The sequence below is a fragment of the Rhizobium giardinii bv. giardinii H152 genome (genome assembly GCF_000379605.1).
Taxonomy (GTDB): Bacteria; Pseudomonadota; Alphaproteobacteria; order Rhizobiales; family Rhizobiaceae; genus Pararhizobium; species Pararhizobium giardinii.
Genome location: NZ_KB902746.1, coordinates 1 through 57537, shown reverse-complemented (window position 1 = coordinate 57537; position 57537 = coordinate 1). Strand labels below are relative to the sequence as shown.

General features: G+C 60.8%; 50 protein-coding genes and 3 pseudogenes (1 of these 53 only partly in view). 31 read left to right on the top strand and 22 right to left on the bottom strand.

Annotated elements, in window-relative coordinates; genetic code table 11:
• Positions 1–693, bottom strand: partial view of a sensor histidine kinase gene (locus tag A3AY_RS0132210; protein WP_040669552.1) — the 5' portion only. 690 nt of this gene lie to the left of the window's left edge; only the first 693 of its 1383 coding nucleotides appear in the window; it begins with the start codon at positions 691–693; its stop codon lies off the left edge, out of view.
• A gap of 293 nt (positions 694–986) precedes the next feature.
• Between A3AY_RS0132210 and A3AY_RS0132205 the strand changes: the two genes are divergently transcribed.
• Positions 987–1769 carry a hypothetical protein gene (locus A3AY_RS0132205; protein WP_018329784.1) on the top strand — a complete coding sequence of 261 codons (783 nt, stop codon included), beginning with the start codon at positions 987–989 and terminating at the stop codon, positions 1767–1769.
• 78 nt (positions 1770–1847) lie between these two features.
• On the opposite strand, the gene A3AY_RS37270 is transcribed toward A3AY_RS0132205, so the two are convergent.
• Positions 1848–2411 carry a transglutaminase-like cysteine peptidase gene (locus A3AY_RS37270; RefSeq protein ID WP_051108455.1) on the bottom strand — a complete coding sequence of 188 codons (564 nt, stop codon included), beginning with the start codon at positions 2409–2411 and terminating at the stop codon, positions 1848–1850.
• 903 nt (positions 2412–3314) lie between these two features.
• Here A3AY_RS37270 and A3AY_RS0132190 point away from each other — a divergent pair.
• The 3 genes from A3AY_RS0132190 (at position 3315) to A3AY_RS0132180 (ending at position 8268) form a co-directional block, all read left to right on the top strand.
• Positions 3315–5264, top strand: a complete 1950-nt coding sequence (locus A3AY_RS0132190) for a PrkA family serine protein kinase (protein WP_018329781.1) — start codon at positions 3315–3317, stop codon at positions 5262–5264.
• 139 nt (positions 5265–5403) lie between these two features.
• The gene (locus A3AY_RS0132185) at positions 5404–6720 is read left to right on the top strand and encodes a YeaH/YhbH family protein (RefSeq protein ID WP_018329779.1); all 1317 of its coding nucleotides are present in this window, start codon (positions 5404–5406) and stop codon (positions 6718–6720) included.
• A 12-nt stretch (positions 6721–6732) separates the two neighbouring features.
• A complete protein-coding gene (locus A3AY_RS0132180) occupies positions 6733–8268 on the top strand; it encodes a SpoVR family protein (RefSeq protein WP_018329778.1) in 1536 nt (511 codons plus the stop codon).
• Positions 8269–8293: 25 nt separating this feature from the next.
• On the opposite strand, the gene A3AY_RS0132175 is transcribed toward A3AY_RS0132180, so the two are convergent.
• Positions 8294–8485 (bottom strand): hypothetical protein, encoded by a 192-nt coding sequence (locus tag A3AY_RS0132175; protein WP_018329777.1) that lies wholly within the window; start codon positions 8483–8485, stop codon positions 8294–8296.
• 533 nt (positions 8486–9018) lie between these two features.
• Between A3AY_RS0132175 and A3AY_RS0132170 the strand changes: the two genes are divergently transcribed.
• From A3AY_RS0132170 to A3AY_RS0132150, 5 genes are all read left to right on the top strand, one after another.
• The gene (locus A3AY_RS0132170; RefSeq protein ID WP_018329776.1) at positions 9019–10404 is read left to right on the top strand and encodes an Ig-like domain-containing protein; all 1386 of its coding nucleotides are present in this window, start codon (positions 9019–9021) and stop codon (positions 10402–10404) included.
• Between the two features lie 206 nt (positions 10405–10610).
• Complete coding sequence (locus A3AY_RS0132165; protein ID WP_018329775.1) at positions 10611–10925, top strand: DUF6074 family protein; 315 nt, start codon at positions 10611–10613, stop codon at positions 10923–10925.
• Positions 10926–11153: 228 nt separating this feature from the next.
• Positions 11154–12458 carry a nicotinate phosphoribosyltransferase gene (gene pncB / locus A3AY_RS0132160; RefSeq protein WP_018329774.1) on the top strand — a complete coding sequence of 435 codons (1305 nt, stop codon included), beginning with the start codon at positions 11154–11156 and terminating at the stop codon, positions 12456–12458.
• A gap of 91 nt (positions 12459–12549) precedes the next feature.
• Positions 12550–13140 (top strand): ankyrin repeat domain-containing protein, encoded by a 591-nt coding sequence (locus A3AY_RS0132155; RefSeq protein WP_051108454.1) that lies wholly within the window; start codon positions 12550–12552, stop codon positions 13138–13140.
• 45 nt (positions 13141–13185) lie between these two features.
• Entirely contained in the window at positions 13186–13710 is a 525-nt protein-coding gene (locus A3AY_RS0132150; RefSeq protein WP_018329772.1) for a YHS domain-containing (seleno)protein, read from the top strand.
• 23 nt (positions 13711–13733) lie between these two features.
• Here the strand turns inward: A3AY_RS0132150 and A3AY_RS0132145 are convergent, their stop codons facing one another.
• Together A3AY_RS0132145 and A3AY_RS36750 are read right to left on the bottom strand one after the other, a co-directional pair.
• The gene (locus A3AY_RS0132145; RefSeq protein ID WP_018329771.1) at positions 13734–15953 is read right to left on the bottom strand and encodes an adenylate/guanylate cyclase domain-containing protein; all 2220 of its coding nucleotides are present in this window, start codon (positions 15951–15953) and stop codon (positions 13734–13736) included.
• Positions 15954–16315: 362 nt separating this feature from the next.
• Positions 16316–16579, bottom strand: coding sequence for a hypothetical protein (locus tag A3AY_RS36750; RefSeq protein ID WP_018329770.1), 264 nt, complete (start codon positions 16577–16579; stop codon positions 16316–16318).
• Positions 16580–16708: 129 nt separating this feature from the next.
• Between A3AY_RS36750 and A3AY_RS0132135 the strand changes: the two genes are divergently transcribed.
• The 5 genes from A3AY_RS0132135 to A3AY_RS0132115 all read left to right on the top strand — a co-directional run bounded on the left by A3AY_RS0132135 (position 16709) and on the right by A3AY_RS0132115 (position 22052).
• The gene (locus A3AY_RS0132135; RefSeq protein ID WP_026204047.1) at positions 16709–17374 is read left to right on the top strand and encodes a TetR/AcrR family transcriptional regulator; all 666 of its coding nucleotides are present in this window, start codon (positions 16709–16711) and stop codon (positions 17372–17374) included.
• 171 nt (positions 17375–17545) lie between these two features.
• Positions 17546–18364, top strand: a complete 819-nt coding sequence (locus A3AY_RS0132130) for an N-formylglutamate amidohydrolase (protein ID WP_018329768.1) — start codon at positions 17546–17548, stop codon at positions 18362–18364.
• Positions 18361–20259, top strand: coding sequence for a flavohemoglobin expression-modulating QEGLA motif protein (locus tag A3AY_RS0132125; protein WP_018329767.1), 1899 nt, complete (start codon positions 18361–18363; stop codon positions 20257–20259). Before A3AY_RS0132130 ends, A3AY_RS0132125 begins: the two co-directional genes overlap by 4 nt.
• 8 nt (positions 20260–20267) lie before the next feature.
• Positions 20268–21314: a glutathione synthase gene (locus A3AY_RS0132120; RefSeq protein ID WP_018329766.1), complete on the top strand. Its 1047-nt coding sequence runs from the start codon at positions 20268–20270 to the stop codon at positions 21312–21314.
• 57 nt (positions 21315–21371) lie between these two features.
• Positions 21372–22052: a spermine/spermidine synthase domain-containing protein gene (locus A3AY_RS0132115; RefSeq protein WP_018329765.1), complete on the top strand. Its 681-nt coding sequence runs from the start codon at positions 21372–21374 to the stop codon at positions 22050–22052.
• Positions 22053–22062: 10 nt separating this feature from the next.
• Here A3AY_RS0132115 and A3AY_RS0132110 read toward each other — a convergent pair whose 3' ends face one another.
• Positions 22063–22431 (bottom strand): hypothetical protein, encoded by a 369-nt coding sequence (locus A3AY_RS0132110; RefSeq protein WP_018329764.1) that lies wholly within the window; start codon positions 22429–22431, stop codon positions 22063–22065.
• 316 nt (positions 22432–22747) lie between these two features.
• Here A3AY_RS0132110 and A3AY_RS36745 point away from each other — a divergent pair, with 316 nt between their 5' ends.
• The 4 genes from A3AY_RS36745 to A3AY_RS0132090 all read left to right on the top strand — a co-directional run bounded on the left by A3AY_RS36745 (position 22748) and on the right by A3AY_RS0132090 (position 27461).
• Positions 22748–22978, top strand: coding sequence for a DUF2934 domain-containing protein (locus A3AY_RS36745; RefSeq protein WP_018329763.1), 231 nt, complete (start codon positions 22748–22750; stop codon positions 22976–22978).
• 228 nt (positions 22979–23206) lie between these two features.
• Positions 23207–24685 carry a glycogen synthase GlgA gene (gene glgA / locus A3AY_RS36740; protein ID WP_051108459.1) on the top strand — a complete coding sequence of 493 codons (1479 nt, stop codon included), beginning with the start codon at positions 23207–23209 and terminating at the stop codon, positions 24683–24685.
• 85 nt (positions 24686–24770) lie between these two features.
• A complete protein-coding gene (locus A3AY_RS36735) occupies positions 24771–25154 on the top strand; it encodes a response regulator (RefSeq protein WP_018329761.1) in 384 nt (127 codons plus the stop codon).
• A gap of 144 nt (positions 25155–25298) precedes the next feature.
• On the top strand, positions 25299–27461 hold the full coding sequence (locus A3AY_RS0132090) for a mechanosensitive ion channel family protein (RefSeq protein WP_018329760.1): 2163 nt from the start codon (positions 25299–25301) through the stop codon (positions 27459–27461).
• Positions 27462–27471: 10 nt separating this feature from the next.
• Here the strand turns inward: A3AY_RS0132090 and A3AY_RS0132085 are convergent, their stop codons facing one another.
• From A3AY_RS0132085 to A3AY_RS0132065, 5 genes are all read right to left on the bottom strand, one after another.
• Complete coding sequence (locus A3AY_RS0132085; protein WP_018329759.1) at positions 27472–27792, bottom strand: type II toxin-antitoxin system PemK/MazF family toxin; 321 nt, start codon at positions 27790–27792, stop codon at positions 27472–27474.
• A complete protein-coding gene (locus A3AY_RS0132080; RefSeq protein WP_018329758.1) occupies positions 27786–28040 on the bottom strand; it encodes an AbrB/MazE/SpoVT family DNA-binding domain-containing protein in 255 nt (84 codons plus the stop codon). The genes A3AY_RS0132085 and A3AY_RS0132080 overlap by 7 nt, the downstream gene beginning before the upstream one ends.
• Positions 28041–28182: 142 nt before the next feature.
• On the bottom strand, positions 28183–28563 hold the full coding sequence (locus A3AY_RS0132075; protein ID WP_018329757.1) for a DUF6481 family protein: 381 nt from the start codon (positions 28561–28563) through the stop codon (positions 28183–28185).
• A gap of 209 nt (positions 28564–28772) precedes the next feature.
• Positions 28773–28988, bottom strand: a complete 216-nt coding sequence (locus tag A3AY_RS0132070) for a hypothetical protein (protein ID WP_018329756.1) — start codon at positions 28986–28988, stop codon at positions 28773–28775.
• 148 nt (positions 28989–29136) lie between these two features.
• Complete coding sequence (locus A3AY_RS0132065) at positions 29137–29361, bottom strand: cold-shock protein (RefSeq protein WP_085995086.1); 225 nt, start codon at positions 29359–29361, stop codon at positions 29137–29139.
• Between the two features lie 381 nt (positions 29362–29742).
• On the opposite strand from A3AY_RS0132065, the gene A3AY_RS0132060 reads away from it, so the two are divergent.
• Positions 29743–30675 carry a VOC family protein gene (locus A3AY_RS0132060; RefSeq protein ID WP_018329754.1) on the top strand — a complete coding sequence of 311 codons (933 nt, stop codon included), beginning with the start codon at positions 29743–29745 and terminating at the stop codon, positions 30673–30675.
• 12 nt (positions 30676–30687) lie between these two features.
• On the top strand, positions 30688–31287 hold the full coding sequence (locus A3AY_RS0132055; RefSeq protein WP_018329753.1) for an alpha/beta hydrolase: 600 nt from the start codon (positions 30688–30690) through the stop codon (positions 31285–31287).
• A 104-nt stretch (positions 31288–31391) separates the two neighbouring features.
• Here A3AY_RS0132055 and ggt read toward each other — a convergent pair whose 3' ends face one another.
• Both ggt and A3AY_RS0132045 read right to left on the bottom strand, forming a co-directional pair.
• Positions 31392–33122 (bottom strand): gamma-glutamyltransferase, encoded by a 1731-nt coding sequence (ggt, locus tag A3AY_RS0132050; protein WP_018329752.1) that lies wholly within the window; start codon positions 33120–33122, stop codon positions 31392–31394.
• Positions 33123–33300: 178 nt separating this feature from the next.
• Positions 33301–34680: an FAD-binding oxidoreductase gene (locus tag A3AY_RS0132045; protein WP_018329751.1), complete on the bottom strand. Its 1380-nt coding sequence runs from the start codon at positions 34678–34680 to the stop codon at positions 33301–33303.
• A 185-nt stretch (positions 34681–34865) separates the two neighbouring features.
• Here A3AY_RS0132045 and A3AY_RS0132040 point away from each other — a divergent pair, with 185 nt between their 5' ends.
• Positions 34866–35099: an AbrB/MazE/SpoVT family DNA-binding domain-containing protein gene (locus A3AY_RS0132040; protein WP_018329750.1), complete on the top strand. Its 234-nt coding sequence runs from the start codon at positions 34866–34868 to the stop codon at positions 35097–35099.
• Between the two features lie 72 nt (positions 35100–35171).
• Here the strand turns inward: A3AY_RS0132040 and A3AY_RS0132035 are convergent, their stop codons facing one another.
• From A3AY_RS0132035 to A3AY_RS0132015, 5 genes are all read right to left on the bottom strand, one after another.
• Positions 35172–38345, bottom strand: coding sequence for an efflux RND transporter permease subunit (locus tag A3AY_RS0132035; protein WP_018329749.1), 3174 nt, complete (start codon positions 38343–38345; stop codon positions 35172–35174).
• The gene (locus tag A3AY_RS0132030) at positions 38342–39493 is read right to left on the bottom strand and encodes an efflux RND transporter periplasmic adaptor subunit (RefSeq protein ID WP_018329748.1); all 1152 of its coding nucleotides are present in this window, start codon (positions 39491–39493) and stop codon (positions 38342–38344) included. The genes A3AY_RS0132035 and A3AY_RS0132030 overlap by 4 nt, the downstream gene beginning before the upstream one ends.
• A gap of 94 nt (positions 39494–39587) precedes the next feature.
• Positions 39588–40097 (bottom strand): MFS transporter, encoded by a 510-nt coding sequence (locus tag A3AY_RS40225; protein WP_210163044.1) that lies wholly within the window; start codon positions 40095–40097, stop codon positions 39588–39590.
• A gap of 53 nt (positions 40098–40150) precedes the next feature.
• On the bottom strand, positions 40151–43123 hold the full coding sequence (locus tag A3AY_RS0132020; protein ID WP_018329746.1) for an NAD(P)-dependent oxidoreductase: 2973 nt from the start codon (positions 43121–43123) through the stop codon (positions 40151–40153).
• Positions 43124–43907: 784 nt separating this feature from the next.
• On the bottom strand, positions 43908–44117 hold the full coding sequence (locus tag A3AY_RS0132015) for a dodecin (RefSeq protein WP_018329745.1): 210 nt from the start codon (positions 44115–44117) through the stop codon (positions 43908–43910).
• Between the two features lie 255 nt (positions 44118–44372).
• Here A3AY_RS0132015 and A3AY_RS39530 point away from each other — a divergent pair.
• Positions 44373–44668 (top strand): annotated as a pseudogene (locus tag A3AY_RS39530) (branched-chain amino acid ABC transporter permease); the annotation flags it as partial.
• Between the two features lie 12 nt (positions 44669–44680).
• A pseudogene (locus A3AY_RS36730) lies at positions 44681–45508 on the top strand (acyl-CoA dehydrogenase family protein); the annotation flags it as partial.
• Between the two features lie 62 nt (positions 45509–45570).
• Here the strand turns inward: A3AY_RS36730 and A3AY_RS0131995 are convergent.
• The 3 genes from A3AY_RS0131995 to A3AY_RS0131985 form a co-directional block, all read right to left on the bottom strand.
• Positions 45571–45801 (bottom strand): hypothetical protein, encoded by a 231-nt coding sequence (locus A3AY_RS0131995; RefSeq protein WP_026204043.1) that lies wholly within the window; start codon positions 45799–45801, stop codon positions 45571–45573.
• Between the two features lie 278 nt (positions 45802–46079).
• Complete coding sequence (locus tag A3AY_RS0131990; protein ID WP_154663364.1) at positions 46080–46391, bottom strand: hypothetical protein; 312 nt, start codon at positions 46389–46391, stop codon at positions 46080–46082.
• Positions 46392–46614: 223 nt separating this feature from the next.
• Positions 46615–47226, bottom strand: coding sequence for a CDP-alcohol phosphatidyltransferase family protein (locus A3AY_RS0131985; RefSeq protein ID WP_018329741.1), 612 nt, complete (start codon positions 47224–47226; stop codon positions 46615–46617).
• Between the two features lie 207 nt (positions 47227–47433).
• On the opposite strand from A3AY_RS0131985, the gene A3AY_RS0131980 reads away from it, so the two are divergent.
• From A3AY_RS0131980 to A3AY_RS0131955, 7 genes are all read left to right on the top strand, one after another.
• The gene (locus A3AY_RS0131980) at positions 47434–49212 is read left to right on the top strand and encodes a bifunctional alpha/beta hydrolase/class I SAM-dependent methyltransferase (RefSeq protein ID WP_026204042.1); all 1779 of its coding nucleotides are present in this window, start codon (positions 47434–47436) and stop codon (positions 49210–49212) included.
• A gap of 11 nt (positions 49213–49223) precedes the next feature.
• The gene (locus tag A3AY_RS0131975; RefSeq protein WP_018329739.1) at positions 49224–50552 is read left to right on the top strand and encodes a phosphatase PAP2/dual specificity phosphatase family protein; all 1329 of its coding nucleotides are present in this window, start codon (positions 49224–49226) and stop codon (positions 50550–50552) included.
• Positions 50549–50989: a hypothetical protein gene (locus A3AY_RS0131970; protein ID WP_018329738.1), complete on the top strand. Its 441-nt coding sequence runs from the start codon at positions 50549–50551 to the stop codon at positions 50987–50989. The genes A3AY_RS0131975 and A3AY_RS0131970 overlap by 4 nt, the downstream gene beginning before the upstream one ends.
• The gene (locus A3AY_RS0131965) at positions 50983–51642 is read left to right on the top strand and encodes a lysophospholipid acyltransferase family protein (protein WP_018329737.1); all 660 of its coding nucleotides are present in this window, start codon (positions 50983–50985) and stop codon (positions 51640–51642) included. The genes A3AY_RS0131970 and A3AY_RS0131965 overlap by 7 nt, the downstream gene beginning before the upstream one ends.
• Entirely contained in the window at positions 51642–52571 is a 930-nt protein-coding gene (locus A3AY_RS0131960) for a phosphatidate cytidylyltransferase (protein WP_018329736.1), read from the top strand. The genes A3AY_RS0131965 and A3AY_RS0131960 overlap by 1 nt, the downstream gene beginning before the upstream one ends.
• A 198-nt stretch (positions 52572–52769) precedes the next feature.
• Positions 52770–53006, top strand: a complete 237-nt coding sequence (locus A3AY_RS39525) for a hypothetical protein (RefSeq protein ID WP_154663363.1) — start codon at positions 52770–52772, stop codon at positions 53004–53006.
• Between the two features lie 81 nt (positions 53007–53087).
• The gene (locus tag A3AY_RS0131955) at positions 53088–55598 is read left to right on the top strand and encodes a DNA translocase FtsK (RefSeq protein WP_018329735.1); all 2511 of its coding nucleotides are present in this window, start codon (positions 53088–53090) and stop codon (positions 55596–55598) included.
• Between the two features lie 560 nt (positions 55599–56158).
• Here the strand turns inward: A3AY_RS0131955 and A3AY_RS40955 are convergent.
• Positions 56159–56520, bottom strand: a pseudogene (locus A3AY_RS40955) (hypothetical protein); the annotation flags it as partial.
• A 433-nt stretch (positions 56521–56953) separates the two neighbouring features.
• On the opposite strand from A3AY_RS40955, the gene A3AY_RS36725 reads away from it, so the two are divergent.
• On the top strand, positions 56954–57537 hold a 584-nt coding region (locus tag A3AY_RS36725), incomplete at its 3' end, for a VCBS domain-containing protein (RefSeq protein ID WP_245275978.1).

Below are 57537 nucleotides of genomic sequence, written 5' to 3'. Positions count from 1 at the left end.
CGAAAGCTCATCGATACGCTGCCTGAGGGCGCGGCGCTGACTTTCGATGGTCCTGCTGCCGCGCAGGACGATTGCGGAAAGCACGACGAAGAAGGAAACGGTAAAGGCGGCAACGGCCAGCCAGGCGTGGAAACGCGCCTGCCGCAGGCTCCGCTGGAAATCATTGGCGATCTCGTGGAATTCGGAAACGGCAACAACCTGTCCCGACCAGGGTTGCAGGACCGGGTTGTAGATCTTCAGGAGCGGCGCGCCGTCGGCCCGCCCAGTTTCCCCCGCAGCGGTGTCAGACGGCTCGAACCGGGCGACCATTTCGCCGGCGAATGCCGTCTTCAATTCGCTGCTGAGGCCAAATCGCTTGCCGATCGCGTCTTCCTCGTTCGAATAGAGCACCGTACCGTCCGCCCGCCACAGGCGGAAGGATCGAAGCCGATCTCCGAGCGCGCCCTGTCCAAGCGTCTCGTCGAGGGCGCGGGTGGCTGCGTCGTCCAGGACCTGGGTCGTTTGCATGTCAGGCAAGAGCGGCGCGATGACGCTGTCGACGTAAAGCGCTGTCGTCGCGGCCGAATTTCGCGTGACCGCATCTTCTATGAGACTAGAGACGAACCCGCCGACCAGGATCATGGCCGTCGTCGCGACGATGCCGCCGATCAGCAGGAACTGCTTCGTCAGCGACTGCGTTTTCCATCGTGTCATCAGAGTGTCGGTGCGCACGAGAAATCTCGGGATCGGCGGCCTGGCTCGCAGGCGGCAATTTTATAACGTTCGAACCCGACAAACTATCGGCTTCCGGTGAGGGGTCAATGGCGCGAAGTATGCGCCGATGCGGCCCGGACTTTTGGCGCCGCGGCGATAGGACCTAAGTCTTACCTGTTGTAGCAATGGTCCGAAGGCAATGGAACCGCGCGTCTGCACGAACTATTGTCCCCTTACTTCGAGAGTGACTCAGTCATTGTAACGAGGCTACGAATCTTCAACGGGAGGTCACTATGGCTATTTCGAAACTAATTGGCCAAAGCATCCTCGCTTTGGCCATTGCGGCTGCCCCGGTGGCAAGCGGCACCTTCGGCATCGCCGGCACGGCCTTTGCGAAGGACGGCAACGGCAACTCCGGCGGTGGCGGCGGTAATGGTGGCGGCAACGGCAATGGAGGCGGCCGCGGCAGCGACAGCCATGGAAAGTCTGGCGAGGCGCACTCAGGCAAGGGCACGCACTCGGACAAGAGCACCAAGGGCAAAAGCGCGGATCACACGCCGACGCTGAAGTCGCTTTTTTCATTCGGGAAGAAATCCGAAAAGTCAGCTGCCACTGAAAAGGCGCCGAAGGCAGCCAAGACAGTCAAGGCGGCCAAGACGACGGTTGTGGTAGAAAAGGCCGACACCGCCGCAATAAGTTCGCTCAATCGGAATTATCATGCCTACCTCAATTCGAACGATCCCCGCATGGCGGCGATTTCGGCCTATGCGATAGCCTATGCGGAATTCGAATCCGAAAACGGCACTGACGTCATTCCCGCCGATCCGGCTCTGAGCGACGAGGCATTGCGAGATGCGCTCGCCGACTTCACCAAGGACGGCGTTGTCACCGATGAGACGTTGGAGGACGCCAAGGAAATCCTGGGTGTCGGGCCAGCGGTCGGCAAGATCGACGAAATCCGTGAGACGCTGCCGGAAACGACAGCTGAAACGTCACCTGAAACGACGATTGAAACGACAACTGAAACAACCACTGAAACAACAACGACGACGATTGAAGTCGATACTGCAAACTAAGCATCCGCGTGGCCGGCCAGGATCTGACCTGCCGGCTACGCCTCCCGAAGGCTGGTCACTCGGCGGCGTTCACATCGCTTAGCGAAGGTATGCGGTGCGTCGCAGGTTATCGAGGACGATCTCGCCCCGGTCCGTTTTCACGACCAGCACGACATGGCTTTCGCCGAAGCGGCGGCCGACGACGACGCGCATCGCTGTCGCGGGAACGCCGGCTCGAATGAGCCTGCGTCGCTTTGTCATGACATAGTCGTCGCAATCCCCACTGGCGACGTCAGCCGACCACACATCGACGGTTTCCCGCCGAGGGATGATTGCGCCGTTGACCTGGGTTTGCACCTTGCTCACGAGTTGCATCAGCGGAGCCGAATAGCGGACGAATCTCGGCCCCTTGGTCGGGCACTCATCGATGTGATCCATGCAGTATATGCTGAATGCCATCGGTTCAGCAGCGCTTACGAAGGACAGGAGCGCCGACGCCAGCCAGAAAAAAACGGCCAGGACCCCGATCGTCATTGGTCCGAAGATCAGGAGCAAGGACCAGTTGCGGCCATTGCGGCGCGGGAAGGTGTGCATGTCATCGGCGATATGGCCCGAGGTGCTATCCGGCTGTCTGCCAGATAAGGCTGGATGGAACGTCCTCATTGTCAAATTCCCTTGCTCGCGGCGCACGACAAGGCGCGCTGCGTTCAGCAGAAAAATCGGCTGGGTTGCTGGTAAGGTTTGAGATTACCGGTGACCGCGTGCCTGTTGGCGCAAGTCTTGGCGCACGGCCAAGTCTGCGGTTGGCTACAGACTGTCAGTCCGCGCTCTCGATGATCGGGCTGGCGCTACGTCGACCAAATATGCATTTTTGTCTCCCCATTCAGCACGTTGGTGTTCCCGGCTCCCTGCGATCCCCTGGGGGGCGGGAACGTGCGCCGGAGATCGGCCCCTCTATCCGGCACTGAACCGATAAGCCATTTTTACCATGTCACGGTTGCGGTAGGCAGAATGATACAAGCGGTAGGGGCCAACGCTTTGGGGTAGTCGGGCGCCGTCGCAAGAGGTATGGTGGTATTGCCGGATGAGGGTGCCAAACGCCGGAAGGGTGGCGCCCGCATGGGGCTGCTACTTTCGCGGGTATGGTTAGCAAGCCTGATTATACGAAATGGGCGTCAAACACCCTCATCCAACGCGACGGATTCGGCGATCAGCTATCGATTGCGCCATCCATTGTGATGACGCGGGCGCGATGGCGACCGGCCGCTTCGTACTTTGAAACGGTGACGATGACGATGGATTCCTCGTTATAATTGGGCACTTAGAATTGCCATCGGGGGCGGTCTTCACTACACTACTGAGTCGGTGCAACGGGTACACCGACGTGTCTTATCCCGGTATTGGCCACCGGCGCGCATGCGCAACTTGTCGCTTGGCGCCACCCTGCAAATTCAATGCTAATGCCGGTTATGTGAAGGAACTTTACTACAAGGGAAACCGTTGATCTCATGAGCGAGCCGATCAGCCAGCGATCCCGTCGCAACCAATCGGCCGCGGGAGAGCATGATGCCAAAAGGTGAAACAGACGTCTTCGATCTCTTTTCGGAGATTTACACCAGCGCAGCGCAAGAGGAGATCAGCCTCCAGGAATATCTCCTTGCATGCCGTGATGACAAGAACATGTACGCCACCGCGCAGGAGCGGATGGTCGCAGCGATCGGAGACCCGACCTTCGTCGAGACTAGTTCGGACGAGCGGCTCGGCAGGATCTTCTCCAACCGAACAATCAAGATCTATCCCGCCTTCTCCGATTTCTACGGTATGGAGGATACGATCGAGCGGATCGTCGGCTATTTCCGCTATGCCGCCCAGGGCCTCGAAGAACGCAAGCAGATCCTCTATCTGCTCGGACCGGTCGGCGGCGGCAAGTCGTCGCTGGCAGAGCGACTGAAGAAGCTGATGGAGCAGCGACCGATCTATACGCTGATGGTCGGCGGCAAGATCAGCCCCGTCTTCGAATCTCCACTCGGCCTGTTCCATCCCGAACGCATGGCCGACCTTCTGGAAGACAAATACGGCATCGCCCGGCGGCGCCTCACCGGACTGATTTCACCCTGGGCGACCAAGCGGCTCGACGAGGTGGGCGGCGATATCTCGAAATTCAGCGTCGTGAAGCTGATGCCGTCCCGTCTGCGCCAGATCGGCATCGCCAAGACCGAACCGGGCGACGAAAACAACCAGGACGTCTCGTCGCTGGTCGGCAAGGTCGACATCCGCCAGCTGGAAAACTTCAGCCAGGCCGATCCCGACGCCTATTCCTACAGCGGCGGGCTGAACCGGACGACGCAGGGACTGCTCGAATTCGTCGAAATGTTCAAGGCGCCGATCAAGGTCCTGCACCCGCTTCTGACGGCCACGCAGGAGAGCAACTACAACGGCACGGAGAACTTCGGCGCCTTTCCCTATCAGGGCATTGTCGTTGCCCATTCGAACGAATCCGAATGGCTGCAGTTCAAGAACAACAAGAACAACGAGGCATTCCTCGACCGCATTCTGGTGGTCAAGGTGCCTTATTGCCTGCGCGTCACCGAAGAACGGCAGATCTACGAAAAGCTCCTTCGCGAAAGCGAACTGGCCAACAATCCGTGCGCCCCGGAGGTGCTTGAAAATCTGAGCCGCTTCACCGTTTCGACACGGCTCGCAGAGCATGAGAACTCGCCCCTCTACACGAAGATGCGGGTCTATGACGGCGAAAACCTGAAGGACATCGATCCGAAGGCGAAATCGGTGCAGGAATATCGCGATGCCGCCGGCGTCGATGAGGGCATGACGGGCGTCAGCACCCGCTTCGCTTTTAAGGTGCTGTCGGAGACTTTCAACTACGACACCAAGGAAATAGCCGCCGATCCGGTGCATCTCATGTACATCATGGAGCAGGCGATCCGACGCGAGCAGTTTCCCAAGGAGACGGAGGCAGCCTATCTCGACTTCATCAAGTCGGAACTGGCGGCCCGCTATGCCGAGTTCATCGGCCACGAAATCCAGAAGGCCTATCTGGAATCCTACAGCGAATACGGCCAGAACCTGTTTGACCGCTATATCGCCTATGCCGATGCATGGCTCGAGGATCAGGACTTCAAGGATCCCGACACCGGGCAGATTCTCAACCGGACAGTCCTCGATAACGAACTGTCGCAGATCGAGAAACCGGCCGGCATCGCCAACCCGAAGGACTTCCGTAACGAGGTCGTCAAGTTCACGCTGCGCGCCCGCGCCAAGAACCATGGCCGAAATCCGTCTTGGATGAGCTATGAAAAGCTGCGCGAAGTGATCGAAAAGCGTATGTTCGGCCAAGTGGAAGATCTGTTGCCGGTAATCAGCTTTGGTTCCAAGAAAGACAGTGCCACCGAAAAGCAGCATGCAGAGTTCGTCCACCGCATGATCGAGCGCGGATATACCGAAAGGCAGGTTCGGCGGCTCGTTGAGTGGTACATGCGCGTCAACAAGGCGGGGTGAGGGTAGGGATGTCCAGAGCCGGATGATTTCAGGTCGAATCCACTTGAAACCGGAATCCGCCTCTCAATTCAAGAGTTGGAGCATGATGTCGCCCGAAAGCCGCTTCATACTTTTCGGCTTCATGCTCCTGGGGTAGTCCATGCCGAATTTCATCGACCGTCGCCTCAATCCGAAAGACAAGAGCCTCGGCAACAGGCGGCGTTTCCTGAAGCGCGCACGCGAGGAACTGAAGCGGACCATCAAGGAGCACGTCAAGACGGACCGCATCGCCGATGTGGACGCTGGGCACAAGGTGCCTATGCCGGTGGGCGGTTCCAATGAGCCGACATTCCGGCCGGCGCGTGACAGTGGTGATCGGGAATATGTCCTGCCGGGCAACCGCGAATACACCCCGGGAGATCGCATTGAGAAACAGGGCGGCGGCGGCGGTGGGACAGGGTCGGGTGCCGGCACCGGCAAGGATGAGGACGACTTCCAGTTCCTGCTGTCGCGTGAGGAAGTGCTCGATCTCTTCTTCGAGGACCTTGAACTTCCCGACATGATCAAGCTCAGCCTGAAGGAAGCCGTTGCCTTCAAGCCGCGACGGGCAGGCTTTGCCACCAGCGGCTCTCCGACGAACATCAATGTCGGCCGCACCATGCGCAATAGCTATGGCCGGCGCATCGCGCTGCACCGGCCGGGGCGAAAGGCGGTCGAGGCGCTCGCCGAGGAAATCGCCCAGTTGGAAGCGGAAATGAGCCTGGACGCATCAAAGCGTCAACGCCTGCAAGCGCTGCGTGAGGAACTCGATGTGCTGGAGCGCCGGCGCCGGCGCATCCCTTACGTCGATCCCGTCGACATCCGCTTCAACCGTTTCGAGCGCCAGCCGCTGCCGAACGCCAATGCCGTGATGTTTTGCCTGATGGACGTTTCGAGCTCCATGGGCGAGCGGGAGAAGGATCTCGCCAAACGCTTCTTCGTTCTGCTGCACCTGTTTCTGAAGCGGCGCTACGATCGGATCGACATGGTTTTCATCCGCCACACCGATGAGGCCGGCGAGGTCGATGAGGACACCTTCTTCTACAGCACGCAAAGCGGCGGCACGGTGGTATCCACCGCGCTGGAGGAAATGCTCAACATCATCCGCGAACGTTACCCCGCGAAGGAATGGAACATCTATGCGGCGCAGGCGTCGGACGGCGACAATATCCCCCGCGATTCGGAACGCTGCTCAGCGATATTAAACGGGGCGTTGATGCGTCTGTGCCAATACTACGCCTATGTCGAGATCATCGATGAACGGGAGACCGAGATTTTTGGGTCGACCGACAACGGCACGTCGCTCTGGCGCGCTTATCGCACCGTCGATGACAAGTGGCCGAATTTCCAGATGACTCGGATCGCACGGCCTTCCGACATCTATCCTGTCTTTCGGAAGCTCTTCGCCAGGCAGCCGACCATGCAGTTTCGCAGTTGATTGGAGCCGGCAATGGCAAAGAGCGCCACGTCACAACTGTTATTTCACAGTTCCGACTGGAATTTCAAAACGTTGTCGCGTGCTTATGACGGCATCGAGACGATCGCGCTCGATGAGCTCGGTCTCAACGTCTATCCCAACCAGCTCGAAATCATCTCCGCCGAGCAGATGCTCGATGCCTATTCTTCCGTTGGCATGCCGCTGATGTATCAGCATTGGTCCTTCGGCAAGCGCTTCGTTTTCGAGGAGCACCACTATCGCAAGGGCCATCACGGCCTTGCCTACGAACTGGTGATCAATTCCAACCCTTGCATCACCTACCTGATGGAAGGGAACACCATGGCAATGCAGACCCTGGTGACCGCCCACGCTTCCTTCGGCCATAATCACTTCTTCAAAAACAACTACCTGTTTCGACAGTGGACGGACGCCAATGCCATCCTGAGCTATATGGAGTTTTCCAAGAAATACATCGCGAAATGCGAGGAGCGCCATGGAACATCCGCCGTGGAGGCTATTCTCGATTCCGCGCATGCGCTGATGGAGCAAGGTGTTTTCCGCTCCCGCCGGCCGCCCCGACTGTCCTCCAAGAAAGAGCAGGAGCGAGCCCGCGAACGGCTGGAATATGAGGAGCAGACCTACAGCGATCTGTGGAGGACGCTGCCGCGCTCCGCCGAGCGTCCCAACCCGGAAGAGGCCGAGCGCGAAGCCTTGGAGCGAAAGAAAGTGCTTAATCTGCCGGAAGAGAATCTGCTTTATTTTCTGGAGAAGAACAGCCTTATCCTTGAGCCGTGGCAGCGCGAACTCTTGCGGATCGTGCGTGTCATTGCCCAGTATTTCTATCCGCAGCGTCAGACGAAGGTGATGAACGAGGGATGCGCAACCTTCGTGCACTACACCATCATCAACCGGCTGTTCGACCAGGGCAAGATCAGCGAAGGCGCGATCCTGGAAATGCTCCACAGCCACTCAAGCGTCGTCTTTCAGCCGACCTTCGATGATCCGCGCTACTCGGGTATCAATCCCTATGCGCTCGGATTTGCCATGATGCAGGAGATCGAGCGCATTTGTAACAATCCGACATCGGAGGATCGCGACTGGTTTCCGCACATAGCCGGCAGCGGCCAGTGGCGCGAAACGCTTCTCGATGCCTGGGCAAACCACAGGGATGAGTCCTTCATCCTGCAATATCTCAGTCCTGCTCTGATCCGTAAGTTCAGGCTGTTCCTGCTGACGGATCAGCGGAATGAAAAATATTGCGAGGTTGCGGCAATTCATAACGAGCGCGGCTACCGGGCTGTCCGCGCAGCCCTCGCCAAGAGCTACGACATCGGCGCGAACCAGCCGGACGTACAAGTCGTGGATGTCGACCTGCTGGGCGATCGCCAGCTGCGCCTGCGGCACAACATCAAGAACGGCATCCTTCTGGAAGAAAAGGAACGCGACGCCACCCTTCAGCACGTTCGCCATCTGTGGGGCTATGACGTGAGCCTGGTCGGCATCGACGCGGAAACAGGCAAAGTGCGGTATGAGTGCGCGACGGCGTAGCTTCGAATGGGCGATAAATCAGCGATCAATATCGAAACCGCGGCTTTTTCGGCGGAGCGTTGACTTCGAGTTCGTGCCGGCTGGCGAAACGGCCCAGCATTTGAATGATCTTGCGCGCTTCGGCCTTGTCGATTCCATTTTTCTTGCAGTGACTGGCGACCTCATAAGTCGGCTTTGAATGTCTTTGGGTCTGTCGATTGTCGATGTGATGCGTCATGGCTTTCCTCCGCTTTTTTGAAAAACGTAGGAGAGAAGCCGATGTTCCCGGCCATAGGGCAATTTCCGTTGCCGAAAAAGACGGCAACCAAAAGCATATACGCCTATCGACGTAAGCGGCAACCGGAACAGGCCGACCGGCGGCTGAGAAACCGGTCGCGGACCGGTCCCGTACCGTAATCGTTCATCGACCGTTCGTACTTATTTTATCGATATCTTATGGACGGATGCCTGCCACGACGTGTAACGCGCAGGGACGAGTTCTGTCCCAGAATCGTGCACATTGTCGTAGGTCACCAATGCGGGACCAACCGCTGCGGACTGCCACATCCGCTATAGATCGCTGATTATTTGCAATAAAGGCAGGGGAGGAACAGGGGTGCCCTTTCTATCGGGACGGCTCATTGAGCAACTCTCCTAACGGATTGCTAAGGCAGTCCACATGCGGCGACCTGCGGTACCGTTTCACGATTGTCGGTTTCCATTCCTCGCGGTAAAACCTCCCACCTGCGCGCGTAACCCTGGAAGAAGCTGATGCCGACACTAAGCAATGGTAGCGAGCTCAACGTTTGGGAAGACACGAACAATGAGAGCCCTGATGCAGTTGTTTTCACGATAGCAGAGCCCGATGGCGACGTCGTCGGTCCGGTTGGAGTCCGGCAGGACTATTTTTTTGGTTGGGTGGACCTGGCTTCAGTCGACGTCTTCGACGGTTTCTTCGCCGTTACGACCTTCACCAACGACGGTCGGACGGAGATCTTCACGACGTTGGAAACGCACGTCTTCGACAACCAAGGCAACTATATCCGTACGCTCTCGGTCGAGGCCGCCTATCGTTCGGCGGAGGTCGTCTCTATTGTCGCCCCAAGTCCTGATGACATTACCGTGACGTGGCTGGGCGCGAACGAATATTTCGGCGGTGAAAACACCCAGTATGGCGAGCATGCAATCATTCTAGAAAACGGTGCGCTACAGCCCGACACCCTGATAAATCACTCTCCCGCGGTGGCCGATCTAACCTTCACGCTGTCGCCCGGACAATCTCTCGACGATGTCAAGTTCAGCGCGTCGGATGCTGATTTCGACTTATTGAGCTTTGTCGTCGTGGACGGGCCGGAGCACGGCACGGTGGAGCAGGAGACGCGATATGATGGCGGTTATTATCCGTTTTACCAGGGCCAATATGCCGGGAGCCTGCACTATCACCAGGACTACCTGAAGGGGAACTATTTCGACTACGTTCCGCAAGCCGGGTTTGCCGGGACGGACAGCTTTACAGTCTACGCCACCGATGGCCAGGGCAACAGCAATCTGGCGACCATTACCATCATGCTTGCCGAAGCCATCGCTCTGACCGACGTTGGAGATACCGTCAGCTACAAAAGCTACGACCATCCCGTCCTGGTCGCCGCAATGGGCGGCAACGACCGGGTCATCGGTAGCCAGTTCAACGATTCCCTCGATGGCGGAGGTGGTCACGACCGCCTGCGGGGCGGCGCGGGTGACGATACCATTTCCGGCGGTACGGGCTGCGATCGCCTCCGGGGCGCCGGCGGCGATGACGTCCTCAGCGGCGGCGCAGGTCGTGACAAGCTGTCGGGTGGGATGGGGCACGACGCCTTCGTCTTCGACGCCGCACTGGGGCCGGAAAACGACGACAGGATCCTGGATTTTCGCTCTGGCGATGACGTGTTCAAACTGGACAGCTCCGTCTTCGCCGGGCTTTCCGCCGGCGCTCTTGATGGCGGGTCGTTCGTCATCGGCAAGGCGGCGGTCGATGCAGCCGACCGCATCGTTTATGACAAAAGCACCGGCAGCCTGCTGTTCGATTCCGACGGCGACGGTGGTGCGGCGGCAATCAGGTTTGCCATTGTGTCTGGTGGCCGCGCACTGGCAGCGGACGATTTCCTGATTATCTAGAGAGATGATCTCCCGCTTTGGACCGGCCAGCCGTTTCATGTGCCGCCGTGGAAGGGTGGCGCGAAAGTCGGCATGGTGCCGCCGTCACCGGTTTCTCCATCACAAAACGGTGTGAAGGACCCGAAATGAGGGAAGATCACGCAGTAGATACGAAGCGTTAACCATATGCTTTGTAAACAAGATTCGGGAACATGGAGAACCGCCGGATGAGTGCTGCGTTGAAGGATGTGCGTTTTTCGGAATCGGAAGAACGGGTCGTGCCGTTCCCGCTGGCAGGGCAGGTGGGCCTGGTGCGGCGCTGTGCGTCGGAACTTGAAAATATTCACGGGCAAGCCGCACTTCACTACTGGAAATGCGAGTGCCGGGCGCTGGCCGAACGGCTGAGGACGCTTGGCTGCACCGATGATGCGATCTCGCAACAGGTCATGGCGTTCCAGACGGAAGTCCAGGTCGAAATGATGCGACGCTATTCGGATCGTCTTGCTGGCGAAGCGCAGGACGGTTACCGCCTTAATCCATGAGATTATATTCTCGTCTGCAGTCCTGATTTGGACGGATTGCGGCCGTAGCATCAGGGCGAGACCAGTCCGCCCGACACGCAGTGCTGGCCAGTTGCACTCCTCTTTTGGTGCGTGGAGATGATTTGCTATTTGCATCAGCCTGTTGCCCCGGAGCCGGGTACCGTGTCATGAGTGCGTGGTGAGCCGCACAGGCATGTGATTGAAGGGCAGGACGCGGGGAGTTTTTTCATGACCAAGACGGATATCGCCCGTCGCGTCTACGACAATGCCTGGAAGCTCGATCCGGTGGTACGCAGCCTGCTCGATACGGACTTCTACAAGCTGCTGATGCTGCAGATGATCTGGCGCCTTTATCCGGAGGTCGACGCGACCTTTTCGCTGATCAACCGCACCAAGACCGTGCTTTTGACGGACGAGATCGACGAGCAGGAGTTGCGCGAGCAACTCGACTATGTGCGCGGCCTGCGTTTCACAAAAAAGGAAATGATCTGGCTTGCGGGCAACACCTTCTATGGCCGCAAGCAGATCTTCGCCCCCGATTTCCTCGCCTGGCTCGCCGATTTTCAGCTGCCGGATTACGAGCTGTCGCGCCGTCACGGCCAATACGAGCTGACCTTCCCGGGTAAGTGGACGCACACGACCATGTGGGAAATCCCGGCTCTGGCGATCATCAACGAGCTCCGCTCGCGCACGGCCATGAAGGACATGGGCCCCTTCGCGCTTGATGTGCTCTATGCCCGGGCCAAGGCCAAGATGTGGTCGAAGGTCGAGCAACTCAGAACCTATCCCGACCTGCGTATCTCCGACTTCGGCACGCGCCGCCGCCACAGTTTCCTCTGGCAGCGGTGGTGCGTCGAGGCGCTGAAGGAAGGCATCGGCAAATCCTTTTCCGGCACCAGCAACGTGCTGCTTGCAATGGATACCGATCTTGAGGCGCTCGGCACCAATGCGCACGAGCTGCCGATGGTGGCAGCCGCGCTCGCCCGCACTGATCAGGACCTTCGCGAAGCGCCTTATAAGGTGTTGCAGGACTGGAACCAGCTTTATGGCGGCAACCTTCTGATCGTCCTTCCCGATGCGTTTGGAACCGCCGCCTTCCTGCGCAACGCGCCCGGCTGGGTTGCCGATTGGACGGGTTTTCGTCCCGACAGCGCGCCGCCGATCGAAGGCGGCGAGAAGATCATCGCCTGGTGGCAGAAGATGGGTCGTGATCCGAAAGAGAAGCTGCTGATCTTCTCCGACGGCCTCGACGTCGAGACGATTCTCCAGACCTACCGGCATTTCCGGGGCAGGGTGCGGATGAGCTTCGGCTGGGGCACGAACCTGACCAACGATTTCGCCGGCTGCGCGCCGATGGAGATCAGCGGGCTCAATCCCATTTCGATCGTCTGCAAGGTGAGCGACGCCAATGGTCGTCCCGCCGTCAAGCTCTCCGACAATCCCCGCAAGGCAACCGGCGAGCCTTCGGAAGTCGAGCGCTACCTGAAGTTCTTCGGAACGGAGGACTTTGCCGAGCAGGTGGTGAAGGTCTGACCGCTTCAGCGCAATTGTTGTTCCTGCGAACCGCCTGTGATACTTTGGCCAGTCGTCTTGCGGGGCCGAAGGTGAGCACGGAGGCTGTGTGATGAACCCTCTCTACACGTCCGCTTTGGGAGCCATGCTATGGGCCGCCGCTGCTCCAGCCGGTCCTTTGCACGATGCCTCCAAGAATGGCGATGTCGAAGGCACGAAACGCTTGTTGGACCAAGGCCTTGACGTGGCCGAACCCGACAGCGCCGGTGAGCCGCCCCTGCTCCTGGCATCCCTCGCTGGACACCCCGGCGTCGTCGCCGTGCTGCTGGAGCGCGGCGTCGATATCGAAATTCGCAACAAAGGCGGGCTGACCGCGTTGCATGCGGCGGCCTATGGCGGAAATCTCGACGTCGTGAAGCTGCTCGTCGCCAAGGGGGCGGCGGTGAACGACAGCAAGAATTTCTACAAGATGACACCGCTCCATGCGGCGGCTGAAGAGGGCCATGCGGATGTGGTCGCCTTCTTGCTGGCCAACAAGGCGGACATCGAAGCAAAGGAAAGAAACGGCTACACGCCTTTGACCCAGGCTGGGTGGCGCGAGCATTGGGATGCGGCGGACCTTTTGTTGAAGGCAGGCGCAACCTGCCAGGACGCCGCGCTCGTCGGCCCCTGGCTCTATACAGAATGCACGAAACGAAAGTGACCTCTCGTCGCAGCACCAAGCCGCGCCCGTAAAACGGAGTGTGTTATGTCTGATCACAAACGAAACCGCTGGAATAGGAGCGCCCGCGCCCTCGGCTTCACCGCGTCCCTGTTGCTCTTTGCCCAGCCTTCATTGGCCGAAGACTTCGTCAATACCGGCTATTTTGGCGACGTCGCCATCAAAGGATATGATCCCGTGGCCTATTTCACCCAGAACGAGGCCGTGGAGGGATCCGCGAAGTATAGCCATCGCTGGCTGGGCGCCACGTGGCATTTTGCCAGTGCAGAAAATCGCGATCTTTTCATAAAGGAGCCGGCCAAGTACGCACCGCAATATGGCGGTTATTGCGCTGACGGGGTGTCTTTGGGAACCGTCACCACCAATATCGACCCAAAGGCGTGGCGGATCATCGAGGGCAAACTCTATATCAATTATGATCCGGGCGCTGCCGACGGCTTTGCAAAAAGCCCGACCAAGGTCGTCAATTCGAAAAAGCATTGGTCAGACGTGCAGCACACGCTTGTTTCGGAAAAGCTGCATACGGACTGGAGAAACAACAACGCCAGGTAGTCTGGCAGGCGCTCGCGCCTGATTCATGGGGGCGCGAGCGAAAAGAACTTCACGGCTTGTGGCGTGACGTGAACATATTGCGCCGCGGGGTCCTGCCTGGTCGTGTTGCGGTAGATGTAGCCGCAGACCATACGATCAAGGAACGAGCCGCCGAACGTTTCGCACAGGCGATTGTCCGCAACCTCGACGATCCCGGTGATGCTGGTATTGGCAGTGCGGTAGGCGGTGTTTCCTGCCTTGTCGAAGTGCTGGATGAAATCGGTGCCGTTTTTGTGTTTGCCGATCCAGGTCTTGTCGTCGATGAGGTTGCGCAGTTCGGTGCCTGCGACCCGATCGGTCTCTTTTCCGTCAAAGCCGAACGGCCATTCGGGAATGCCGGCCGCCCGCAGGTTGGTCAGATGATATTGGAGATCACCCTCGCGCCAGTAGTCATAGAGGTAGCTGTAATAGGTAAGGTTGGTATCGGGAAACAACTGCAGGAGCCTTGCCGCCGCCTCGGCCCCGCTTACCCGGTCTCCCCCCGCCGCATACGCTGCGGCCAGGTATTCGTGCGCAGGCTCGGCGTCGGGCAGGGCGGTCCTCGCGGCTTCCATCAGCGGAATGCCTCTGTCGTTTTCGCGTGCGGTATAGAAGACGATGCCAGCCAGCAATTGAAAACTCGGCGGAGGCGACGGATCAAGCCGCAGGGCTTTCTCCATCTGGGCAACCGCTTGGTCATGATTGCCGGTATGCGCCAGTATCAGCGCGAGGTTCCCGAATGCTTCCGCATCGTTCGGCTGGGCGGCAACGGCCCTGTTTGCCGAGTCCATCGCCTCCGCGTCGCGCCCGTCGACAAGCTGCAGCAGGGCAAGAACAGTGTGTGCGCGCGCATTGGTGGGATCGAGCTTCAAAGCCTGCCCCGCGGCATCATAAGCTATCTTGCGGGCCACCGCCGCCGACCAGAGAAACGTGTAGTCATTGCGCCAGACATCGACGGCCACGCGGGCGATCCCTGCATGCGCATTGGCAAATTCGGGATCGAGATCGATCGCCTTCTGGTAAAAGGATAGCGTCCGGCGATAGGTCTCGACGTCGCTGTAGGTGACGCCCTCCTGCTCGGCTCTCAGATAGTAGTCATAGGCTTCCAGGTTGTTGGTCGGAATGCGCGCCAACTGGTCTCGTTCTCCTTCGCTCAGCTTGACGGCTAAAGCCGAGATGATCTTGGATATGACGTCGTCCTGCACCGCGAAGAGATCGGCATATTGGCGATCATAGCGCTCGGCCCAGAGGGAAAGGCCGGTCACGGCGTCAATCAGCTTGACGTTGATCCGCAGTCTTGACCCTGCGCCCTGCAAACTGCCTTCCAGCACATAGTGCACGCCGAGTTCGGCTGCGACGTCCTGAACCTTGGCGGGCGTATTCGCGATCGCGAAAACCGAATGGCGGGCGATCACGAACAACCCGGAAACCTTCGACAGTTCCGTGATGAGATCATCCGTCAGGCCTTGGGCCAGATGATCGTGTTCCTTGTCACCGCTGACATTGATGAAGGGCAGCACCGCAACTGACGGCTTGTCCGGCAGCGGATAGGCGAACCGGTTGATCGGCGACGGTTCCTCGATCAGCACCCATGGCTGCCACCACAAGGAAGCACCCGTCAACAAAAGGACAGCGACCGCTGCAATCGCGGCCGGAATGTGCCAGCGGCGCGGGCTTTTCCGGGCAAAAACTGTGCTACCCGCCGCGGCCGGATCAAGGACGACATGGTAGGCGCGAACAGGTTCGCCGATATTCTTGACCTTCTGTTCGCCGAGAGACGCGTAGCCGACCGAGAGCTTCGATTTCACCTGGTCATAGGCCGCCCCCGAAATGGCGATGCCGCCGGGCCTGGCGAGCGTCTGTATCCGGTCCGCGATGTTGACGCTCTCGCCATGGATGTCCTCACCTTCGACGATGATGTCCCCGAGGTTGACGCCGATCCGGAATTCCAGCCGCTCACCGGGGGGCAGGGCCGCATTCATTTTCGCCTTCTGCTGCTGCACGTTGACGGCACAGCGCAAGGCGTCAACGACACTGTGGAACTCGACCAGCAGGCCGTCGCCCATGGTCTTGACCAGACGGCCGCTGTGTTCTGCGATCTGCGGCTCGAATATCTCCTTCATGTCGCGCTGGAAGCGGAAGCGCGTTCCCTCCTCGTCGATCTCGCTCAAGCGGCTATAACCAACGACATCGGCGATGAGGATTGCAGCGAGGTGACGCTCCATGTCCGGACTTTCTCGGAGTGCGGCGATCCTACTCTAGCGCAGGTCCGACAGCGATGCCATTGCGGCGGTCTGCCGGTGATTGACGAGAAGCCTGCGGACGTTCCTGGTGGGCAAAGCGGAATAGAACTGGTTGCGCAGATGATGCGGAACAGAGGGTTTTGCGATAACAAGCGGTCAATATTGACGTCATGCGAGCTTTTGCCGTGCACTGACGCTTGAAGGGATCGATCGCGCCAATACCGATCGCCGCCGCGCGGTATAAGCTTCGCCGGCCTCTAAAACAAAAACCCAGCCGGTGGAGGAGTCCGGCTGGGTTGAGTTGCGCATTCTTTTTAGGGACGCGCCGGGAGGATAGGGTGTCGTTACGCGCTCATGCGCAGGACGTCTGAGCGTGAGGCAAGCGGGTGTACCATCGACAGCAGCCGGCGTTTCGGCGCGGCAAGAAGATTGGCCGTATGGTTCTTGGCGCTCAACGTTCCGGGCTGTGTCTGGCGAAGTGCGCTGGCAGCGGAGTAAAGGAGCGTTTTCATCTCGTTTGTGGTGACGCCATCCGCACGCATGACGGCGCGGATCATCGGATCGGTCAAAACCTCAGTGATGGTCAGATCGCTGTTTGCCAGGTGCATCGGGGTATTCCTTCGGGTTCATCGTCTTTTCCGGCGGGGCGGATCCTGGCCGGGGTCTCGAACTTGACAGTAGATTTCTAGGGTGTTACCAGTAAGTAACATCCGTATAGTTACCGACCGGTCACACCCATGTCAAGAAGCCTCGTCAGTAAAAATTCGAAATCCGTATCGAACGTGAAACCGGCGGATGTAAGGCCGGAAAAAAATGATTGTCCGCAGCTTAAGCTTGCGCCCCGAGATCGTATCGTTTCAACGGCTTGCGAGCTTTTCCGGCAGCACGGTATCCGCGGCATCGGCGTCGATGCCATCGCCGAAGCAGCCGACACCAACAAGATGACCCTCTACCGTCATTTCGGCTCCAAGGACGACCTGATCTGCGAAACATTGAGGTTCAAGTCAGAACAGGCTTCAGCCTTCTGGGACGAACTCGAGGCTCAGCACCCGAACGACCCGCTGGCGCGTTTGCACGGCTGGGTCAAAGCCCGGGCCCAATGTCTTGCGGATAATCAGTACGGCTGCGATCTCGCCAACGCCGCGGTCGAACTCAAGGAACAGGGCCATCCCGCCCATGCGGTGATCGAGACCTTTAAGCTCGCCCAGCGCCGCCGGCTGGAAGCACTCTGCCGGGACGTCGGTGTCAGCGAACCCGAACTTTTGTCAGACACGCTCTCGATGCTGATGGAAGGCGCGCAGGTGAGCAAGCTTGCGACGGGCAGCGAGGGCCCATCGATGCGCTTCTTGCGTGCCTGCGAGGCGGCGATCGCTTCATTCTGCCAACCGGCGGCGACGCCCTAAGCCCAGGCCGGCGCGGAGTTTTCGAGCCCGCCAGCAACCGTTCCGCGGGAGGGGCTGATGCCCGGCCGGCGCGAAACGTTCCATGGAACAAAACCCATTTCCCTCCATTTACTCGTTGAGTGAGAAAGACACCGGGCAGTTTCGCCGCTGTCTGCCAACGAGAAGGACGGTATGCCCTCTTTCCAGGAAATCGTAGAATCCGATCCGCTGGGCTGGTGGTCGGCGCATCGCGGCGCCTCGCCCGTGGTCGGCACGGCCATTCACAACGGCCATCATCTGCGCAGCGATCTGAAAGACCTGATTACGCTCGACGACGACGAGCGGTTGCGCGAGGAGGATCCCTTCACGGAATTCTTCATCCGCGACCTTCCCAACCGCATCGTCGTCCACCGCTCGCGTTTCGAGGTCGACATCAACCGTGCTCGCGACGGCGCAATCTATTTCCGGCCGGAACAGGCCTGGGGGTTGAAGGTCTGGAAGGACCCGCTGCCTGAGACTGCCGTAGCGACCTCGCTGCAGGTTCACGATGCCTACTATGCCATGCTGGAGACCTATCTGCGCGGGATCGAGCAACAGTACGGCGCCTTCGTCCTTCTTGACATTCATAGTTACAACCACCGCCGCGACGGCGTCGATGCACCCGAAATGGCCTTCGCCAAGGCGCCGCAGATCAATATCGGCACCTCCTCGATGGACCGCCAGCGCTGGGCCCCGGTACTCGACCCGTTCATGGAGCAGTTGCGCAGTTTCGAATTCCGCGGCGAACGGATGGACGTGCGGGAAAACGTCGCGTTCCAGGGCAGGGGCGAACAGACGCGTTTCGTCCATGAGCGCTTCCCCGAAACCGGCTGCGCCATCGCCATCGAGTTCAAGAAGGTCTTCATGGACGAATGGACGGGGGAGCCGGATATCGAGGCGTTGCAGGCCATGCGGCGGATGATCCGGCTTTCCGTGCCGCTGCTCGAACAAGCAGCCCGGGGGCGATCATGACCCGCACCCACCACAGGGATCGTGACAGGCCCGCCGTTTATCCCGAATGGCTGGAGGAGATTCTCGGCTGCATCCGCGCCGACAAGCCGGTGCGCAAGGATTTTGAGCACGGCGGACGTCTCCATATCGACCGGCCGCTGCCCTTCCTGTCACTCTTCCTGATCCGGGGCCGCCAGGACATCGCAGCGCGCGACGTCGCCGCCGCCAATGCCTCCTATCTCATCGCCAACAATCTGGAGGAAGCTCTGCCGATCGTTGCGGCGGTCGGCGGCGTTCTCAAAGAGCGGTTCGGCGCCTTCATGCTGCTGGACGTCGATGAACTGGAACATGATACGTTGCTCACCGACGATTCACCCTATCTGCCGCCATTCGAGATCAGGATTGCCGCCACTGGCGAGCCCGCCGCCGAGGAGGCCGAGACGGCATTGGCGGAGGGGGTCGATATAAGGCAGGTCAAGTTCCGCACCCCTCATGTCGAGCGATTTGCGCTGGAGACCGATTTCCAGGCAACGGCGCTGGCGCGGAAAACGGGATTTTCGCTGGTCGCGGTGCGGTTTGCGCCGATCTACCGGCAGCCGGAATCGGGCAAGATCTATCCTGACTTGCGGGAACGCCTGATCGCCAACATCTTCGACGCCGGTCTGAGGGCTTTCGCCGCCTTCGTCGCTGCAACGCAGACCCTCAAGATCACCACCCACCGCGCCCTCGGCCGAAAGGCCTTCGTCGATGCGGTGAGCCGGGCCGACCGCAGCATTGACGAAGTCGCAGCGAGCTTCGACTTTCTGCTCGCTGTCACGCCGATCAATGCAGACGCCGCCTGGCAGGAGTTCAAGGCAGGCAACTTCAAGCGCGCTCCGCGGTTTCTCTATCGGCCGCTGTCCGTGCAGGTCGAGGTGGAAAAGCGCAAGCTCTTCTCGGTCGCCTTCGACCGCTTCGAGGATCCGGTTCTCTACCATCTCTATCGCGAGAAGCAACAGGAGCTTGATCTGCAGCTCTCACTGATCACGGCGCGCGAGACCAGCCGCTTCGTTGAGTACAGCCGCGCGCTCTACGGTCCCGTCGAGGCGACTTTGCACCGCAGTGCAGCCGAAATCCTGGCTAAAACCGCGAAAGCCGCCCATGACGGCGATGATGGCGAAGCCGGCAACGAGATCGCCGACTGCCGCGACGTCGAAATCGCCGCACGTGCGATGATCGTCAGCTATCAGCGCCAATATGAGGGGTTCACGGCAGAGATCGAATTGCGCGACGACCTGCCGCCCGGCCTGCTGGTGTCGGACGGCCGCCTGCTCATTTCCCGAACCACCCGGGTGCCAGCCAGCCGCGTCGATGCGCTGCTTAGCCACGAAATCGGGGTCCACCTGCTCACCTATTTCAACGGGTCGGCGCAGGGCCTGCGGCTTTTCCGGTCGGGTCTCGCCGGCTACGAGGGCATGCAGGAGGGCCTTGCCGTCTTTTCCGAATACATGGCCGGTGGCATGACGATCGCGCGTTTGCGCCTCGTCGCGGCTCGCGTCGTCGCTTGTGCGGCGATGCTCGAAGGACGGCCGTTTGCCGAAACCTACGACATGCTTGTCGGCGAGCACGGGTTTGGCCCGGCCACGGCGTTCAACGTGGCCCTGCGGCTTTACCGCGGCGGGGGGCTTGCCAAGGATGCCATCTATCTGCGCGGCCTCATGGAACTGCTTGATCACTTGAAAGCGGGTGGCGCGCTCGATCCCTTCTGGATGGGCAAGATTTCCGCGTCGCATTTCCGGGTGATGCAGGAACTCAGCCTGCGCGGCTTGCTTAAAATGCCCGTCATCCGCCCCGCCTTCCTCGTCCATCCCCATGCACAGGCCCGTCTCGACAAGGCGCGGGCGGGAATGACCCCACTCGACATGGTCACAAGCTAGGAGCCGCCATGCGTATCGCATTCTTCGTCAATTCGATCGAAAGCGAGGAGGTCGGGTTCACGACGACAGCGCTGGCGATGGTCGCTGTCGCTCGCGGGCATGACGTCTATTACGTCGCCCCGGGTGATTTCGTGCTGCGGCCGGACGACAGCCTGATGGTAAGGGCAACGGTGGTACCTGCCGCGAAATACAAGGATCCGCAAGCCTTTCACGATGCTTTTCAGCGCGAGGATGCCCATATCCAAACCATCGACGTGCGGGAGCTCGACGTCATTTTCCTGCGCAACGATCCGTCGCTGGATTCGGAAGATCGCCCCTGGGCGGCTCATATCGGCGTCATGTTTGGGCGGCTTGCCAGCGAGCGCGGCACGATCGTCGTCAACGATCCCTTGGGTTTGACGCTGGCGCAGAACAAGCTCTATTTCCAGGACTTTCCCGAGGCTGTGCGCCCTACCACGCTGATTTCCAAGAGCATCGAGGAAATCCGCGCCTTCATCGCCGATCACCGCAAAGGTGTGATCATCAAGCCGCTGCAGGGCTCCGGAGGCAAGAATGTCTTCAAGATCGCCACGCCCAACGATGCCAATCTCAACCAGATCTTCGAAGCAGTCAGCGGAGAGGGCTACCTGATCGCGCAGGCCTACCTACCGGAGGCAAAGGCCGGCGACACGCGCCTTTTCCTGATGAACGGCAGGCCGTTGAGCCGCGACGGCGTCTACGCCGCCTTCCGACGCGTTCCGGCCAAGGGAGATCTGCGCTCGAACATGCATGCCGCCGGCACGGCGGAGGCGGCAAAGATCACGGATGGCATCCTGGCGGTTGCCGAGATGGTCCGCCCGAAACTGATCGAAGACGGCATGTTCCTTGTCGGCCTCGATATCGTCGGCGACAAGATCCTGGAGATCAACGTCTTCACGCCCGGCGGGCTCCCCGATATCGCCGGCATGCACAAGATCGATTTCTCCGAGGAAATTATCGCGGCACTGGAAGACAAGATCTCCATTCGCAAGACCTATGCAGGCGCGATTTCCAATCGGGCGCTGGCGACGCTTTGAGCTGTATTGCGCTGTCATCTGTGCTATCGCGTGCGCCTCTGACGATTGGAAGCGCCCGTGATCCCCTGGACCCACATTGACACAGCGATAATGCCGGACGGCGGCGGTGAACTGCGCCTGAAGCAGCGCGGCAGCGAATTCTCCATCATGCTCGGCACCATCGAATTGATGAACAGCCGACTGAGTGGCTCCGAGGAGCAGTTGGCGCGCTTGTCCTACGGGCGGATCCGCAATCGACCTCGACCGCATATGCTGATCGGCGGGCTCGGCATGGGCTTTACGCTGCGGGCGGCACTGGCCGAACTCCCCGCCGATGGGCGCGTGACAGTCGGCGAACTCGTTCCCGCCGTGGTCGGCTGGGCGCGCGGGCCGATGGCGGAAGTGTTCGGCGGTTGTCTTGACGATCCCAGGGTGACCATTCGCGAAGGCGATGTCGGTCGCCTCATCCAGTCGGCGGCAAGTGCCTATGATGCTATCCTTCTCGATGTCGATAACGGGCCTGAAGGCCTGACCCGCAAGGCCAACGACGATCTCTACACCGTGGCTGGCCTGCGGGCCGCGCGCCGGGCGTTGCGGCCGAACGGCGTTCTCGCCGTCTGGTCGTCGGCGCCGGATGCAGGATTTACGCGCCGGCTAAGGGATGCCGGATTTGTCGTCGAGGAACTCAAGGTGCGAGCCAGTACCAGGGGCGGCGGCGCGCGCCATGTGATCTGGATGGCGACGAAGAACGGCAAATAGGTCGGGTGGCTTACAGGCCTTCCCGCTCCAGCAAGATGCGGACTTCTTCGAACCGGCGCTTGTTCTCCGGGTTGCGCTCGCTCGCCGAATAGCAGGTGCTGGCAAGGCAGAACCGCTGCAACCCGAACGGTGCCGTCGTGTTGGCGAATTCGCACGAGATCATGTCGACCATGTCCTTCTTCTCGACACCGTCGCGGGTGGAGTAGGTTAGGCGCGCGCCGGGCGGTTTGAGTTCGGGAAAGGATTGGACGACGCCGGTGCGCAGATTGTCCGACATCAGCAGATGCTTCGCCACTTTGACACACAGGCCTTCGACCTTCAGCGACTGGGCAGCAGCCGGAGTGGCGGCCAGCGCCAGAACCAGACCGATTATCTTCATGGCGCGCACTCCTTAAAAGCCAGCCCCGGCCGGCGCGACCTGTATAACGGTCTGCGTCGCCTTTCGGTTCCATGCAGGGCTGTGCAAAACGGGGTGCGCCGGTTGAAATGTAATTTCCCGACGAGCGAAGCGGGCGTAAACTCGCGCCCTCGATTTGTTTTTCACGCGCCTTTTCAGGAATCTGAAAACGCGTTACCTTGAAATTCCCGGTTTTGCCGTCTGAAGGATACACACGGCAAAAGTGCGCGCCGGCGTCATATTGAACCAAGCGCTATCGTCGCAGTTATTGTTGGCTATGTGCAAAGGGAGAAAGCAAATGACGGATATCAGCGAAGACGACATCAGGAAACGTGCATACGCAGTCTGGGAAGCGTCGGGCTGCCCGGAGGGTAGCCATGAAGAGCATTGGCTGACTGCATTGCAGCAGTTGAAGGAGGAAGCCGCCGCCGGTATTCCGCAGAAGACGACCCGGGGCTCGAAACTTTCGGTCGTCAAGAACGACCCGGTAAATGCGCCCGCCCCCAAGAAACGCACCCGCACTGTCTGAATCCCCTTGCGGGGTGGCGGCGAACCGGCACTCCGCAGAAGGACCACGCGATCGGCGCGCATCTCGTTCGGATGCGCGCCGATCGTATGCTTGTTCCGTGACCTGATTTTTTTCGCAGCCGCTGCGCTTTTTCTGCGGACATCCGCTTCGCTTTGCAACATCATGGGAGAGAGCGGCCGATGCCGCTGCCTTGCGATCGTAACCGTCCGTACAAGGAATGTAACCTGCGTGAAGATACTTTCGGTGACGTCGGAAATCTTTCCGTTGATCAAGACCGGCGGCCTTGCCGACGTAACGGGCTCATTGCCCAAGGCACTTGCCGGCTACAACTGCTACACGCGTACCCTGGTTCCTGGCTATCCGACGCTGTTTGCCAAGCTCACGGGCGCCCAGCAGGTACATTTCTTCCCCGATCTCTTCGGCGCTCCAGCCTCGCTTCTCGAGGCCCGCTACGAGCAACTCGACCTGTTGATCCTCGATGCCCCGGCGCTTTACAATCGCCCCGGCGGCCCCTATCTCGATGAAACCGGCCACGATCACGTCGACAACTGGAAGCGCTTCGCGGTCCTGTCCTACGTGGCATCGGCCATCGCTGGTGGCCTGATCAGGGCCTGGTCGCCGGACGTCGTCCACACGCATGACTGGCAGACGGCGCTGACCTCCGTCTACATGAAATATTCGACCAATGCCCGGAACGTGCCGAGCGTGCTGACCATCCACAATCTGGCTTTTCAAGGCCAGTTCCCGACCTCCGTCGTCAGCCAGATCGGCCTGCCGCCCGAGGCCGTTTCGCTCGATTGCCTCGAATATTACGGCGATATCAGCTATCTCAAGGGCGGTATTCGCACAGCTACCGCCATCACCACGGTCAGCCCCACCTATGCCCGCGAGGTGATTTCGCCCGAACTGGGCATGGGCATGGCGGGAGCCCTTGGTTCGCGACCGCGGGCACTGACGGGTATCGTAAACGGCATCGACACCGAAATCTGGAACCCCGCTACGGACGCCCATCTGCCCGCCACCTATGACCACAAGAGCATAAGGCTGAGAAGCCGGAACCGTGCGAAACTCCTGGAAACATTCAGGCTCGATAACGGTCCCGGACCGATCTTTGCGGCCGTCACCCGGCTGACCTGGCAGAAGGGCGGCGACATGCTGGCCGAGGTAGCCGAGGAAATCTCGCAACTCGGCGGCAGGCTGATCGTGCTCGGCAAGGGCGAAGAACACATCGAGACGGCCCTTCTCGCCGCCGCCGGCCGCCACCCCGACCGCATCGGCGTCCGGATCGGCTATGACGAGGTGACGGCCCATCTCATTCACGGCGGTGCCGATGTCGTCATCCAGCCGTCCCGCTTCGAGCCCTGCGGCCTCACCCAGCTTTATGCCCTGCGCTACGGTGCCGTGCCCGTGGTGTCGCGCACGGGCGGACTGTCCGAAACGATCATCGACGCCAATGACGCGGCGATCTCGGCCCGGGTGGCGACCGGCTTCCAGTTCCATCCGGCGACTTCCGAGAACCTCCGCCTCTCGATTCATCGGGCTTTTGCGGCCTATCACGACCCGAAGAAATGGGCGCGTCTTCAGAACCAGGGCATGAAGGCGAATTTCTCCTGGGAGCGAAGTGCCGAACAGTATGCGGCGCTCTATGCCCAGCTCATTCCGGACCGCCGGATGATGGCGATCGTTCCGTCGAAAGCTGCGGAATAGAAGGCGCCGGCGCCATGGCGTCGGCTGTCTTGAACGCGGTTGCGCTGGGAGCACGACGTGTGTCGAAGAGGAAAGCGGTGGAACGGTGACCTGCGGCAAGTACACCATCCTGATCTGCGAAGACGATTGGCTGATCCGCTCTGGCACGATCGAGGTGCTTGAAGAGCAGGGCCATACGGTCTTCGAAGCAGCCGATGCGACCACGGCGCTGGCGATCCTGTCGGAACGACCGATCGATGTTCTTGTCACTGACATAGGCTTGCCCGACATGTCGGGCGTCTTGCTGGCCAGGCGGGCCAAGGTGATGGTTGCGGACTTGCCTGTCGTCTTCGTGACCGGCCACAGCGAAGTGGAGGACATACAAGCGGGACCGGCTGTCCAACTCGTCTCCAAGCCGTATTCCAGCGAAAGGCTGGCGGCGGCAATCGCGCTGGTGACGACAGGTGGAAAGGTTTGCCGGACGATATGAGTATTTGTCCCGAAATCAGGTAGGATGGTGCAAAACCCGGTGCGTGTCGTTTTACTTGCCACAGGCAGGTGACAACGTGCCGCGGCAATGCTCTAACTTTCTGTATGAGAGTGCTGTGGGGCGGCACGGACTGAGGGGCGGCATATGCGGAAGGCTTGCAATATCTGGCCGTTTTTGGCGCGGCTGTGGCTCATGGTGGCTGTCATGGTTTGTGCCGCAGCCTATGGCGGCCAACCCGTCCTGGCGCAGACACCCGCTCCGGCGGCGTCCGAGCAGAAGATCGACCAGTTGATCAAACTGCTCGACGATCCCGAGGTCCGGGCCTTGCTGAACAAGAGCGCAACCGCGCCTGCCTCGCCGGCGACGGATGCCGCCGTGGACATGTCGGCAGCGACCTTCAATGACTGGGGCAGCAAGATACGCCAGCATTTGCGCGATATCGGGCAGGCCGTACCGCGTGTTTCATCCGAATTCATGCGCGCCGGCGGCACGATCGCCGCCGAGATCAACGGTCACGGCCCATTCGCGGTGTTCGTTCTTTTCCTCACGCTGGTCATGATCGGTTTTGGTGCGGAGTGGCTCTTCCACCGCATTGCCAGCCGCAGCCGGGCACGCGCGGCAGGCAAACAGGTCGACGGGGTAAGTGTCAAGCCGCTGCATCGGGCCGGCCACCATCTCTTTGCCGTTCTGGCGCCATTGCTTGCCTTCGGCCTGGCGAGCCTTGGTCTGTTCCTGGCAATGACATGGCCGCCGCTTCTCAACGCTATCATGCTGCCCCTGCTGCTTGGCGTCATTGCTTGCCGCTTCGTCATTCGCATCGCGAGGGTGCTGCTCCTCGGCCCGCCGTCTGCGGATGGTCCGGATGAGGCGGCCGGCATCATCCCGCTCGATCACACCGCGAGTGACTTCTGGTACAAGCGGGTCTTCTGGCTTGCCTCTATCCTGTTTGCCGGCTGGGCTTTTGCCGGCGTGATGGTGGCGCTCAACGTTGCGCCCCCGGTGCGCGGTGTTGTCGTCTATGGGCTCGGCCTCGGCTTGCTGCTGGTTGGGATCGAAACCGTCTGGAACCGTCCGGCTGCCAATGCCCGGCCGCAGGGCCGCGGCGTCATGGAATGGGCGCTCACGGCTTACCTCTGCCTGTTGTGGGCCTTGTGGGTCGCGGGCATGGTCGGCGTTCTGTGGATTGGCATTTATGCCCTGGTCCTGCCTGGCCTTTTGAAGACGACGACTGCCACGGTGCGAAATGCATTCGCCGCCAGGCGCGACGCTCCCGACGGCGGCAATCCGGTGCTGGAGGTCCTTGTCGAACGCGGCGCGCGGGCCGCGATCATCGTGCTCGCTGTCGCCTGGCTTGCCTTCCTTGTCAACAAGCGATCCTCGATGTTTTCCGGGGGGGCGATGACCGATCGTCTGATTCAAGGTATATTGGCGGGAGCAATCATTCTGCTTGTTGCCGATATTCTTTGGCAGATCTCCAAGGCGGTCATCAACCGTGCAATTGAGCGCGCACGGGTTGCCACCGGCGATGATGCCCATAAGGCGCGAAATGCGCGCCTTATGACATTGTTGCCGCTCCTGCGGACGGTGCTGGCAATTGTCATCGGGCTGATTGCCGTCATGATGGTGCTGTCCGGCCTCGGTGTGCAGATCGGTCCGCTGATTGCAGGGGCCGGCATCTTCGGCGTGGCGATCGGTTTCGGCTCGCAGGCGCTGGTCAAGGATGTGATCAGCGGGGTGTTCTACATGATGGACGATGCCTTCCGGGTCGGGGAATATATCCAGGCCGGCAGCTACAAGGGGACGGTGGAGTCTTTCAGTATCCGCTCGGTCAAGCTTCGCCACCATCGCGGCCCCATCTTCACCGTGCCCTTTGGCGAACTCGGCGCCATCGAGAACATGAGCCGCGACTGGGTGATCGACAAGTTCACCATCTCGGTGGGCTATAGCGCCGACATCAACAAGGTCCGGAAAATGGTCAAGGGGGTTGGGGCTGCCCTGCTCGCGGATGAAGAACTCGGGCCCTACATCATCGAAACCGTCAAGATGAAGGGCGTTGAGCAGTTCGGCGACTACGGCATCAATCTGAGCTTCGCGATGATGACCAAGCCGGGCTACCAGACGATGGTGCGCCGCCGCGCCTATATGATGATCCGCGAAGTCTTCGTCCAGAACGGCATCGTCTTCGCTTCGCCGACGGTCCAGGTTGCCAGCAACGATCCAGCTGCTGCGGCGGCGGCAGCTGCAACCATGAAAGCAGCGATGGACCAGAAGAAACTGGCCGAAGGCGGCGCCGAGGGGGCTCAATAGGCCTTGTATATTACTCGTCGTAGAGTTCCCGCAACGTTTTCAGCGTTTGTTTGAGAACGCCGGCTGACACGGCGCCGAGACGCTTGACAAGCCGTTGCTTGTCGAGCGCTCGGGACTGTTCCAACAGGATAAGCCCGCTGACTCCCTGAAAGGTGACGGGCACGCGAAAGCCCGCAGGGCGGCTGCCGGATGTCATGGGCGCGACGATGACCGTTCGCAGATGGTCATGAATTTCGGCGGGTGAAATGATCAGACAGGGCCGGGTTTTCTGGATTTCGCTACCGACTGTCGGATCAAGCACCGCAAGCCAGACGTCGCCGCGCTTCACCATTTCAGCGTGGCGTCCTCTTCATTGCCAAATTCAGGCCATTCCAGCGGGTCGTCCTCGGCGGCGGCAAGGCGCTTGGCGTCCTCCGCCCAGCCTTTACGCGGCAGGTTCGTCACCCGTTCGATGACGATCCGGCCTGCCTCAACCCTGAGTTCGACACTGTCACCGGCCTCGACGCCGACCTCCGCCAAAAGCGGCTTTGGGATGATGACCCCGGCCGAATTACCGATTTTTTTAACCGCGCTCAACATCGCACTTTCCCGTTCGCTGGAGATACGTCTATATCATCCATACGCGCCCGTTACAACAAAGTTGTAACGAAAATGGGCCGTTCTAAGGGCGACTCGGCGGAGAGTAGCCGGTGATCAGCCGGCCTCGCGCATCGCGGCGTTCTTACCGCTGGCGAGCCTTGCGGGCAGCGTAACGCCGGTCGCGCTCGGCCTTGCGTTCGGCTTCGTCGGCGACGACACGGGAGATCCGGTCACGCTCGGCCTGTTCGCGGGCGGTCGCCTCCGCCTTCTGCTCGGCCTCCGCCGCTGCGGTCAGGGCCGCGGCTTCGGCGAGCTGGCGCTCGTTCTCTTCCTGCTTCAGGCGGTCGCGCTCGGCGCGGCGGGCTTCGCGTGCGGCCGCGTTCGCCTGCCGCTCGGCAAGCTTGGCGGCCAGTTCCGGATCATCCGCCTTCGGTGCCGATGCAAATTTCTTCAGAAGCTTCTGCTTGGCTTCCGCCGCAGCCTTGCGCCGATCGGCAAAGCCATTATCGGTTGGGTGTCTCAATCGTCGTCGTCCTTGTTGGTGGATTTATCGTTTTGGCCGGCCCTCGGCCGGAAAGAATCTCGGGTCGCGGAAACCGACAACCATGTGCCGTTTCGCATTTTACGCTTCCTCAAGCTAGAGCGGAACCGTCAAAAAACACCCGGGCCACCGTATTTTACTGCGATGGAGGAATAACAGCGATAGGGTGGCAGCAGCCAGGCAGCAGGCAATCAGCGTTTTGCCGATTTCCTCGATGCCGGCAGCTTCACCGGCGTGCTGGCTTCCCTTTCGAGGCGCAACTGCCGCAGCCGCAGCGTTTTGGCCTCGCGTTCGGCGGCAACGTCGTCGATTTCCGAAATCGTCCGGTTGCGCGCCATGAACTGGGTCTGCGTCCTGCTAAAGGCAGTTTCCGCCTGATCGCGGGTCTTGGTCGAATTCTCGGTCACTTTGAATATCCTTCGGCTTTCTCACCGGAACGCGCGGCCGATGCTCGGTCACGAAAAAAGGCCAGGCGATTTGCCTGACCTTCCAATTGGCCGCTGCCTCGTCAAAGATGCCAGTACATCCGTGGTCATCCGAGAGGCTTCGTCCGATTTAGGCAGCCTGCAGCTGGCAAGCGGACATTTTGCCCGACTTGTTGTCGCGTTCCATCTCGTAGCCAAGCTTCTGGCCTTCGACGATTTCGCGCATGCCGGCCCGCTCGACAGCGGAGATGTGAACAAATACATCGGCGCCGCCGTCATCCGGCTGAATGAAGCCGAAGCCCTTTGTGGAATTGAACCATTTAACTGTGCCAGTGGTCATAACGAACCCTTTCAATAGCAACATGTAATCCACTGCCGTACGACGCACGGCAGGTCATAATCTCGATTTTTGAAGGGAAGTTCGTCAGAGACGCGCCAAGCGCGGGCAGAAACAAATATCGGTCAAACAACTATCGATAGACAGGTTTATAGGGGGATACTTCGGTTCTGTCAACCTTTAGTTTTTGGCTGTCTATTATGTCCTCGTTTAAGTTGCGTCGGCCGTTTCTTCCCGTCAAGTCGATCACCTGTCCGTTCGTCGAACAGTTTCCATTAACTGTCCACGGATTGGAGACAATCCGTCCATCCCTGCTGGCCTATCGCCACGCGAAAAAGAGGCACATCTAGGGAGGCGAAACGAGGCCCGGTTTTCAGACGGGCAGAAAGGGACACGATCATGCTCACTCAGATCAAGGGACTGCACCACGTCACCTCGATGGCCGCAGATGCCCGGACCAACAACCGGTTCTTCACCGACGTGCTCGGCCTGCGCCGCGTCAAGAAGACCGTCAACTTCGATTCGCCCGATGTCTACCATCTCTACTACGGCGACGAGACCGGCGCGCCCGGCACGGTCATGACCTATTTCCCGTTCCCGGATATGGGCCGCGGCCGCCCGGGAACCGGCGAAGTCGGCACGGCCGTCTTCTCGGTTCCGGAAGGCTCGCTCGGCTTCTGGAGCGACCGGCTTTCCAAGCGCGGCGTGACGGGCCTGAGAACCGAAGAAACGTTTGGTGAAAAGCGACTGAACTTTGCCGGCCCTGATGGCGACGGCTTTGCGCTGGTCGAAGTCCGGGACGACAACCGTCCTGTCTGGACGGCGAACGACGTGTCCGAGGATCACGCGATCCGTGGCTTCCATTCTGTTGCCATGCGTCTTCGCGATGAAGGCGCGACGGCCGAACTCCTGACGTTCATGGGTTACGAGACGCTTGAGAGCCGGGATGGCGTCACCCGGCTGATCGTGCCTGGCGGCAATGGCGCCGGCATCGTCGATCTTGAAACCATGCCGAACATCCAGCGCGGCCTGCAGGGCGCGGGCTCGGTGCACCACGTTGCCTTCTCGGTCGAAAACCGCGAAAAGCAGCTTGAGCTCCGCAAGGCGCTGATGGACACGGGCTACCATGTGACACCGGTAATCGACCGCGACTATTTCTGGGCGATCTATTTCCGCACGCCCGGCGGCGTCCTGTTCGAAATCGCCACCAACGAACCGGGTTTTGATCGCGACGAGGACACCGCGCATCTCGGCGAGGCGCTGAAACTGCCGCAGCAGCACAAGCACCTGCGGCCGATCCTTGAGCAGCATCTGCAGAAGCTGGAAGACTAAGGGAGAGATATCATGACCGATTATGGCTATGTGCACAGGCTGAAGGCCGGTGCACCCGGAAATCCGATCTTCTTCGTCTTTCACGGAACGGGCGGCGACGAGCGGCAGTTCTTCGAGTTCGGCGCAAATCTCCTGCCGGATGCGACAATCGTCTCGCCGCGCGGCGATGTTTCCGAACACGGGGCGGCGCGCTTTTTTCGCCGCACCGGCGAGGGCGTCTACGACATAGCCGATCTTGCCCGGGCGACGGACAAGATGGCGGCGTTCGTCGGCACGCTTGCCAGGGAGCATCAGGCTTCGCAGGTGATAGGCCTCGGCTTTTCCAACGGCGCCAACATCCTTGCCAACCTGCTGATCGAGACGAACCTGTTCGACAAGGCAATCCTTTTGCATCCGCTCATTCCCTTCAAGCCGAAGGACAACGCGGCACTGGAGGGCAGGCAGATCCTGATCACCGCCGGCCAGCGCGACCCGATCTGCCCGGCTCCGCTGACGCAGGCCCTTGCCGACTATTTTACGGCCCAGAAGTCGATCGTGGATGTCGAGTGGCATACGGGCGGTCATGACATCCGCCAGAACGAGATCGAGGCGGTTCAGCGGTTCTTGGGGTAAGCCGAGCGAAGGCGAGGCAGTGAGGGGGCAGGCTTAGGAGTCAATGGCTTTGCCCCCTCATTGCAGCGCTTCGGCCTGCCCTGACCGATGTCAGTCAGTCTTCCTCAATACCCCCTTGCAGCCCCCGCCGCGGCGCGGCTGTCCATGGCACCGTTATAGCGGGCGCCGCCGCCTTCCTCGATTTCGGCGAGGTTCTTGCCGCCGACGAGGATACCGGCCGCCTGACCCCAGATCGGCCAGCTTGCATCGATCTGTACGTCATGGCCCATATCGGTGAGCCGTTTCAGCGTGTCGGCCGACAGCGCGTAGGGCTCCATATAGACCTTGTCAGGCAGCCATTGATGGTGGATGCGCGGCGCATCGATCGCTTCCTGGATGCTCATGCCGTGGTCGATGACGTTGATGATGGCTTCCAGCGTAATCGTGATGATGCGGGCGCCGCCGGGGCTGCCGATGATCATGAAGGCTTTGCCATCCCTGGAAATAATCGTCGGGCTCATCGACGACAACGGCGTCTTTTTCGGCTCGATCGCATTCGCCTCGCCCTGCACCAGCCCATAGAGATTGGGGGAGCCCGGCTTGGAGGTGAAATCGTCCATCTCGTTGTTGAGCAGAATGCCCGTTCCCGGCGCCACCACGCCGTTGCCGAAGGAACCGTTCAGCGTATAGGTGACCGCGACCGCATTGCCGTCCTTGTCGATGATCGAATAATGCGTCGTTTCGGTGCTTTCGCCCATGCCCTTCGGCATGAGCTCCTTTGAGACGCCAGCCTTGAACGGGTTGATCTTCTCGCGGATCTCCTTGGCATAGGCCTTGTCGGTGAGCTTCTCGACGGGATTGCTGACGAAATCGGGATCGCCGAGCGCCGAGTTGCGGTCGACATAGGCATGGCGCATGGCCTCGACCATGGCATGCACGGTCTCGGCCGAGCCATAGCCGAGGTAGGATAGCGGATAGCCCTCCAGCACGTTGAGGATTTCGCAAATGATGACGCCGCCGGAACTCGGCGGCGGCGAGGAGACGATCTCGTAGCCGCGATAATTGCAGGTCACGGGCTTAAGTTCGCGGACCGCATAGTGCTCGAAATCGGTCTTGGCGAGAATGCCGCCAGCGGCTGCACTCGCCTTGACGATGTCGTCGGCAATCGCCCCCTTGTAGAACGCGTCTGGACCTTTCTCCGAGATGCTTGTCAGGCTCGCCGCGAGATCCGGCTGCACCAGCTTGTCGCCAATCTTAAAGGTCTTCCCGTCCGGTTTGAGGAAGATCGCGGCGGCCGCCTTGTCCTTCGACAGCTTCTTCGCGCCGTTGGCAAGGGAAGCAACGTCGCCCTGTTCGAGCACGAACCCGTCCTTGGCGAAGCGGATTGCCGGAGCGAGAAGTTCGGCGCGCGGCAGCGTGCCGTAACGCTCTCGGGCGGTCTCCAGGCCCATGACCGAGCCGGGCACGCCGACGGCGAGGTAGCTGTCGGTGCTGGCGCCTTTGACGATCTCGCCCTTGTCATCGAGATACATGGTCTTGGTGGCGGCGAGCGGTGCGCGTTCGCGGAAATCGAGGAAGGTCGTCTTGCCGTCCTTCAGCCGGATCGTCATGAATCCACCGCCGCCGATATTACCGGCGGTGGGGTAGACGACCGCGAGGGCATAGCCGACGGCAACTGCGGCATCGACGGCGTTGCCGCCCTTCTTCAAGACCTCGACGCCGACATCTGAGGCGAGGTGCTGGGCCGTGACGACCATGCCGTGCTCGGCCTTGACCGGCTCGGGCGAGGCTGCGAACGCGGGTGAGAGGGCGAGGCAAAAGATGAGGGCGAAAGAGGCGAAGGCAGCGGGTTTCATAGCAGTCTCCCGATTCCAGTTTTTGATGAGGCATCTTTGCCGAGATCAGGCGACAATGCCACCCATTCCACGCATGAAACAGAATGCCGGATTTCAGCTGCCGGCAAGGAGACCTGCCGAGCGCAAGCAGAGGAAACTGCGGGGATGATTTTTGACGGTGCGTGCGCCGCGCGAGGGCTCAGGCCTCCGGCGGAATGACCTTTGCAGGGTTGAGGATGGCGTTTGGATCGAGGGCCGCCTTGATGCGGCGCATGACGTTGATTTCGGCTTCGCTGCGCGAATGATCAAGGAAATCGCGTTTCAAGGTACCGATGCCATGCTCGGCGGAAATCGAGCCCTGGTATTGTCGAACGAGGGCGTAGGCGATCGCATCGATTTCGTGCAGATCATGCTCGCCGGCCGCGTCGATCCAGACGGCCACGTGAAGGTTGCTGTCGCCGACATGGCCGAAGAAGGAGACATGGGCGGCGGGAAAGCGGGTGCGTAATGCCGTCTCGCAGTCGACGGCGAAATCGCCGAGCTGGCCGATCGGCACGCTCACGTCCAGATTGACGAGGCCCGGCAGCAACTGGTCCATCAGATGGCCTTCGCGCACCGACCAGAAGGCGCGTGCCTCCTTCTCCGACTGGGCAATCAGCGCGTCGGCGAGCAGGCCGTCTTCGAACGCCTTGCCGAGGAAGGCTTCGAAGCGTTCCCTGTCCACGTCGCTGCCGGCGACGTCCTCTTCGATGATGACCGTGAAGGGAGGCGTCCTGTCGAAGAAAGCGAGCTTCAGGGCCTCGGCGTTGAAGCGGAAATAGCTTTCCCACATGGCCTCGAACGCGGAAAGGCCGGGAAGATCGCGCTGGGCGGAGTTGAGCAGGGAAACGACATCGCCATAGGTTTCGAGCGCGCAGAGCGCGGTCAGACGGGCGGTGGGCAGGGGGCGCAGGCGCAGGACGACGCGGGTGATGATGCCGAGCGTACCCTCCGATCCAATGAAGAGCTGGCGCAGGTCATAGCCTGTGTTGTTCTTGGTCATCCGGTTGAGTGAGGAGAGCACCGTGCCGTCAGCGAGGACGGCTTCGAGACCCAGAACATTGTCACGGGTGACGCCATGGCGGATGACACGGATGCCGCCGGCATTAGTGGCGAGGTTGCCGCCGATCTGACAGCTGCCGCGGGCACCGAGATCGATCGGCACCAGGAAGCCCCGCTCTTCGGCGGCGCGCTGGGCGACTTCCAGCGGCGTGCCGGCTAGCACCGTCATGGTCGCTGCGGCGGTGTCGATCTGCTCGATGCCCGACAGGTGTTCCAGCGACAGGGCGATGTCGCCGCTGCGCGCGTTGGCGCCGCCGGCAAGGCCGGTGAGACCGCCCTGGGGCACGACGGGCTGGCGGTGGCGGTCGCAGATCTTGAGGGCTATCGAGACATCTTCAACGCTCGAGGGGCGCAGGACGGCCAGCGGAAGGAACCTGCCGGTCATGCTGGCGTCGCTGCGGTAGCGTTCGCCGATGCTTTCGCCGGTGAGCACCTTGTCTGCGCCGAGTGCAGCAATGAGATCCTCGATGACGGTCATGGTTCCGGTCCCTCTTCATGCACGAAACGCGGCATGCGATGCGCCGCGCTGCCTCCAAGCTGGTCTCGATTCGCTTGGACCTTAGCGCTTATGGATGGGTGTTCGAAAGCCCTCGCCGAGGTCTCTCCTTGAAGTCGAGCGCTCGATGCAATAGCTCAATTCGCACAATCTTACCGAGGTGAACGATGAGCGCGACAGTGACGGCGAAGGGACAGGTGACCATTCCGAAACCGGTGCGGGACTTCCTCGGCCTGGTGCCGGGAACGCGGGTCGAATTCCAGTGGGCTGCAGACGGCACCGTGGTCCTCACGCGGGCGGACGAAAAACGGCCGGCAAGGCGCTTCGGCGCGCTGCGCGGCGATGCCGGAAAAGGACTGAGCACCGACGCCATCATGGCGCTGACGCGCGGTGAAGTGTAACGCTCCTCGACACGAACGCGCTGGTCGGTCGGATGGCGATGGCCGGGCAGGGGCCGCCCGGTCTGTCGCTGCTCAGATCATGCCGGCTTCCGGTGCAACGGGCTTCTCTTTCGGCTTGTAGCGGAAAGACCGCAGCGCGACGTAGAAGACCGGCGTCAGGAACAGCCCGAGGATGGTGACGCCGAGCATGCCGGAGAAGACGGCGGTGCCGAGCGACTGGCGCATTTCCGCACCCGGTCCGGTGGCGATCATCAAAGGTACGACGCCGAGGATGAAGGCGAAGGCCGTCATCAGGATCGGCCGCAGCCTGAGCCGGCTCGCCTCGATCGCGGCGTTGACCGGGTTCATTCCATCGTCCTGCGCCTGCCGCGCGAACTCGACGATCAGGATGGCGTTCTTCGCCGCAAGCCCGATCAGGACGATCAGCCCGATCTGCGTCAGGATGTTGTTGTCCAGGCCCCTGAGATGCACGCCGACCAGAGCGGCGAGGACCGCCATCGGCACGACTAGGATGATCGCCAGCGGCAGGATCCAGCTTTCATACTGGGCCGACAGCGCCAGGAACACGAAGATGACCGACAGCGCGAAGATGAAGATCGCCGTATTGCCGGTATTGCGCTCTTGGAAGGCGAGATCGGTCCATTCGAAGGCGGTGCCCGGCGGCAGCATCTGGGCCGCCAGTGCCTCCATCTTGTCGAGCGCGGTCCCGGTCGAGACGCCGGGCGCAGGATTGCCCTGGAGGGGCACGGACACATACATGTTGTAGCGTTGGACGAGTGCCGGCCCGGTCGTATCTCGGATATCGACCAGCGTTCCAAGCGGCACGAGGGCGCCGGTGGCCGAGCGGACCTTGAGGTCGAGGATGTCCTCGCGCTCCAGCCGGTACTGCTGGTCTGCCTGGGCCCGCACCTGATAGACGCGGCCGAAAGCATTGAAATCGTTGACATAGGATGTGCCGAGGTTGATCGACAGCGTCTCGAAGATGTTGGGGATCGGTACGTTCAGCGCCCGCGCCTTGTCGCGGTCGACCGCCAGGAAATATTGCGGGCTGGAGGCTGAGAAGGTGGTGAAGACGCCCGTCAGCCCTTCCGTCTGGCTGGCGGCGCCCATCATCTGATAGGCAACCCCGAGCGCGCGGCGCATGTCGGAGCTCTCGCGGTCGACGATCTGCATCTTGAACCCGCCGGAATTGCCGATGCCGCGGATCGACGGGGGCGGCACGGCAATGATGAAGGCCTCCTGGATCGCCTGCATCGTGCCGTAGAGCTGGCCGATGATCTGGTTAGCGCTTTGCCCGTGTTTCAGACGCTCCTCGAAGCTTTCGAAGGGCGTGAAAATAACGCCAGAATTCGATGCATTGGTGAAGGTCGCGCCATTGAAACCGGCGAAGGCGACGGCATCCTTGATGCCCGGCACCTCGCGGATCATTTCCGTCGCCCTCTTTACCACCGCATCGGTGCGGGCAAGCGAGGCGCCGTCCGGCAGTTGCACGACGACGATCGCATACCCCTGGTCCATGGTCGGCACGAAGCCGCGCGGCACGATCTGCGCCATGTACCAGGTGCCCGCCAGCAGTGCGAAAAAGACAAGCAGGCTGGCGCCAAGCGCGATCTTCGTCGTAACGAGGTGGCGGACGACCCAGGAGTATCCGTGGGTCATCCGGTCGAAACCATTGTTGAAACCGTTGGCAAGGCCGCGGCCGATCCGCGTGAACGGGTTGCGCGTTTCGTGGTGTTCCCGATGCGGACGCAGGATAAGTGCCGCAAGCGCCGGCGAAAGCGTCAGCGAGTTGAGCGCCGAGATTGCCGTTGCCACCGAGATGGTGACGGCGAACTGCAGGTAGAACTGCCCTGAAATGCCGGGAATGAAGGCCGTCGGCACAAAGACGGCGATCAGCACGAGCGAAATGGCGATGACTGCTGTGCCGACCTCGTCCATCGTCACATGCGCTGCGAGTTTCGGCGTCATGCCTTTGGCCAGATTGCGCTCGACATTTTCGACGACGACGATCGCATCGTCGACGACGATGCCGATCGCCAGCACCAGGCCGAACAGCGTCAGCATGTTGAGCGAGAAGCCGAAGGCCAAGAGCAGCGCGAAGGTGCCGATCAGCGAGACGGGAATGGCGATGATCGGGATCAGTGCCGTGCGCCAGGACTGCAGGAAGACCAGCACGACGATGGCAACGAGAATGGCGGCCTCGAGGATGGTCTTGTAGACCTCGTTGATCGATTCCGAGATGAACTCGGTCGGATTGTAGACGATGGTGTATTCGAGGCCTGGCGGGAAATCCCTGGACAGTTTTTCCATCGTCGCCTTGATCTGATCGGCCGCGTCGAGCGCGTTTGTGCCGGGGCGCGAAAAGATGCCCATGGCGACGGCGGCCTTGCCGTTCAGATAGCTGTTGGTGACGTAATCCTTGGCGCCGAGTTCGATCCGGGCAACATCCTGCAGCTGCACGAGACGACCGCTTGCCGTCGCCTTGACGATGACGTAGCGGAACTGGCGGGCATCGCTGAAGCGACCTTCGGTCGTCACCGTGTACTGGAACGCGTTGGTGCCTGCAGTCGGCGGTCCGCCGATCGAACCGCCGGAAACCTGGACGTTCTGGTCGCGCAGCGCCTGCACGACGTCGCCGGAGGTCATGCCGTAGGAGGCGAGCTTTTCCGGGTCGAGCCAGATGCGCAGGGCAAATTCGCGCTCGCCGAACAGGATGACGTCGCCGACACCATCGAGGCGCACCAGAAGGTCACGGGCGCGGGTACGGGCATAGTTGGAGACATAGAGCTGGTCATAGCGGTCGTTCGGCGACAGGAGATGCACGACCATCATCAGATCGGGCGAGCTTTTTGCCGTGGTGACGCCGATGCGGCGGACCTCTTCCGGCAGCCGGGGCTCCGCGATCGAGACGCGGTTCTGGACCAGCACCTGAGCCTTATCGAGGTCGGTGCCGAGCTTGAACGTCACCGTCAGCGCCATCGAGCCATCGGCGGTCGAATAGGAGGACATATAAAGCATGTCCTCGACACCGTTGATTTCCTGCTCGAGCGGGGTCGAGACCGTGTTGGCGATCGTCTCGGCGTCGGCACCGGGATAGGCCGTGCGGATGACGATGGTCGGTGGTGCGATTTCCGGATACTGGGCAACCGGCAACTGGAAATAGGCGATGCCGCCGACGATCAAGAGGACGATCGACAGGACCGACGCGAAAATCGGCCGGTCAACGAAGAAATGGGCAAATTTCATTGGCCATTCTCCGTCGATGCGGCTTCGGGCGGCAGGGTGACCAACTTCCCATCGACGACGACACCGGGCCTCAGCCGTGTCAGCCCGTTGACAACGATGGTCTCGTCACCGGTCATGCCCTCGCGAATAACGCGGTAGCCGTAGAGCCTCGGCCCAAGCCGCACCGGTTTCGTGGTAAAGCTGCCGTCCTCGGCAACGACATAGACGACGCGCTGGTCCTGGTCGGAGCCGATCGCGTCGTCCGGAACGAGGATGCCTGTGTAGGTGTTGGACGCGCTGACCTCGACGCGCCCGAAAAGGCCCGGCTGCAGCACGAAATCCGGATTGTCGAACCGGGCGCGAATCCGCATCGTGCCGGTTTCCTGGTCGACGCGGTTTTCGGCGAAGTCGAGCTTGCCCTTGAATGGTTTTTCGCTGGAATCAGCGATGGTTACATAGACGTCGAGCGACCCGCCGCCCTCCTGCAGGTTGCTGCCGTGCTCGCGCGCCTGGCGGGCATAGTTGAGCAATCGGCGTTCGTCGACGTCGAAGTAGAAGTCGATCGGATCGAGCGAGACGATCGTCGTCAGCGCGGTCTGGTCGGCCTGCACGAGATTGCCGACCGAAACCAGCCGGCGGTCGATACGGCCGGCCAGCGGAGCAATGATCTTGGTATATTCGAGATCGAGCTCGGCCCTGGCAAGGCTTGCCTCCGCGCCGCGCAGGTTTGCCTGTGCCGACCGCAGCTCGCGGCGGCGGTCGTCGAGCGTCGAGATTGGAAGCGTGCCTTTCTGCACCAGCGACTCCGTGCGCTTGAATTCCGCTTCGGCGAAGACCAGCGTGGATTTCGCAACCTCGAGCGATGACGTGGCGACGTCGAGCGCAGTCTTGAAGGGGCGCTGGTCGATGACGAAGAGCTGGTCGCCCTTCTTCACCATGGCACCGTCGGTGAAATCCACCTGGTCGAGATAACCGCCGATCCGCGAGCGGATGGTCACCTCATCGACGGCCTCGAAGCGGCCGATGAATTCATCGACGTCGACGACGTCGCGGACGACCGGCTTGGCGACCGTGACAGCGGGCTTCTGTTGTTGTTGTGCTAACGGAGAGGTTGCGGAAAGAGCCGTCGAAAAAAGCAGTATCGCCGGAATGAGCCAGTGTCGTGCCATCTGTAAGTTCCCTGAAGCGCGTGGTGCGGATCAATCCCGCGCGGGCGCGCGGGGCGGTTCCTGGAGAGCGCAGGTGGCCAAGCCTTGCCGGACATCAAACTATTACGGGCAGTCGGGACACGGGTTTGGCCAAGCTGCAGTGGTCTGAAAGATGCAATTTTTTCAAATCGTTAGGCGCGTCGCCCATGGAATTGGAACGACGCCTTTGCAGGGGCAGCTTACAGCATTCGGTTATCGTGTCACCCCGAAAAAATAGATCAAGGTGGCGGTCGAGCGCAAGCGCGCACCACAGCCCTTTAGCGCCAGGAGGTTTCGCCGACGGCGGCGCCGATGACGAAGAAGATCGATCCGAAGATCCCAATCGTAACCACCTGGCGATCGGGCATTTCGACCGTTCCTCGCCGTTGCTGTAGTCCGCGATCAATGTCGTGCAGCAGGTCATGATGACAGCCTCGACACAGCCGAAGACGAGGCGAGCGATGAGAACGCTGTTGAGATCGTTCAGCACCGCCGGCAGGCAGCCGAAAAGCGCAAAGGGCGCGGTTCCGATGGTCAGCATGTTCTTGCGGTGGAACCGGTCGGCCAGGAAACCGGCGATCGGCAAGAGTGCGAATCGCCAGTGCCGGGTCGGCCGCCATCAGCATGCGGCAGCAAATCTCAGCCCTCGGCCGGCCCGTAGAGCCCGAGTTGGTCGAGCAGCGCCCGCTGCCGGGCGACACTTTCAACGAGCATGGGGGTGTAGCGATCGATGATCCGGTTGCGATGGCCCGGGTCGGAAACGGCCGAAAGCCCACCCAGGATCGCGACGACCTTTTTCGAGGTCTGCTGCAGTTCGTCGAGAATCCCTGGCCTGTCGGCGACCTCAGCGACGGCTCGCTTCGTCACTCTGCCAATGCCAGCCGGCGTGCGGCTGCCCGCTGACACGTAACCCTCCGGCAGGTCGCCCTTGAGATTGGTCACCGACTTGAAGCGGATAACTTCAAAGATCTGATCCACGGCATGCTTCGCGCCGGTTACCCGGGAGGGATGGTCGGTGTCGGCGGCGGCATGCGGCAGCAATTCCAGCCTGCCCTTGTGGCGCTCTTCGAGCGGCAGGTAAGGAAGCATCGGTCCGCTGAGCTTGCCGGTCGCGGCATCCTTGAAGAGGTCGGCATCGATCGCCGCGTGGGCGATCTTGCCCGACAACAGCGCCTCGTCGAGCGCGGCGGCATCGACGACCTCACCCCTGTCATAGTTGACCAGCATCGCGCCGTCGTTCATCACGCCGAGCACCTTGGCATCAACGGTGCCGGCGTTGGAGTAGACGCCGGTGGTCCCGTCCAGGCGACCGAGACCGATATGAACGGAGAGCACATCGGCGCCTGTTGCAGCTTCAACCGGACTCGCCGCATAATCAAAGCCTTCCGCCTCGATCCATCGCTGGTGATGCCGGCGGGCGTAGATCGTCACTCTCATTCCGAATGCCTTGGCGAGCTTGGCGACTTCACGGCCGATATTGCCGTAGCCGAGAATGGCGATTTTCCGGCCCTCCAGCTTGGCCGTCGGAAAATCCTTGAGCTGGCGGCCTGTATCGAAGTCGCCCTCGGACACCATCCGATGCAGCTTATCGACCGGCAGATCGGGAACGACCCTCAAGATCGCCTTCATCGCCATTTGAGCGGTCGCGCGGCTGTTGATCCCCGGCGTATTCATCAGCGGCGCGTTGCCGCCCTCACCATTGCCGCCACCCCAGGAGGCCGAACCCATGTTGCCGGTGCCGGTACCGATGCGCACCCCTCCGAGCGGGAATACTGAGGCCTTCGGGATGAAGGTCGCCGCCGCGATCAGTGCGTCGTACTGGCCCTTGTCGGTCTGCGGCAGGATCTCCGCCTCTGTGCTCAGGTCGGGCTGATAGTAGAAGTGCACGTGGCCCTTTTCGAGCGCCGATCGGTCGCCGAGCGGCCCGAGGTGGAAGATGCCACCCTTTTCCTCGATGTAGGCCTTGATCTCGCGGTGATCCGGCTGACCGCCCGCGTCGAAGCGCAGGCCGACAAGGTCGGCGATCAGCACCGTATAGGCGTGCGCCGGGTCGTCCTTGCGGACCGCTGCAACGGCGTTGGTAGGCGGCTCGAACGTAACGCCCTCCTTTGCCAGCTCCTCTTCCAGGACGACGATCTTGGCGCGCAGGTAGGCGTATTGAAGATTTTCCAGTAGTGCGACGACATCTTCCGGATCTCGGATTCCACCAACCCAGGCGCGGTAGTCGCCGGGTGTACCCGGGAATGCATTAACGTAGCGGGCCGCGTCGAGGCCGGGTTCGTATTCGCCGCTCGGATGGGTAATGCCCTCATAGCCGAGCAGTTGTTTCGAACGCGCGATGATGCGGGCGTGGATGTGGGGATCGGCGACGTCGTCATCTTCGACCTTCAGGAGTGTTACCGCCGCACCGCGCCGCTCTGCGTCGGTGACGGTTAGCGACAGAAGCGGATGCGACTTGACCCACTCGTCGATCACTTTGCGATTGGTGCCTGAGCGACGGTTGAGCTCAACAATGGAGCCGACCCGAGCCTCCGACTGCAAGAGGCCGAAGGTGGTCTCCGCAAAGGCGAGTGCACTGTAGGTGTTGATGACCCCGCCAAGCATGCGGTCTTCGCCGGCATCGTAGAAGGGCCCGGCATCGACGGAGCGCTTGGCCGAAAGTGGCTGCTTTGGATCGATCGGCGGCGCGATCTTCAGCTGGCGTGGGATCGCCCAGGCGGGATCCTGTTGGTTTTTCTCGATCAATGCCAGCGCATGGGGCGTGAACGAGGCGACAAAATACCCAGAAACCCCGCCGATCGCCTTCTGGAACGGCATGAAAAGGCAGCACTTCGCCATGACCGCCGCGACCAGTTCGGGCTCCCACGGCATGGCACCGAGCATCGAGGTGGCATCGAATACCGCATGGCGTTTTACCGGATCGCCATCTATCCAATTCAGAAGTTCGTGAATCTCGCGGCTCGTATAGGCATTGGCCCCGGTCGTTTCGTGGCCAACACCGACAAAGATCGAAACGCCCAGGGCGGAGAGCGCTGTTGCCGTCGGGATCACGCCTTCGGAAGCGGCAAAATGAATGCGGCTCTCGCAGCCCCTTTCGGCGAAGCGCTGCATCTCGATCAACTGGGTCGCCCACGACTGGCGGAAGAAACCGGCGGCCCTGGAGGGATCACTCTCTGGTCGGGGTGTGTCGACATAGAAGTGCTGGGTCGCGTCGTTGGCGTTCATCAGGTGCTGGACGCAGACCGTATAGCCACTGTGGCCGCCGCCGAGTCCCACTGCCATGCGGTTCGTCTTCGGAAAGCCGAAATAGCGATGAATCGCCCGCATCATGTCGGTCAGGATTTTGTCGGCGGGATAGCCGCGGTGCATGCTTCGGGAAATCTCGGCAGTCGTAAAGCCGCCGATGTCGTTGCCCTGGTCATCGAACTTGCGATAGGTCTTCTCGATCCACGTGTGGAAGGCGGCGCTCCGCAGGCGGCTGTCCACTTCGTCGGTGGTCGCATCGGTGATTGGGCCAACGCCGAAAAACGGGTTGGACGGCCGCCTGGGCGCGCCCGATCCAGTCAATTCGAGTGCCCTCAGTCGCTGTTCCTGCATCTGCGCGATATTCATCGTTGTTTGCCAATCTGTGATCGAGGGGGGGATGGCGGGATAATGGAGCGAATGTTCCGGAAAAAAGATGGCATATGCGTCGCACAGCAGGCGGAATGCGTCATCCGTACGCCTGAATTGAACGATTGCTGCAATGCGAGCGGTCGTGCGTGAGCAAATGCCGGATGACGCAAACAGGCTTCAGGATCCGATTAACTCCCAGGCGACGGCTTGCCTTGCGCGATCGATCAGCTCCGCCAGTTTCGGGAAAAGGTTTTGGAGCCAATGAACCTCGAGAATGAAGGAGCTTGATTCAATTCGCCAAGGCCGTGGGCTGTGGGCGGCACGGCGAAGCTTCTATGAGGCTTCAAAGATGGTCTTGCACACCGGCAGCCTGTCAACAGCGGCGCGTAGAAGAGGGCGTCAGCAAGGGCGTTGGGGCTCTCCGACGCCTTTGCTTCTTCAAGCACGTCGCTTCACTCTTGCCGCCTTCAACGGATTCAGACGACTAGCAATCCCTGACGCTCTGCAACCGTGCTTTCGGCCCAGTTCCCGCATTGTCGACGCCGCAAATTCCAAGGTTCTTGCCGCATGCGGAAGACCGCAGCGCCTTTCCTCTTATTTTCGGCCCTGAGCGTGAGCGCGTGCCGATACTCTTCGCCCTTCCGATTAGGAATAGATCTCAACTGCGTCGAGACGACGCGCGCCGGGCGGCATTCGGCTCCCGACGCCACTGTCCTCGGCCGCGACGTCTGCGTCTTTTCGAAGGCCGATTTAGCACGGCGCTGAAGCCTTGCTCACAGCATCAGTCGTCAATGCGAAATCCAACCTTCACGACCACCTGATAGTGCGCAACCGCTCCATCCTTAATGTGACCCCGGATCTGGTCAACTTCGAACCACTCGAGGTTCCTCATGGTTTTCGAGGCTCGCGAAATCGCCGTCTCGATCGCTTCGGTCAGCGAGACCTTTGAACTGCCGATAAGTTCCACTTTCTTGTAGACATGGTCGCTCACGTTACCCTCCCGATTTGCTCAATTATGCATGGCGTCTAGGGCACTCTACGAGGCTGCAACGGACGTCATTGGTGGACAATGCCGCAACCAAAGCGCTACAGGCATGAACCTTCACAGCCAAACGCCACGATCCGGCAACTGTTTGCTGTTGTCAAACGTTCTAAGACCCGAGGGGCTTGGAAGGGGCGTCCGAGTGCCTGTCGCTGCAAACCGTCTCGGTGGTCAATGGCCGATCAGTGCGTAAGCTAGACGGGGAAGATTCTCGCCCTCGCGATCTCCTTCTTCATCATTGGCGTCGCCGTGTGCTGTTTGCCTTCGCCTGTCTTCGCACCGTGGAGCCGGCCGGCTTCAACCTCGACCGGTCGTTCTAGATTGTCATCATCGGCGGCCTCGCCTCGATTCGGGGCGCCTTTTTTGGTGCGGCCTTGATCGTCGTCTTTCCGCTGCTGCTGTCGCGGCTCGGCGCGTTCCTGTTCGGCGACATCTTCGATTCGGGCTTGCTCGACATGACCCAGCGCATCGTGCTCGGCGCCCTCATCATGCTCTTTCTGGGCCCCGAACTGCGGTTCGGCAACGCCTTTTCGGAGTTCGGATCGAAGCGGGCCGTGGATTTTGATACGCGCTGCACTGATGCGGGCGGCCACGTGATCGTTAACGGCCAGAAGTTTTATTCCTCCGGCGCGCTGCTCGCGCACTTGTGCTGATCGTAGCGCTCGACGACGCGGGCCGTGCCTGGTACGCCATCGCGGAAAGCGATACGCCGGGCCTGACGGTGATTGACGACTGGTGTTCTTCGGCCAGCGCACGACGTTGTCGGGTACGGTCCTGCTCAACAACGTCAAGGTGCCGAAGACGCATCTGGTGCCAGGCTACAAAGGCTACGAGGTACCGACCGCAGACGGCGCGATCTTGCAGATAATCCAGGTTGCGGTTGGCACCGGCATCGCCCAGGCGGCAATCGACGAGACTGTCAAGTTCGTGCGCACCAAGAGCCGCGCCTGGCTGGACTCGGGCGTCGAATGCGTGGGATGATCCTTACACGATCCAGGCGATCGGTGATCTGGCGCTGCGCCTGCACACAGCACAGGCGCTTCTGGAAAAGCTGGCTATGCCGTCGACCGGGCGGTCGCCAACCCGAGTGCCGATACCCTCGCCGAAGCGCAGATCGTCACTGCCGAAGCCAAGATCCTTTCGACAACGATCGCGATCGCGGCCACCAATAAGCTGTTCGAACTGGCCGGCACTCGTTCGACGCTCTCCGAGCACGGGCTCGACCGGCATTGACGCAACGCCGGACCGGTCCGCTCCACGATCCGGTGCGCTGGAAGTATGCCATTCTGGGCAAATATTTTCTCAACGGAGAAAAGCCGCCACTTCATGCCTGGAGCTGACAAAGGACGATTGATCTCCCGCGGCAGGAGCCGCGGGAGATCGACCAATTGGCCCTCCCGGATTACAAGCGGATGTCCCAAACGGAAAACCTGGATTCCGGGGAGCTATCCTCCGGCAGGCCGATGTCACGGCGCATCCGGTTTGACAGGCTGGAGATATGGTTCTTCATTTGACGATGCCTCCAGACGGCCCGCATCAATGCATGCGTGGTCTTCCAGGCACCGAACTTCTGGCACAGGTCATCAACCGTTGCCGCAAGGGTATCACTAGCTAAAGATTGTGCTTCGCGCATGTCTACTGTCCCGGCGCAACACTGCGGCCAGGTCCTCTTTTGTAGGTTAGGAAACGTCCGGGCGCGGAACACGAACAGTCGCTCCGCTCTCCGGTCACGTCAGGTCAAATGGGAAAATACCAATCGGCAGATCCGGGGCTTATGCGCCTAGGGATCAATATCGGCCTGGACGGGATGCACATCGCATCGATGCCATGACAGCCGCTCCGCCAGAGAGGCGCGTAAACACGAGAATTGATTGCATTGACGCCTCCTCTGATTTGAATTGCGAGTGGGCGTTAGGTTACACGAGACCAGGCCATCGGCAAGTCCACAATTTCGAATTGCAGAAGGTTACGCAGAATTTGTTGCAGGAGAGCAACACTGAAAGTGGCGCTCAACTCGGCAGAGTAGGCGGCCTTTATTGAAGCCGCCAATTCGGGTTCGATGTTGCCAGTATGTTGCCAGTCACGCTGGATGACGGGGTAGATGCGCTCTCCGTCGCGGAAGGGCAACGCGTTCAGCCAAGTCTGGCCCTGATCGTTTCTGGGAAGCTGTCGCTTCCCAGAAAGCCGGCAATTCTGGAGGATGGCGACGCTTGAGCGGTCCAACTGCGCCGCGTTCGAAAGCGCCAGATCCGTCGTACGTCTATGTGGTGTTTCGCAGTCAACGGCATACAGGTTGACGCGTCTCCTCTGATTTTGCTCGTTTGGAGAGAGCAACGCTCAGGACGAACTGTGTCTCGGCGACGCGGAAAGACGGACGAGCCTTGAACCGCCGCCAGTCGAGAAGGTGCTCCCTGGGGGATATGGTCGCTCGCCGGCGATCCACGGTCTATGCGGCGGACGTCTGAGCCTCGCGAATGCCCGCTCTGACACGATTGACGATCGTCCACAGGAGAAGCAGGGCCACCGCCGCCCAAAACCACGGGGTCCATGCTGCAAACGTACCGCCGAGCGCGACGAAGACGCCGATCGCGCCGAAGAGCACCGCTCGGTCGCTCTTGCCAAGCGGCCCGTCGTATCGCCGGCTCGCGCCGACCGCCTGGCCCAAAACTCCGGCAAATTCCGTCAGTGTCGAAAGGAAGATGACAGCCAGCGCTGGCAACATCCCGGTCTGATCGATGAGTGCAAACGGCAAATAAAGGGCGGCATCGGATATGATGTCGCTGATCTCGTTCAAATACGCGCCGAGAAGGCTCTTCTGTCCATGCTCGCGCGCGAGCATGCCGTCAATGGCATTGAGGCCCATGCGCAGGAGAAACCATATCGGTACCAGCAGGAACCAATGCGGATAAGGGGCGAGGCTCAGGAAAAGGCCGAGGGCAACCGAGACGACGGCGGCCAGAAGCGTGACCTGATTGGCGGTGACACCGCGTGCCGCGAGGAAGCGTACCAGAGGGCGAAGAATAGTCTGGAAGCGGGTCTTCAATTGATAAACGGACATACTACCTCGGTGTATTACCCTGGCATCCGAACCGTCTATCCCAGATTAGCTCGAACTGCAGATCGTCCTATGTGTGGGGGAGGCCACAAAATTCACATCGGGTCTCGCAAAGACTTAACTTTGCACCTAGACTTTTGCAATGAAAACAACTCACTATTCCCTCCAAGGATTGCAAGTCATCCCGCCAACCGGAATTTGGAGAAGACCGTGCTGCAAACTGCGGATAGTGGGCGCCCGACGGCCAGATCAATGCATGAATCCGAATTCGCCTCGCATGACGGCACTCGGCTCTTCTATCGGTCGTGGCCTTCGACGAGAGCTGCACCGAAGGGCGCGATCATTCTTCTCCATCGCGGCCACGAGCATAGCGGCCGTGTCGCCCATCTTGCCACCGAGCTCGGCCTCGATGATTTTTCCTTCTACGCCTGGGATGCGCGTGGCCACGGGCGCTCGCCCGGAGAGCGCGGCTATTCTCCCTCTTTTGCCGCCTCGGCGCGGGATCTCGATTGCTTCGTGCGCCATGTCAGCGAGACAAGCGGCACTGCCGTCGAAAACATTGCCGTCATCGCGCAGAGCGTCGGCGCGGTCCTTGCCGCCACCTGGGTGCACGACTATGCGCCGCCGATCCGGGCGCTCGTGCTGGCCTCGCCGGCCTTCAGCGTCAAGCTGTACGTGCCATTTGCCAAACAAGGCATCGCGCTCTGGCAAAAGATAAAGGGAACGTTCTTCGTCAATTCCTACGTCAAGGCGAGGTTCCTGACCCATGATGCCGAGCGCATCGCCTCGTTCGAATCCGACCCGCTGATCACCCGGCCGATTGCCTCCAACATCCTGTTGCAGCTTTACGAGGCGGCAGATCGCGTCGTCGGCGACGCCCCCGCCATCACCGTCCCGACCCAGCTGCTGATCTCCGGCAGCGACTGGGTGGTGCGGCACGCGCCGCAGCACCGGTTTTACGAAAATCTCGGCAGTCGCATCAAGGAGCGACATGTGCTTGCCGGCTTCTACCACGACACGCTTGGGGAAAAGGACCGGGCGCTTGCGCTCGCCGAGGCCCGCCTTTTTATCGAAGCGCGTTTCGCCGAGCCCCTGGCGACCCTCGACCTTCGGACCGCCCATGTCCAGGGTTATACGAAGGACGAGGCCGACCGGCTCGCCAGCCCGCTGGACTTGACGTCGCCACGCGGAATCTACTGGGCGCTCAGTCGTCTCAACATCAAGATCGGCGCCCTGGTGTCGGAAGGCATTAAGACCGGGGTCGAGACAGGCTTTGATTCCGGCTCGACGCTCGACTACGTCTACGAGAACAAACCGCGCGGGCTCGGTCCCGTCGGTCGCTTGATCGACAAGGTGTTCCTCGAGGCGATCGGCTGGCGCGGCATCCGGCAGCGCAAGCTGCACCTGCAGGAACTGATCGACCGGGCGCTGCAGCGCCTGGAAGCAGCCGGCCGCAGCACCCACATGCTCGACATAGCGGCCGGGCACGGTCGCTATGTCCTTGATGCCATCGAGACTGCGGCCGTGCGGCCCGGTAGTGCGCGGTTGCAGGACTATTCCTCCATCAATGTCGATGCCGGCCGCAAGAGCATCGCCGAGCGTGGACTGGGTGATTTCGTGAGCTTCCGCCAGCAGGATGCCTTCGACGGCGATGGGCTGGCAGCGATCACGCCGGCCCCGGATCTTGCGATCGTCTCCGGCCTTTATGAGCTGTTTTCCGACAATGCGATGATCGCCGCCTCACTGAATGGGATCGCCCGCGCCATGCAGCCCGGTGGTCTGCTTATCTACACCAACCAGCCATGGCATCCCCAACTCGAGATGATCGCCCGCGCGCTGACCTCCCACCGCGGCGGCGAGCCCTGGGTGATGCGGCGGCGGACGCAGGAGGAAATGGACCAGCTGGTCGCCGCAGCCGGTTTCCGCAAGATCGAACAGCGCATCGACCAATGGGGCATTTTCACCGTCTCGCTGGCGCAGAGAGCCTGAGGGCGAAGCGAGTGGCGCAGGCACGTTCTACACTTTCCCCGGCAGCGCCGGTCCTGAAGCGGGCGGCGCTCTGGCTCGCCTTCCTGGCACCGTTCTTCTATCTGAGCTATGGCGGCGCCAACTGGCTGGCATCGCAACGCGCCAACGTGCCGAATGTCGCCTTCGCCTGGGAAAGCGCCATTCCCTTTCTCGGATGGACGATCATTCCGTACTGGTCGATCAATCTGTTCTATGCGCTCTGCCTGTTCATCAACACGACGCCGCGCGATGTCGATATGCTCGCCAGGCGTTATCTGACGATCCAGCTCGTTGCCGTCGCCTGCTTTACCGCGTTTCCGCTTGAAGCGATCTTTGTGCGGCCGGAAACGAGCGGCCTGCCCGGCTTCATGTTCGCCGTTCTCGGCGGCTTCGACAAGCCGTTCAACCAGGCACCGTCGCTGCATATCGCGCTTCTGGTGGTCATCTGGGACCATCTGCGCGGCCGGCTGCCGCGGAAGGCGCGGCTTTTCTGGCACGCCTGGTGCTTCCTGATCGGCGCCTCTGTGCTGACCACGTGGCAGCATCATGTCATCGACATCCCGACCGGCATGCTGCTCGGCCTGTTTGCCGCCTGGCTCTGGCCGCGTGATGCCGGTTCGCCTCTGGCGAATTTCGCAGCGACCGGCGATCCAAAATCACGCCGTCTCGGCATCTATTATCTGTGCGGTGCCATCGCCTGTCTTTGCCTTACGGCGCTCTGCACGCCTATCTCGGCCGCGGCACTCCTGCTTCTGTGGCCGGCCATTGCCCTGGCAATCGTTGCTGTCGGCTATTTTGGTGCCGGCCCGCAGATATTCCAGAAGCGGGCCGGCGGCCGCGCCACGCTTGCCGGCCGCTGGCTGCTGGCGCCCTACCGCCTCGGTGCACTCATCAACAGCTGGCTCTGGACCCGGCGGATGCCGGCATCGGTGGTGATCGCCGACGGCGTCCATCTCGGCCGTTTTCCGCATCGCCGCGAGGCCAACCGTTTTGCAGCCGTGATCGACATGACCGGCGAACTCCAGCGCCCGCGCGGCACGGTCGCGCGCTGGCACAGCTTCCCCACGCTTGATCTGACGGCCCCCGACCAGGCCCAGACCCGGGCAGCGGCGAACCTCGTCGAGGCTCTGCGCCCACAGGGACCGGTCCTCGTCTGCTGTGCGCTGGGCTTCCAGCGCAGCGCATGCGTCGTGGCGCACTGGCTGCTCGTCAGCCGACGCTGCGACAATCCAGCCGAGGCATTGCGGCTGATCGAGCGGACGGGTCGCCGTATTCATCTGCCCGTGGAAACCATCCATGCCGTGACGGAGGGCCTGCAATGACGCAGTGGAAGAGGACAACCTCTGCGGCTGCACGCAATCTCGGCCGCAACGCGATCTTGTGCGGGGTGACAGCCCTTTTGCCACTGATCCTCGGCCCGGTCACGGCAGGGTATCAAGGCATTGCTTCACCGCTCGGCTGGCTCCTCCTGCTCGCCTTCGGGCTTATTGTCGTCGCAATGACGATCCACCTGCTCTTCGACGCCCTCTTGTTTCGCCTTGCGTCAAGCCACGAGACCGAAGCGGCGGGGCTTGCCGCCATCGACGACGTCTTGTCTCGCATGCGGCTTCGCACGCCCGACGCGGCCCCGCGCGGACTCGATCGACGGATTGCCGGATCGCGTCGCATCGTCTGGCGGCAGCGTTTCGTGCTGGCCGTCTGTCTTGTGCTTTTCGCCATCCTCCTCCTCGATGCGACCGACGGGCAGCGGTTATGCTGAACATCGACTACAGGTCATTGATGCAATCGCTGGCCGGGGCGTGCCTGGCCGGTCTTGCCCGCGCCATCACGGGCGTTATCCCGATCTGGCTGGGCACCAAACCTTCGCGAAACCAGAGGATCTATTTCGCCAATCATGCCAGCCACGGCGATTTCATCCTGCTTGCTTCGTGCCTCGAACCCGAGGAACGTGCACGCACACGCGCCGTGGCCGGCGCCGACTACTGGCGCAGCAACCGGATTCGCCGCGTCATGGCGGAAGACCTGTTGCGCACCGTGCTTGTCGAGCGAAATGGGGTGGAGCGGACACAGGACCCGCTCGACATCATGCTGAAGGCGCTGGATGACGGCCAATCGCTGATCTTCTTTCCCGAAGGCACGCGCAACATGAGCGAGGAACCGCTGCTGCGCTTTCGCTCCGGTCTCTACAATCTCGCCGTTGCCCGACCCGGCGTCGAACTCGTGCCCTGCTGGATCGAGAACATGTCGCGGGTCCTGCCAAAAGGAATGTTCCTACCGGTGCCGCTGCTTTGCCGGGTGATTTTCGGCGCGCCGATCGCCGTTGAACCAGGCGAAGATCGCACGCTTTTCCTTCACCGCGCCCGCCAGGCGCTCCTCGATCTCAAGCCTACCAATAATGGAGCAGGGCGCTGATGGCCGACATCTACAGGCTGTTTATCGGATTGATCGCCGTCCTCTGCGCTGCCAGCCTCGTCGCCGGCATCCTCACCTGGCGCAGCAGCAAGCCGGCCTCCTCCACCCTTGTCAACCTCAATGCTCGCATCCGTGCCTGGTGGGTCATGGTCGCCGCCATCTCGCTCGCTTTCGTCTTTGGCAGAAGCGGCGTCATCATCCTCTTCATGCTGGTTTCCTTTGCCGCACTGCGCGAATATGTGACGCTCACCCACACGCGGCGCAGCGATCACTGGGTGCTGATCGGCATGTTCCTCATCGTCATCCCGCTGCAATATTATCTGGTCTGGACGAACTGGTACGGCCTCTATTCGATCTTCATCCCGGTGTATTGTTTCCTCGCCATGCCAGCATTGGCGGCACTCTGGGGCGACACCTCGCGATTCCTTGAACGGATTTCCGAGCAGCAATGGGGCCTGATGCTCTCGGTCTATTGTATCAGCCATGTCCCGGCCCTGGTCACGCTGGAGATTCCTGGCAACGAGGGCCGCGGGCTGCTTCTGATCGCGTTCCTGATCGCCACGGTGCAGGGCAGCGACGTGCTGCAGTATATCTTCGGCAAGCTATTCGGCCGCAACCGCATTTCGCCCAACGTCTCGCCCTCGAAGACATGGGAAGGCTTGATCGGTGGCATCGCCACCGCGTCGCTGCTCGGTTCCTCGCTCTTTTGGCTGACGCCGTTTTCACCGCTCGAGGCCGGTGTGCTGGCCGGGATCGCGTGCATCATGGGTTTTCTTGGGGGTCTCGTCGCGTCCGCCATCAAGCGCGATCGCGGCGTCAAGGACTGGGGACACATGATCGAAGGCCACGGCGGCATGCTTGACCGCACCGACAGCCTCATCTTCGCCGCCCCCGTCTTCTTCCACATCGTGCGCTACGCCTGGACCTAATCACGCCGACGTCGAGCGCGCTGCGACACCTCCTCGGCTGATCGATTTACGCTCTGCCTGGTGTTCCCCGGATCGGCAGTACGATTTGCCGAGGTCAGGGTCACAGTATGCCTGTGTGTCGCAGGCGAAAGCGTGTCGATCTCGCCTCATTGAACACCTCGCCGCACGAATGCATAAGCCAAAACATGGAGGGAGAACATGAGCATAGTTTGCGCCAGCGATTCCTACCCATTCCTGCGGCGCGGCCTTGCCCGCATCAAGCAGGTGCTGGCGCGATGGGTTCACGGTTTTTTCGCCGCCCGATCTTTGGCACCGACATCGATCACGTGCTACCGTTCGCGGGCTATCGTCGCTCCCGCCGTGACGCGCCGGAAACGGGACTCTGCGACCAACGCGGCGCTTGGGGCACCGCTGAAAATTCCGGGAGGAAGGTAGGCTGGAAAGAGGTGATTAACCTTTATTTTCTATTGAAAAGGGTGTGCCCATTACCCGTGAATTATGAGTGAGTAGGTCCCCATGCGTCTTTCCCGAACAAACTTTTCGAACCCCTTCGATCACACGGGAGAGCAAACCGCAGACCAGGAAAATCTGGCGAAGACAGAGCATCAGCGGCGCGTCTATGGCTCTCAGGTCGATCCGAACAGCGAGGAAAATACGTCCGTAACCGATACCGACGCCAGGGCCGCAAGCGAGATCGAGGGGCGCGTCGATGCACCGGTTTGGCAAAGCGCCTTTGTACTCAGGCCCAACGTGCGGTTCACCCGCACACCGGAAAGCGTCTATTCCAAGCGTGCGACTGCTGAAACGAAGAAGCAGCCGGTGCCGGCAGAGGCGGACGTCACGGTGGCGACGAAAAGTGCTGAAGAGGCTGCACCGGCTGCCGTCGCCGTGCGGGTCGAGCAGGCGGCAATGGGCATTCAGCTGCTATCGCTGCGCCTGCAGCGGGAGATCGAATTGCGGGCGGATGCAAGTCCAGTCTGCGTGGCGACTGAGCCTGCCGCGATTGATCCTGTCGACATTGCCTGCTTTCCGACGGACGAGGATCAGCACGATGCGCAGAGCCGCGACACAATCCTGAAGGGGCCGCATGCCTTGTATGACGTCTCCGATGAAGTGTTTTGGAGTGCCCTGGATACGGCTGCTGACATGGATGCGCTGATACCCACGGCACGCTGGCAGCCGCCTGCGTTTCATGCCGCGCCGGATTCGGTCACGGCGCTCTACCGCGAGATCGGCTTCAGATCTACCGGTACGCCGTCGGCACGGCTCGTTGTTGCAGGACCGCTTGCCAAGGCTCCTGTGCTACTGCTGCCGGAGGTACTTGCCGACGTGAAACCAGTCCGTCCGGCGCCCCGGGCTCCCATAGAGCCGGTTGTCGATGTCGCACCGCAGGCGGCAACTTCAGCACCGGCTCCGCAGGTCAAATCCGAGATCCTTGTGCCAGCTGCCGGTGCCTCGACCGGTTTCGGAATGGGCGAGTATGTTTTCCCGCCCGTTACACTTTTGCAGGAGCCGGCCGTTCAGGAAACGGCGACCATCACGCCGGAGGCGCTCGAACAAAGCGCTGGCCTGTTGGAAAGCGTGCTGGAGGATTTCGGCATTCGCGGCGAGATCATCGACGTGCGGCCAGGTCCTGTGGTGACGCTGTATGAGTTCGAACCGGCGCCTGGCGTGAAATCCTCGCGCGTCATCGGCCTTTCGGACGATATCGCCCGCTCCATGTCAGCTTTGTCTGCCCGTGTCGCTGTGGTGCCCGGCCGCAATGTCATCGGCATCGAGCTTCCGAACCCGGTTCGCGAAACGGTCTATTTCCGCGAGCTGATCGAATCCGAAAACTATGGGGAGAGCCGGTTCAAACTGGCGCTTTGCCTGGGCAAGACGATCGGTGGGGAGCCGGTGGTGGCAGAACTTGCCAAGATGCCGCATCTTCTGGTCGCTGGTACCACCGGTTCGGGCAAGTCGGTTGCGATCAACACGATGATCCTCTCCTTGCTCTACCGGCTGAAACCCGAGGAATGCCGGCTGATCATGGTCGACCCGAAGATGCTCGAGCTGTCGGTGTATGACGGCATCCCGCATTTGCTGACGCCCGTCGTGACCGATCCGAAAAAGGCCGTGATGGCGTTGAAATGGGCCGTGCGGGAGATGGAAGACCGCTATCGCAAGATGTCACGGCTCGGCGTGCGCAATATCGATGGCTTCAACGCGCGCGCCGCATCGGCACGGGCCAAGGGTGAGACGATCCTGTGCTCCGTCCAGACCGGCTTCGACCGCTCGACTGGCGAGGCAATCTTCGAGCAAGAGGAAATGGACCTCTCGCCCATGCCCTATATCGTCGTCATCGTCGACGAGATGGCCGACCTGATGATGGTCGCCGGCAAGGAAATCGAAGGCGCCATCCAGCGTCTGGCACAGATGGCGCGCGCTGCCGGCATCCATCTGATCATGGCGACGCAACGCCCGTCCGTCGACGTCATCACCGGCACGATCAAGGCCAATTTCCCGACCCGCATTTCCTTCCAGGTGACCTCCAAGATCGATAGCCGGACGATCTTGGGCGAACAGGGCGCAGAGCATCTGCTGGGGCAGGGGGATATGTTGCACATGGTGGGCGGCGGGCGGATTGCGCGTGTTCATGGCCCCTTCGTATCGGATGAGGAGGTCGAGAAGGTGGTTGCGCACCTGAAGACGCAGGGGCGCCCGGAATATCTCGGGACGGTCACCGAGGATGCCGACGAGGCAGAGGAGGCCGTGGAGGAGGACGGCGCGGTCTTCGACAAGGGCGCGCTGGCCGAGGAAGACGGCAACGATCTCTATGACAAGGCAGTCAAGATTGTGCTGCGGGACAAGAAGTGCTCGACCTCCTACATCCAGCGTCGCCTGCAGATCGGCTATAACCGAGCCGCTTCGCTCGTCGAGCGCATGGAGCGGGAAGGGCTTGTCGGACCTGCGAACCATGTAGGCAAGCGCGCGATTCTTTCCGCTGTCCGCGAGCAGATCGAAGTGTCGGCTGGCGACGAGGATTAATGTCGCCCGGCCGGCGGCGGGCAGGGGAAGGGCATTATGACCCATGGCTACTGGCCCTTCAGGCGCCAACATTCCCCAGTCCCAACTACGCGCGCGATGCGGCATCGAGGACTATGGTACTTGACCGGAGCGCGAACGGTCCCGACGGGGTTGTTCATATGTCCCCCGCCGATTCTCTCGCGGCGTCGGCGACACTGATGTTCGATCGGACATCGTTGTCGGCGCTCGAGGCTTTTCTGACCGTCGGGTCTTGAGACGTGGTGAGGTCCACAGGAGGACGTTGCACTCGGCGTAGAGATGTCCTGGTCAGTCCGGAGGTTTCCAGCACAATCAGCTTCATGGATTGGAACCGGCATTCCGAGTTGTTTTCGGACGCCTACGACCGCACGGCATGATGGATCGAGAACGTCTGCACCAGAACAACACAGGGCTCTCCAGGCCGTGCTCGGGACCCGCATGTTTGCGCAGTCTCAAGATGGCGGAGTCGACCTCAATGGGCTGCCCGCTAGCATACGCGATGATGGTCTCGAAAATGCTAAAAACTAACGCCGGGACCAAGACTAGCACCGTCGTGCCGCTTTCGGGGGAAATTTCGTGGCGTTTGCACCTGACCCGGAAATCTCTTCGTCGTGACGGGATTTAGGACTCCTTTCCTTCCGGCGCTTCACAAAACGGATCACGTCACCGACCATGCTGTCGTTCAGGACGTCGTTTAGACCCGCGCCGTCATAGATCAGCAATTGCTTGGGTTCGGGAGCGGTGCGATGCAGTGCTTCCTCCGAAGAAAGTGGGTGTCGATCGTGGATGAACGGCTTCGGTTGTCTCACCTTGCCATCTTAAGATCTGAGTGGAAGGGATCCTTGATAAGAAGCGTAACCGGGAAGAACGGATAATGCGTCTGCGCGACCGAGAGAACTGGAGCGATCCCGGATCTTCGAGAGACTGAAGTCTGTGGGGCCGCCGAAATCAGGTCCGCCATAGCGGCGGGCAACTTTGCACCCCGTGTTTGTGAAAGTGACCGCCGACGGGGCTCGGTTGCGCCAATCGTGATGAATAAGGCTGAGACCTAAAATGGTGCCCCCACTAGGCCTTCAAGACGACTAGCGCATGAGTTGCTCGCGGCTTCGAGAGCGACAGTTCGGCGAGGCAGACGGAGGGTCGCGTTTGTGGCTAAGACGGGGGAAATTAACCGTCGCAAGAAAATCATCTTCCATTTCACAGTATATATGTTAACAATTTATTAGGGATGGGGATTATTCCGGTTCTGATTTTGGAAAAATGGGCGTTGTTCCCGGCAATACCGGTACTGCGGACGCGAACCCGCATGTCTTATCGGTTTGATTAGTCGTGAATTCATGTCGCATTACTTCTTTTGTATTATTGGGGGTATTTTGATGGGTACGCAAAGCATCGGCGGTGGCAGCACGACTTCTTTCACCAATACGCCACAGGCGATGGATGACTCTTATATCTGGACGGAAGACCAGCTGCTCAGTCTCCAGCTCTACAATGCGGCCACAAAAACCATAACCCTTGACGTGATGTCGAACGATCTTGGCGGGAATGCAAAGACCCTCTTCTCCGTGGACGATGGTGATGGCAACCCAATTACCGCCGACTATGAGCTTCTTGCGAAAGACGTCGGAGCGAATGGAGTATCTGCCTGGGAGAAGACCCTGCTCGGCAATTGGGTCAGGATCAACAATGGAAAGATCGAGTACCGCCTGAGCGATGGAAGCGGCATCGCGGGCTCCGGCGCGGACATCAACACGCTGTCTGCCGGTGAAGTCCTCAACGACAGTTTCGTCTACGCGATACGGCTCGGCAATGGCACCCTCAGCGAGGCAAATGTCTCAATCTCGCTCACCGGCGCCAACGACGCGGCGGCGATCACCGTCGATGCGACGGTCACTGACGACCGGGCGACGGTCGAGGCGGG

Excerpts from the sequence above, each read along its gene's own strand:
- A3AY_RS0132135 (WP_026204047.1), top strand. The coding sequence starts at position 16,709 with ATGTCAAGAAGCCTCGTCAGTAAAAATTCGAAATCCGTATCGAACGTG.
- A3AY_RS0132040 (WP_018329750.1), top strand. The coding sequence starts at position 34,866 with ATGAGCGCGACAGTGACGGCGAAGGGACAGGTGACCATTCCGAAACCG.
- A3AY_RS0131995 (WP_026204043.1), bottom strand. The coding sequence starts at position 45,801 with ATGCGCGAAGCACAATCTTTAGCTAGTGATACCCTTGCGGCAACGGTT.
- A3AY_RS0132080 (WP_018329758.1), bottom strand. The coding sequence starts at position 28,040 with ATGTTGAGCGCGGTTAAAAAAATCGGTAATTCGGCCGGGGTCATCATC.
- A3AY_RS0132035 (WP_018329749.1), bottom strand. The coding sequence starts at position 38,345 with ATGAAATTTGCCCATTTCTTCGTTGACCGGCCGATTTTCGCGTCGGTC.
- A3AY_RS36745 (WP_018329763.1), top strand. The coding sequence starts at position 22,748 with ATGACGGATATCAGCGAAGACGACATCAGGAAACGTGCATACGCAGTC.
- A3AY_RS0132045 (WP_018329751.1), bottom strand. The coding sequence starts at position 34,680 with ATGACCGTCATCGAGGATCTCATTGCTGCACTCGGCGCAGACAAGGTG.
- A3AY_RS37270 (WP_051108455.1), bottom strand. The coding sequence starts at position 2,411 with ATGAGGACGTTCCATCCAGCCTTATCTGGCAGACAGCCGGATAGCACC.
- A3AY_RS0132060 (WP_018329754.1), top strand. The coding sequence starts at position 29,743 with ATGCTCACTCAGATCAAGGGACTGCACCACGTCACCTCGATGGCCGCA.
- A3AY_RS36750 (WP_018329770.1), bottom strand. The coding sequence starts at position 16,579 with ATGCACCTGGCAAACAGCGATCTGACCATCACTGAGGTTTTGACCGAT.
- A3AY_RS0132175 (WP_018329777.1), bottom strand. The coding sequence starts at position 8,485 with ATGACGCATCACATCGACAATCGACAGACCCAAAGACATTCAAAGCCG.
- A3AY_RS0132125 (WP_018329767.1), top strand. The coding sequence starts at position 18,361 with ATGACCCGCACCCACCACAGGGATCGTGACAGGCCCGCCGTTTATCCC.
- A3AY_RS0132145 (WP_018329771.1), bottom strand. The coding sequence starts at position 15,953 with ATGGAGCGTCACCTCGCTGCAATCCTCATCGCCGATGTCGTTGGTTAT.
- A3AY_RS0132110 (WP_018329764.1), bottom strand. The coding sequence starts at position 22,431 with ATGAAGATAATCGGTCTGGTTCTGGCGCTGGCCGCCACTCCGGCTGCT.
- A3AY_RS0131960 (WP_018329736.1), top strand. The coding sequence starts at position 51,642 with ATGGCCGACATCTACAGGCTGTTTATCGGATTGATCGCCGTCCTCTGC.
- A3AY_RS0131985 (WP_018329741.1), bottom strand. The coding sequence starts at position 47,226 with ATGTCCGTTTATCAATTGAAGACCCGCTTCCAGACTATTCTTCGCCCT.
- A3AY_RS0132180 (WP_018329778.1), top strand. The coding sequence starts at position 6,733 with ATGGCAAAGAGCGCCACGTCACAACTGTTATTTCACAGTTCCGACTGG.
- A3AY_RS0132185 (WP_018329779.1), top strand. The coding sequence starts at position 5,404 with ATGCCGAATTTCATCGACCGTCGCCTCAATCCGAAAGACAAGAGCCTC.
- A3AY_RS0132030 (WP_018329748.1), bottom strand. The coding sequence starts at position 39,493 with ATGGCACGACACTGGCTCATTCCGGCGATACTGCTTTTTTCGACGGCT.
- A3AY_RS0132170 (WP_018329776.1), top strand. The coding sequence starts at position 9,019 with ATGCCGACACTAAGCAATGGTAGCGAGCTCAACGTTTGGGAAGACACG.
- A3AY_RS0132020 (WP_018329746.1), bottom strand. The coding sequence starts at position 43,123 with ATGAATATCGCGCAGATGCAGGAACAGCGACTGAGGGCACTCGAATTG.
- A3AY_RS0132205 (WP_018329784.1), top strand. The coding sequence starts at position 987 with ATGGCTATTTCGAAACTAATTGGCCAAAGCATCCTCGCTTTGGCCATT.
- A3AY_RS39525 (WP_154663363.1), top strand. The coding sequence starts at position 52,770 with ATGAGCATAGTTTGCGCCAGCGATTCCTACCCATTCCTGCGGCGCGGC.
- pncB (WP_018329774.1), top strand. The coding sequence starts at position 11,154 with ATGACCAAGACGGATATCGCCCGTCGCGTCTACGACAATGCCTGGAAG.
- A3AY_RS0132150 (WP_018329772.1), top strand. The coding sequence starts at position 13,186 with ATGTCTGATCACAAACGAAACCGCTGGAATAGGAGCGCCCGCGCCCTC.
- A3AY_RS0132055 (WP_018329753.1), top strand. The coding sequence starts at position 30,688 with ATGACCGATTATGGCTATGTGCACAGGCTGAAGGCCGGTGCACCCGGA.
- ggt (WP_018329752.1), bottom strand. The coding sequence starts at position 33,122 with ATGAAACCCGCTGCCTTCGCCTCTTTCGCCCTCATCTTTTGCCTCGCC.
- A3AY_RS0132190 (WP_018329781.1), top strand. The coding sequence starts at position 3,315 with ATGCCAAAAGGTGAAACAGACGTCTTCGATCTCTTTTCGGAGATTTAC.
- A3AY_RS0131970 (WP_018329738.1), top strand. The coding sequence starts at position 50,549 with ATGACGCAGTGGAAGAGGACAACCTCTGCGGCTGCACGCAATCTCGGC.
- A3AY_RS0132120 (WP_018329766.1), top strand. The coding sequence starts at position 20,268 with ATGCGTATCGCATTCTTCGTCAATTCGATCGAAAGCGAGGAGGTCGGG.
- A3AY_RS0132165 (WP_018329775.1), top strand. The coding sequence starts at position 10,611 with ATGAGTGCTGCGTTGAAGGATGTGCGTTTTTCGGAATCGGAAGAACGG.
- A3AY_RS0131955 (WP_018329735.1), top strand. The coding sequence starts at position 53,088 with ATGCGTCTTTCCCGAACAAACTTTTCGAACCCCTTCGATCACACGGGA.
- A3AY_RS0132085 (WP_018329759.1), bottom strand. The coding sequence starts at position 27,792 with ATGGTGAAGCGCGGCGACGTCTGGCTTGCGGTGCTTGATCCGACAGTC.
- A3AY_RS0132090 (WP_018329760.1), top strand. The coding sequence starts at position 25,299 with ATGCGGAAGGCTTGCAATATCTGGCCGTTTTTGGCGCGGCTGTGGCTC.
- A3AY_RS0132155 (WP_051108454.1), top strand. The coding sequence starts at position 12,550 with ATGAACCCTCTCTACACGTCCGCTTTGGGAGCCATGCTATGGGCCGCC.
- A3AY_RS0132130 (WP_018329768.1), top strand. The coding sequence starts at position 17,546 with ATGCCCTCTTTCCAGGAAATCGTAGAATCCGATCCGCTGGGCTGGTGG.
- A3AY_RS0131965 (WP_018329737.1), top strand. The coding sequence starts at position 50,983 with ATGCTGAACATCGACTACAGGTCATTGATGCAATCGCTGGCCGGGGCG.